The organism is Haloarcula sp. MBLA0163 (assembly GCF_055632435.1).
On sequence record NZ_CM145745.1, the window covers coordinates 1,587,097 to 1,643,104 of the forward strand.

At 68.7% G+C, this 56,008-nt stretch carries 53 protein-coding genes (1 of these 53 cut by a window edge); 17 read left to right on the forward strand and 36 right to left on the reverse strand.

From position 1 onward, the window contains the following. Together ACV7GQ_RS08395 and ACV7GQ_RS08400 are read left to right on the forward strand one after the other, a co-directional pair. Nucleotides 1–721: the 3' portion of an FAD-binding oxidoreductase gene (locus ACV7GQ_RS08395; protein WP_470313061.1), read on the forward strand. Its footprint begins 695 nt before the window's first position; only the last 721 of its 1,416 coding nucleotides appear in the window; its start codon lies beyond the left edge, outside the window; it ends in the stop codon at nt 719–721. A gap of 35 nt (nt 722–756) precedes the next feature. After that, nucleotides 757–2,091: a glycerate kinase type-2 family protein gene (locus ACV7GQ_RS08400; RefSeq protein WP_470313062.1), complete on the forward strand. Its 1,335-nt coding sequence runs from the start codon at nt 757–759 to the stop codon at nt 2,089–2,091. A 458-nt stretch (nt 2,092–2,549) separates the two neighbouring features. Here ACV7GQ_RS08400 and ACV7GQ_RS08405 read toward each other — a convergent pair whose 3' ends face one another. The 4 genes from ACV7GQ_RS08405 to ACV7GQ_RS08420 form a co-directional block, all read right to left on the reverse strand. Next, nucleotides 2,550–3,170: a DUF7344 domain-containing protein gene (locus ACV7GQ_RS08405; protein ID WP_470313063.1), complete on the reverse strand. Its 621-nt coding sequence runs from the start codon at nt 3,168–3,170 to the stop codon at nt 2,550–2,552. Between the two features lie 254 nt (nt 3,171–3,424). After that, nucleotides 3,425–4,795, reverse strand: a complete 1,371-nt coding sequence (locus ACV7GQ_RS08410; protein ID WP_470313064.1) for a nucleotide sugar dehydrogenase — start codon at nt 4,793–4,795, stop codon at nt 3,425–3,427. Next, nucleotides 4,776–5,777, reverse strand: coding sequence for a Gfo/Idh/MocA family oxidoreductase (locus ACV7GQ_RS08415; RefSeq protein ID WP_470313065.1), 1,002 nt, complete (start codon nt 5,775–5,777; stop codon nt 4,776–4,778). The genes ACV7GQ_RS08410 and ACV7GQ_RS08415 overlap by 20 nt, the downstream gene beginning before the upstream one ends. A gap of 25 nt (nt 5,778–5,802) precedes the next feature. Beyond that, a complete protein-coding gene (locus ACV7GQ_RS08420) occupies nt 5,803–6,876 on the reverse strand; it encodes a DegT/DnrJ/EryC1/StrS family aminotransferase (protein WP_470313146.1) in 1,074 nt (357 codons plus the stop codon). 363 nt (nt 6,877–7,239) lie between these two features. Between ACV7GQ_RS08420 and ACV7GQ_RS08425 the strand changes: the two genes are divergently transcribed. Further along, entirely contained in the window at nt 7,240–7,782 is a 543-nt protein-coding gene (locus ACV7GQ_RS08425) for a DUF7344 domain-containing protein (protein WP_470313066.1), read from the forward strand. A gap of 165 nt (nt 7,783–7,947) precedes the next feature. Continuing rightward, nucleotides 7,948–8,229, forward strand: coding sequence for a winged helix-turn-helix domain-containing protein (locus ACV7GQ_RS08430; RefSeq protein ID WP_220618152.1), 282 nt, complete (start codon nt 7,948–7,950; stop codon nt 8,227–8,229). A gap of 5 nt (nt 8,230–8,234) precedes the next feature. On the opposite strand, the gene ACV7GQ_RS08435 is transcribed toward ACV7GQ_RS08430, so the two are convergent. The 4 genes from ACV7GQ_RS08435 to ACV7GQ_RS08450 form a co-directional block, all read right to left on the reverse strand. Beyond that, nucleotides 8,235–8,378 carry a hypothetical protein gene (locus ACV7GQ_RS08435; RefSeq protein WP_470313067.1) on the reverse strand — a complete coding sequence of 48 codons (144 nt, stop codon included), beginning with the start codon at nt 8,376–8,378 and terminating at the stop codon, nt 8,235–8,237. Nucleotides 8,379–8,462: 84 nt separating this feature from the next. Then, a complete protein-coding gene (locus tag ACV7GQ_RS08440) occupies nt 8,463–8,723 on the reverse strand; it encodes a HalOD1 output domain-containing protein (protein WP_470313068.1) in 261 nt (86 codons plus the stop codon). A 62-nt stretch (nt 8,724–8,785) separates the two neighbouring features. Then, nucleotides 8,786–9,997: a carboxylate--amine ligase gene (locus ACV7GQ_RS08445; RefSeq protein ID WP_470313069.1), complete on the reverse strand. Its 1,212-nt coding sequence runs from the start codon at nt 9,995–9,997 to the stop codon at nt 8,786–8,788. A gap of 75 nt (nt 9,998–10,072) precedes the next feature. Beyond that, a complete protein-coding gene (locus ACV7GQ_RS08450; protein WP_470313070.1) occupies nt 10,073–10,999 on the reverse strand; it encodes an NAD-dependent epimerase/dehydratase family protein in 927 nt (308 codons plus the stop codon). A 171-nt stretch (nt 11,000–11,170) separates the two neighbouring features. On the opposite strand from ACV7GQ_RS08450, the gene ACV7GQ_RS08455 reads away from it, so the two are divergent. The 3 genes from ACV7GQ_RS08455 (at nt 11,171) to ACV7GQ_RS08465 (ending at nt 13,579) form a co-directional block, all read left to right on the forward strand. Then, on the forward strand, nt 11,171–12,271 hold the full coding sequence (locus ACV7GQ_RS08455; protein ID WP_470313071.1) for a DegT/DnrJ/EryC1/StrS family aminotransferase: 1,101 nt from the start codon (nt 11,171–11,173) through the stop codon (nt 12,269–12,271). Further along, the gene (locus tag ACV7GQ_RS08460; protein ID WP_470313072.1) at nt 12,268–13,272 is read left to right on the forward strand and encodes a Gfo/Idh/MocA family protein; all 1,005 of its coding nucleotides are present in this window, start codon (nt 12,268–12,270) and stop codon (nt 13,270–13,272) included. The genes ACV7GQ_RS08455 and ACV7GQ_RS08460 overlap by 4 nt, the downstream gene beginning before the upstream one ends. A gap of 109 nt (nt 13,273–13,381) precedes the next feature. Then, a complete protein-coding gene (locus ACV7GQ_RS08465) occupies nt 13,382–13,579 on the forward strand; it encodes a hypothetical protein (protein ID WP_470313073.1) in 198 nt (65 codons plus the stop codon). A 73-nt stretch (nt 13,580–13,652) separates the two neighbouring features. On the opposite strand, the gene ACV7GQ_RS08470 is transcribed toward ACV7GQ_RS08465, so the two are convergent. The 9 genes from ACV7GQ_RS08470 to ACV7GQ_RS08510 all read right to left on the reverse strand — a co-directional run bounded on the left by ACV7GQ_RS08470 (nt 13,653) and on the right by ACV7GQ_RS08510 (nt 23,192). After that, nucleotides 13,653–14,510: a methionyl-tRNA formyltransferase gene (locus ACV7GQ_RS08470; RefSeq protein ID WP_470313074.1), complete on the reverse strand. Its 858-nt coding sequence runs from the start codon at nt 14,508–14,510 to the stop codon at nt 13,653–13,655. Between the two features lie 43 nt (nt 14,511–14,553). Beyond that, a complete protein-coding gene (locus ACV7GQ_RS08475; RefSeq protein ID WP_470313075.1) occupies nt 14,554–16,023 on the reverse strand; it encodes a flippase in 1,470 nt (489 codons plus the stop codon). Beyond that, a complete protein-coding gene (locus ACV7GQ_RS08480) occupies nt 16,020–17,849 on the reverse strand; it encodes a hypothetical protein (RefSeq protein ID WP_470313076.1) in 1,830 nt (609 codons plus the stop codon). Before ACV7GQ_RS08480 ends, ACV7GQ_RS08475 begins: the two co-directional genes overlap by 4 nt. Nucleotides 17,850–17,927: 78 nt before the next feature. After that, nucleotides 17,928–18,872: a glycosyltransferase gene (locus ACV7GQ_RS08485; RefSeq protein WP_470313147.1), complete on the reverse strand. Its 945-nt coding sequence runs from the start codon at nt 18,870–18,872 to the stop codon at nt 17,928–17,930. A gap of 5 nt (nt 18,873–18,877) precedes the next feature. Then, a complete protein-coding gene (locus tag ACV7GQ_RS08490) occupies nt 18,878–19,882 on the reverse strand; it encodes a lipid II:glycine glycyltransferase FemX (protein WP_470313077.1) in 1,005 nt (334 codons plus the stop codon). A 34-nt stretch (nt 19,883–19,916) separates the two neighbouring features. After that, nucleotides 19,917–20,810, reverse strand: coding sequence for a polysaccharide deacetylase family protein (locus ACV7GQ_RS08495; RefSeq protein ID WP_470313078.1), 894 nt, complete (start codon nt 20,808–20,810; stop codon nt 19,917–19,919). Then, on the reverse strand, nt 20,807–21,844 hold the full coding sequence (locus ACV7GQ_RS08500; RefSeq protein ID WP_470313079.1) for a DUF354 domain-containing protein: 1,038 nt from the start codon (nt 21,842–21,844) through the stop codon (nt 20,807–20,809). Before ACV7GQ_RS08500 ends, ACV7GQ_RS08495 begins: the two co-directional genes overlap by 4 nt. Then, nucleotides 21,841–22,614 carry a hypothetical protein gene (locus ACV7GQ_RS08505; protein ID WP_470313080.1) on the reverse strand — a complete coding sequence of 258 codons (774 nt, stop codon included), beginning with the start codon at nt 22,612–22,614 and terminating at the stop codon, nt 21,841–21,843. The genes ACV7GQ_RS08500 and ACV7GQ_RS08505 overlap by 4 nt, the downstream gene beginning before the upstream one ends. Next, nucleotides 22,611–23,192 (reverse strand): acyltransferase, encoded by a 582-nt coding sequence (locus tag ACV7GQ_RS08510; protein WP_470313081.1) that lies wholly within the window; start codon nt 23,190–23,192, stop codon nt 22,611–22,613. Before ACV7GQ_RS08510 ends, ACV7GQ_RS08505 begins: the two co-directional genes overlap by 4 nt. A gap of 233 nt (nt 23,193–23,425) precedes the next feature. On the opposite strand from ACV7GQ_RS08510, the gene ACV7GQ_RS08515 reads away from it, so the two are divergent. Next, entirely contained in the window at nt 23,426–24,385 is a 960-nt protein-coding gene (locus tag ACV7GQ_RS08515; protein ID WP_470313082.1) for a polysaccharide deacetylase family protein, read from the forward strand. 33 nt (nt 24,386–24,418) lie between these two features. On the opposite strand, the gene aglF is transcribed toward ACV7GQ_RS08515, so the two are convergent. From aglF to ACV7GQ_RS08535, 4 genes are all read right to left on the reverse strand, one after another. Next, nucleotides 24,419–25,195, reverse strand: a complete 777-nt coding sequence (gene aglF, locus ACV7GQ_RS08520) for a UTP--glucose-1-phosphate uridylyltransferase AglF (RefSeq protein WP_470313083.1) — start codon at nt 25,193–25,195, stop codon at nt 24,419–24,421. 64 nt (nt 25,196–25,259) lie between these two features. Next, the gene (locus tag ACV7GQ_RS08525) at nt 25,260–26,132 is read right to left on the reverse strand and encodes a beta-keto acid cleavage family enzyme (protein WP_470313084.1); all 873 of its coding nucleotides are present in this window, start codon (nt 26,130–26,132) and stop codon (nt 25,260–25,262) included. A gap of 78 nt (nt 26,133–26,210) precedes the next feature. Further along, nucleotides 26,211–26,411, reverse strand: coding sequence for a hypothetical protein (locus ACV7GQ_RS08530; protein ID WP_470313085.1), 201 nt, complete (start codon nt 26,409–26,411; stop codon nt 26,211–26,213). Nucleotides 26,412–26,413: 2 nt separating this feature from the next. Beyond that, entirely contained in the window at nt 26,414–28,258 is a 1,845-nt protein-coding gene (locus tag ACV7GQ_RS08535) for a right-handed parallel beta-helix repeat-containing protein (protein WP_470313086.1), read from the reverse strand. Nucleotides 28,259–28,540: 282 nt separating this feature from the next. On the opposite strand from ACV7GQ_RS08535, the gene ACV7GQ_RS08540 reads away from it, so the two are divergent. Further along, on the forward strand, nt 28,541–30,151 hold the full coding sequence (locus tag ACV7GQ_RS08540; RefSeq protein ID WP_470313087.1) for an alkaline phosphatase family protein: 1,611 nt from the start codon (nt 28,541–28,543) through the stop codon (nt 30,149–30,151). A gap of 12 nt (nt 30,152–30,163) precedes the next feature. Here the strand turns inward: ACV7GQ_RS08540 and ACV7GQ_RS08545 are convergent, their stop codons facing one another. Next, nucleotides 30,164–31,591 carry a hypothetical protein gene (locus ACV7GQ_RS08545; protein ID WP_470313088.1) on the reverse strand — a complete coding sequence of 476 codons (1,428 nt, stop codon included), beginning with the start codon at nt 31,589–31,591 and terminating at the stop codon, nt 30,164–30,166. A gap of 65 nt (nt 31,592–31,656) precedes the next feature. After that, a complete protein-coding gene (locus ACV7GQ_RS08550; protein ID WP_470313089.1) occupies nt 31,657–32,700 on the reverse strand; it encodes a glycosyltransferase family 2 protein in 1,044 nt (347 codons plus the stop codon). 233 nt (nt 32,701–32,933) lie between these two features. On the opposite strand from ACV7GQ_RS08550, the gene ACV7GQ_RS08555 reads away from it, so the two are divergent. Both ACV7GQ_RS08555 and ACV7GQ_RS08560 read left to right on the forward strand, forming a co-directional pair. Continuing rightward, entirely contained in the window at nt 32,934–34,043 is a 1,110-nt protein-coding gene (locus ACV7GQ_RS08555) for a Gfo/Idh/MocA family protein (protein ID WP_470313090.1), read from the forward strand. Between the two features lie 92 nt (nt 34,044–34,135). Then, nucleotides 34,136–37,438 (forward strand): PKD domain-containing protein, encoded by a 3,303-nt coding sequence (locus ACV7GQ_RS08560; RefSeq protein WP_470313091.1) that lies wholly within the window; start codon nt 34,136–34,138, stop codon nt 37,436–37,438. Nucleotides 37,439–37,745: 307 nt separating this feature from the next. Here the strand turns inward: ACV7GQ_RS08560 and ACV7GQ_RS08565 are convergent, their stop codons facing one another. Beyond that, entirely contained in the window at nt 37,746–38,750 is a 1,005-nt protein-coding gene (locus tag ACV7GQ_RS08565; protein ID WP_470313092.1) for a DUF1616 domain-containing protein, read from the reverse strand. A 264-nt stretch (nt 38,751–39,014) separates the two neighbouring features. Between ACV7GQ_RS08565 and ACV7GQ_RS08570 the strand changes: the two genes are divergently transcribed. Further along, nucleotides 39,015–40,016 carry a GNAT family N-acetyltransferase gene (locus ACV7GQ_RS08570; protein WP_470313093.1) on the forward strand — a complete coding sequence of 334 codons (1,002 nt, stop codon included), beginning with the start codon at nt 39,015–39,017 and terminating at the stop codon, nt 40,014–40,016. An 8-nt stretch (nt 40,017–40,024) separates the two neighbouring features. Here ACV7GQ_RS08570 and ACV7GQ_RS08575 read toward each other — a convergent pair whose 3' ends face one another. Then, entirely contained in the window at nt 40,025–40,387 is a 363-nt protein-coding gene (locus ACV7GQ_RS08575) for a DUF7344 domain-containing protein (protein ID WP_470313094.1), read from the reverse strand. 556 nt (nt 40,388–40,943) lie between these two features. Between ACV7GQ_RS08575 and ACV7GQ_RS08580 the strand changes: the two genes are divergently transcribed. Further along, nucleotides 40,944–41,468: an HTH domain-containing protein gene (locus tag ACV7GQ_RS08580; protein ID WP_470313095.1), complete on the forward strand. Its 525-nt coding sequence runs from the start codon at nt 40,944–40,946 to the stop codon at nt 41,466–41,468. Between the two features lie 7 nt (nt 41,469–41,475). Here the strand turns inward: ACV7GQ_RS08580 and ACV7GQ_RS08585 are convergent, their stop codons facing one another. Beyond that, on the reverse strand, nt 41,476–41,841 hold the full coding sequence (locus ACV7GQ_RS08585) for a DUF5658 family protein (protein ID WP_470313096.1): 366 nt from the start codon (nt 41,839–41,841) through the stop codon (nt 41,476–41,478). A 188-nt stretch (nt 41,842–42,029) separates the two neighbouring features. Here ACV7GQ_RS08585 and ACV7GQ_RS08590 point away from each other — a divergent pair, with 188 nt between their 5' ends. Continuing rightward, entirely contained in the window at nt 42,030–44,171 is a 2,142-nt protein-coding gene (locus ACV7GQ_RS08590; RefSeq protein WP_470313097.1) for a PGF-pre-PGF domain-containing protein, read from the forward strand. A gap of 51 nt (nt 44,172–44,222) precedes the next feature. Here ACV7GQ_RS08590 and ACV7GQ_RS08595 read toward each other — a convergent pair whose 3' ends face one another. From ACV7GQ_RS08595 to ACV7GQ_RS08605, 3 genes are all read right to left on the reverse strand, one after another. Then, nucleotides 44,223–44,573 (reverse strand): HalOD1 output domain-containing protein, encoded by a 351-nt coding sequence (locus tag ACV7GQ_RS08595; RefSeq protein ID WP_470313098.1) that lies wholly within the window; start codon nt 44,571–44,573, stop codon nt 44,223–44,225. 68 nt (nt 44,574–44,641) lie between these two features. Then, the gene (locus ACV7GQ_RS08600; protein WP_470313099.1) at nt 44,642–45,211 is read right to left on the reverse strand and encodes a metal-dependent hydrolase; all 570 of its coding nucleotides are present in this window, start codon (nt 45,209–45,211) and stop codon (nt 44,642–44,644) included. A gap of 351 nt (nt 45,212–45,562) precedes the next feature. Next, nucleotides 45,563–46,087 (reverse strand): DUF7344 domain-containing protein, encoded by a 525-nt coding sequence (locus tag ACV7GQ_RS08605; RefSeq protein WP_470313100.1) that lies wholly within the window; start codon nt 46,085–46,087, stop codon nt 45,563–45,565. 306 nt (nt 46,088–46,393) lie between these two features. On the opposite strand from ACV7GQ_RS08605, the gene ACV7GQ_RS08610 reads away from it, so the two are divergent. Then, nucleotides 46,394–46,981, forward strand: a complete 588-nt coding sequence (locus tag ACV7GQ_RS08610; RefSeq protein ID WP_470313101.1) for a DUF7344 domain-containing protein — start codon at nt 46,394–46,396, stop codon at nt 46,979–46,981. Nucleotides 46,982–46,993: 12 nt separating this feature from the next. On the opposite strand, the gene ACV7GQ_RS08615 is transcribed toward ACV7GQ_RS08610, so the two are convergent. From ACV7GQ_RS08615 to ACV7GQ_RS08635, 5 genes are all read right to left on the reverse strand, one after another. Continuing rightward, nucleotides 46,994–47,890 carry a phosphoribosyltransferase HisG-related protein gene (locus ACV7GQ_RS08615; protein WP_470313102.1) on the reverse strand — a complete coding sequence of 299 codons (897 nt, stop codon included), beginning with the start codon at nt 47,888–47,890 and terminating at the stop codon, nt 46,994–46,996. A 39-nt stretch (nt 47,891–47,929) separates the two neighbouring features. Next, on the reverse strand, nt 47,930–49,063 hold the full coding sequence (locus ACV7GQ_RS08620) for a zinc ribbon domain-containing protein (RefSeq protein ID WP_470313103.1): 1,134 nt from the start codon (nt 49,061–49,063) through the stop codon (nt 47,930–47,932). 82 nt (nt 49,064–49,145) lie between these two features. Further along, on the reverse strand, nt 49,146–49,976 hold the full coding sequence (locus tag ACV7GQ_RS08625; RefSeq protein WP_470313104.1) for an MBL fold metallo-hydrolase: 831 nt from the start codon (nt 49,974–49,976) through the stop codon (nt 49,146–49,148). Nucleotides 49,977–50,008: 32 nt separating this feature from the next. After that, on the reverse strand, nt 50,009–51,325 hold the full coding sequence (locus ACV7GQ_RS08630) for an MFS transporter (protein WP_470313105.1): 1,317 nt from the start codon (nt 51,323–51,325) through the stop codon (nt 50,009–50,011). Nucleotides 51,326–51,488: 163 nt separating this feature from the next. Then, nucleotides 51,489–51,887 carry a YlbF/YmcA family competence regulator gene (locus ACV7GQ_RS08635; protein WP_470313106.1) on the reverse strand — a complete coding sequence of 133 codons (399 nt, stop codon included), beginning with the start codon at nt 51,885–51,887 and terminating at the stop codon, nt 51,489–51,491. A gap of 92 nt (nt 51,888–51,979) precedes the next feature. Here ACV7GQ_RS08635 and dph2 point away from each other — a divergent pair, with 92 nt between their 5' ends. Next, complete coding sequence (gene dph2, locus ACV7GQ_RS08640) at nt 51,980–53,026, forward strand: diphthamide biosynthesis enzyme Dph2 (protein WP_470313107.1); 1,047 nt, start codon at nt 51,980–51,982, stop codon at nt 53,024–53,026. A gap of 86 nt (nt 53,027–53,112) precedes the next feature. Further along, a complete protein-coding gene (locus tag ACV7GQ_RS08645) occupies nt 53,113–53,736 on the forward strand; it encodes an METTL5 family protein (protein WP_470313108.1) in 624 nt (207 codons plus the stop codon). Between the two features lie 10 nt (nt 53,737–53,746). Here the strand turns inward: ACV7GQ_RS08645 and ACV7GQ_RS08650 are convergent, their stop codons facing one another. Together ACV7GQ_RS08650 and ACV7GQ_RS08655 are read right to left on the reverse strand one after the other, a co-directional pair. After that, nucleotides 53,747–55,399, reverse strand: a complete 1,653-nt coding sequence (locus ACV7GQ_RS08650) for a rhomboid family intramembrane serine protease (protein WP_470313109.1) — start codon at nt 55,397–55,399, stop codon at nt 53,747–53,749. Between the two features lie 146 nt (nt 55,400–55,545). Next, nucleotides 55,546–55,965 carry a DoxX family protein gene (locus ACV7GQ_RS08655; protein ID WP_470313110.1) on the reverse strand — a complete coding sequence of 140 codons (420 nt, stop codon included), beginning with the start codon at nt 55,963–55,965 and terminating at the stop codon, nt 55,546–55,548. Nucleotides 55,966–56,008: the final 43 nt, after the last annotated feature.

A 56,008-nucleotide genomic window follows, 5' to 3' on the forward strand; every position in this document is an offset into this window, starting at 1 on the left:
CGACGGGCGGGCCGCGCTGGCGGCGTTCGAGGCCTGGACGGAGTCCGCGCCCCGGCAGGCCGCCGCCCTCGCGTTCGCCGGCCACGTCCCGGAACTGTCGGCGTTCCCGTCGGCCGCGTGGGGCGAACCCGCCGTCGCCTTCCTCGGGTGCGCGCGCGGTGAGTTCGCCCACGACCCCTCGACGTTCGCCCCGCTCCGCGCGGCCGCGACGCCGCTGGCCGACCTCGGCGGCCGGATGGCCTTCGAGGACCTCCAGTCGCTGCTGGACGAGGACTACCCCGACGGCCTGCGCTACTACTGGAAGTCCGTCTTCCTCGAGGACCTGACCGACGAAGTGGTGGACATCGTCCTCCGCTACAACGAGTCGGCGCCCTCGGCGCTGTCGACCGTCGACGTCTGGCACCTCGGCGGGGCCGTCGCCGACGTGCCGCGGGACGAGACGGCGTTCTGGCACCGCGAGAAGCCCTACATGCTCAACTTCGAGGCCAACTGGGAGACGCCGAGCGAGGACGACGCGAACGTCTCGTGGGCGCGGGAGGGGCTGGCCGAAGCGGCCGACCTGGACGTCGCGTCGGGCGGCTACGGGAACTTCCCCGGACTCGGCGAGGACCCGGCCACGGCGCTGTACGGCGAGAACCACGACCGACTCGTCGACGTGAAGACGACGTACGACCCGGCGAACCTGTTCCACCTGAACCAGAACATCGAGCCTCGAACCTGACACAGGTTTTTCCCGGTGGCGGTCGACGTCGGGGTATGTTCGACGACCGGGCGTCGCTGGCACGGACTCCCGACCACGCTGCCGCGCTGGACTGTCTCGAGGCGGCCATCGACGCGGCCGCACCGGACAGGGCGGTTCGGACGGCGATCACGCGAGACGGCGACACGCTCCGGGTCGGTGGGGCCGAGTACGACCTCGCCGAGTACCGCGAGGTGGTCGTCGTCGGCGGCGGGAAGGCGAGCGTCGGCGTCGCGCGGGCGCTCGAGGACGTCCTCCGCGACAGGCTCACGGACGGCGTCGTCGTGGCCGAACACGCCGAGGCGCTGGACACCGTCTCGGTGCGCGTCGGCGACCACCCCGTCCCGTCAGAGCGCACCGTCGATGCGACAGAGACGGTGGTGGAGACGACGCGGGCCGCCGACGAGTCGACGCTCGTCCTGTTCGTCGTGACCGGCGGGGCGAGCGCCCTGTTGACGGCGCCGGCGGGCGACCTCTCGCTCGCGGCCCTCCGCGAGACGACGTCGGCACTGCTCGAGAGCGGTGCGCCGATAGCGGACGTGAACGCCGTCCGCAAGCACCTATCGGCCACCAAGGGCGGCCAACTCGCTCGCCTCGCCGCGCCCGCTACCCTCGCGACGCTGGCGCTCAGCGACGTGGTCGGCGACGACCTCTCGGTCGTCGGGAGCGGCCCGACCGTCCCCGACGAGACGACCTACGCGGACGCGCTGGACGTCCTCGACCGCTACGACGTGTCCGTGCCAGACGCCATCGAGAGACACCTGAAGGCCGGCGCCGCGGGCGAGGTCCGGGAGACGCCTGGCACCGAGGATTCCGCGTTCGCGCGGGCGACGACCCACCTCGTCGGGACGAACGCCGTGGCGTTGGACGCGGCCGAGCAGGCGGCCGCGGACGCCGGCTACACCCCGGTCCGACTGAGCTCGCGCCTCCGCGGGCCGGCGAGACACGTCGGGCCCGTCGTCCTCTCGGTCGCCGAGGAGATAGCGGCGACGGGACAGCCGGTCGCGCCGCCGGCCGTCGTCGTCGCCGGCGGTGAGACGACGGTCACGGTCGACGGTGCGGGCGGTCGCGGCGGTCCGAACCAGGAGCTCGCGCTGGCGGCCGCGCTGGAACTCACCGGGCCGTCGGTGCTCGCGGCCGTCGACACGGACGGCGAGGACGGCAGTTCCGACGCCGCGGGCGCCATCGTCGACCGCGAGACGGTGCCCGAGACGGAGCACCGGCGCGCGACCGACGCGCTGGACGGGCACGACGCCGGCGGCTATCTCGACGCCGTCGGTGCGACGCTCCGGACCGGGCCGACTGGAACGAACGTCAACGACGTTGTGGTTGTTGTCGTCCCCGACACCTGACCGGTCGAGAGCGACGTAAGATGTCCCTACTGCGGGACAGCGTCGGGGTCCCGTCGGACGCTCGACGGTTCCGGCTCCGGTCACCGGTGGCATCGCGGCGCTCGGCGAGGGCTCCGTAAGCAGTTTCTTACAATGCCGATAGCTCGCATCGCCTGTGATGCCGGCACGGTTCCGCACCGGTCCACGGTGCGCTATCGGTCGGCCAACCTGAGAACACCACCCGAACGGTACACCATCCACTTGTGTCCGACGCAGACCACTGAGGGGGCGGCCAGCAGGCCCGTGTACCCCATCCGACTCGTACCGACGGGCTGGCCACCCCCGTTTTCACCGCTCGTCTGTCCACGCCCGGACGAGGCCGTCGACTCCCGCGAGACGCCGCTATGGCAGCGACTCGTTCGTGCGGAGAGAGCCGGGCGAACCGGTCGGACGCCGGTCCGGTGCCGAACACGGTCGGCTCAGGCTTCGGCCCGGGCGTCGACCAGCCAGTGCACGCCAGAACAGAACGCGAACGTCGCGACCACCAGCCCCAGCAGCGTCAGCAACACGCCGCCGCTGAACCCCATGACGGCCGACAGCCCGAGGATAGCGACGCCGATGCCAGACACGACGGCGTAGTAGTGGTGCCAGTCGACGACGGCCTCGTCGCTCGGCCGGTCCAGATACTCCATCAGGTGCTCCGCGGCCGGTGCCAGCCGGACGTGTCCGCGGTCCTGGTTGAACTCCACGACGCCCATGTCGTCCATCTTCGGGAGGTGACACTGGTAGAGGCCGACGTAGACGCGCTTGCGCTGACTCGACGTCAGGGCGTCCGTCGACGTGTCGTTCTCTATCGCGGCGACGTGCTCGGCCAGTTCCCCGAGCGAGACTCGCTCGTCGCTCTCGAGATCGCGGAGATAGTGGAGTACCTCCCGCCGTCGACTGTTCTTCAGTATCTCGAAAATCAGGTCTAACGACAAGTCCTCCGGTTCACTCTGTTCGGTCTCGGCGTCGCTCGCCGTTGTCTCCACCGACTCCGAGTCGGCGGGAGTCGGGTCGTCTATTCCAGCGCCGGTGGTGGGTTGGTCCTGCGTGCTCATGGTCAAGCCCTCCTCGGCCCGGCAGTCGGGCGGCGTTGTCGACTGCGTCGACCGCTGCGCGCTGGCCGCACCCCCAGATGCAGCCGCGACAGGTGCGCCCGTCCGAACCCAAGAGCGTGTCAAATGAGACACGCTTTTGGCACTTAATACTTTGTTACTTATCCAAACTGACACTTATTAGGGAGCCGTACAGGTCCGAGATACACCGCTTATATCCCGGTAGTGAACGATTGCTAATTTATCTCCGGCTCACGCTACGAACGCCCACTTCCGACGGTGTAGGTGGGGAGTGACTGGTCGTCGACGACGTCACGCGTGTCGACGAGCACGCCGTCTTCGAACGCGTCGAACGCCAGCGACTCGTACGCCTCGTGGGCCGTGACGAGGACCACCGCGTCGAACCGCGACGCGGCCGCTTCGATGGCGTCGTGGTCGAGCGCCGTCGCTTCGAGGTCGGGGACCTCGTCGACGTCGACCACCGGGTCTGTCGCGTAGACGTCGGCTCCCTGCTTCGAGAGCGTGCGCGCGATGGGCCGGGCCGGTGCCTTGCGCGTCTCGTCGACGCCCGCGCGGTACGCGACGCCGAGCAGCAACACGTCGGCGTCCGCCACGTCGACGCCTCGGTCGCCGAGCAACTGGACGACCGAACTCGTGACGAAGGCCGGCATCGCGTCGTTGACCGACCGACCGGTCTCTATCAGCGGCAGCTCCGTCTCGACCTGCGAGGTGAGGAAGTGCGGATACAGCGGGATGCAGTGGCCGCCGACGCCGGGCCCGGGGTCGTGGATGTGACAGAACGGCTGGGTGTTGGCCACCTCGATGGCCCGGCGGACGTCGACGTCGAGGGGGTCGACGACGCGGGCGAGTTCGTTCGCCAGCGCGACGTTGACGTCGCGGTAGATGCCCTCGAACACCTTCACGCACTCGGCGGTCGTCGCGTCGCCGGCCCGGACCACCTCGTTGCTCGTCACCTCGTCGTAGAGCAGACTCGCGACGCGTTCGCTCTCGGCGTCCACGCCGCCGACGACCTTCGGGTACGCACCGCGGATGTCCCGCAGCGCCCGGCCGCTGGCCGTCCGTTCCGGGCAGAAGGCGACGCCGAACTCGCCGGGGTCCAGTCCGCTGCGCTCGGCGAGTCGCGGGGCGACCACGTCGCGGGTCGTCCCGGGCGGGACCGTCGACTCGACTATCACGACGTCCCCGGGCGCGAGGCCCTCGGCGATGGCGTCGACGGCAGCGAGCAACGCGGCGAGGTCCGGCTCGTTCCGCTCGTCCAGCAGCGTGGGCACGATGACGACGTGGACCCGGCCCTCGGCGGCCGCGTCCGCCGGGTCGTCCGTCGCCCGGAGCGACCCGTCTGCGGTCGTCTCGGCGACCAGCTCTGCGAGCCCCGGTTCGCCCTCGACGGGGGACTCGCCCCGCTCGACGGCGGCGACCACCTCGGGGTCGATGTCCGCGCCGACGACGTTCCCCGTGACGTCGGCGAAGACGGCCGCCAGCGGCAGTCCCATCTTCCCCAGACCGTAGACGGCGACCGGGACCTCGCCGGTGACGAACGCCTCGCGGAGCGCCGGGCCACCGCTGTCGGCGGCGTAGACCCCGCTATCAGGTCGTACTGCCGTCACTGACGCTCACCTCCTCTAGGCCGAGGTCCCGGGAGGTCGCGAGTTCGCTGATGTCGCGGGCTATCGACAGCGCCCGGAGGCCGTCCTCGCCGGTGATGCGTGGCGTCGACCCGTCGCGGACGCAGTCGACGAACGACCGGAGCTCGCGTTTGAGCGGTTCGTCGCTCTCGACGGCCGGCCGCTCGATGATGCTCTCCTGCGTGTACCGGACGTCGCCGTCTTCGGTGTGGTAGGACGGGTCCGAGTGGCGGTAGATACGCATCGACTGGTCCATGAAGTCGACGGCGACGTGACACTCCCGCGTGGTCACCGAGAGGTCGCGGATGCGTTCCTGCGTGATTCTGCTGGCGGTCAGCGAGCAGACGGTGCCGCCGGCGAACTTCATCTGGGCGTCCGCGTAGTCCCCGTCGCAGGCACCCACGGCGGTGACGCCCGTCACCTCGTCGTCGAACAGCGAACAGACCACGTCGATGTCGTGGATCATCAGGTCCATCACCACGTCGTCGTTGACGTCCCGCGAGACGGGCGGCCCGAGTCGACGCGCCGAGGCGGCTATCGGTTCGAGGTCAGCCAGTACGTCCTGCAACACGTCGACGACGGGGTTGAACCGCTCGATGTGGCCGACCTGTAGCTGGACGCCCTTCTCCGCGGCGCGGTCGACGAGTGCCCGCCCGTCGGCCGGGTCGCTGACGAACGGCTTCTCGATGAGGACCGAGACGCCCGCCTCGATGGCCTCCATCGCGACGTCGTAGTGGAACCGGGTCGGGACGGCGACGGAGACGAGGTCGACGACCTCGAGCAGGTCCGACGGGTCGGCGACGGAGGTGCCGTACTCCGCGGCCGTCTCGGCGGCGGAGACGGGGTCGGCGTCCGCGACGCCGACGAGGTCGACGCCGGGTATCTCGTTGTACACGCGGGCGTGGTGCGTGCCCATGCTCCCGACGCCGACGACGCCGGCGGCGAGTGGTTCTGTGCTGTTCATCGTGGGACCTCTCTGAGGGCGATAGTCATTGTGTGAAGTCGGTGAGAGCGAGGCTGATAGCGCGAACGTCCCGAGCGGACAGGCCCGGATGGACCGGCAGCGACAGGACCTCCTCGGCGGCCCGTTCCGCCTCGGGGAGCGACGCGTCGACGTCGTCGTAGGCCGGTTCCTCGTGGATCGGCGTCGGGTAGTACACGGCCGAGGGCACGCCGTAGTCGTCGAGGTGTGCCCGAAGGGCGTCGCGGTCGGGACAGCGGACCGTGTACTGGTGGTAGGAGTGCCGACAGCCGTCCGGTTCGACCGGCGCGACGAGGTCGGTGTCGGCGACCGCGTCGGTGAGGGCCGCGGCGTTGTCGCGTCGCGCCGCGACGTACTCGTCGAGTTTCTCCAGTTGGGCGCGACCGATGGCCGCACAGACGTCGGTCATCCGGAAGTTGTGGCCGACGGTGGCGTGGTTCCCGTCCCCGTCGCGGCCGTGGTCGATGAACTGCCGGAGGCGGTCGGCGACGGCGTCGTCGTCGGTGACGACGATGCCGCCCTCCCCGGTCGTCATGTTCTTCGTCGGGTAGAAGCTGAAGCAGGCGGCGTCGCCGAGGCTGCCGACGGGGTCGCCGTGGTAGGTCGCCCCGTGTGCCTGTGCCGCGTCCTCGATAAGTGCGGCGTCGTGCCGGTCGGCGATGGCCCGCAGCTCCTCCATCGGGGCGGGACAGCCGTAGAGGTGGACGGCGAGGATGGCGTCGACACCGCCGACCGCGTCGGCCGTCGCCGCCACGCTCGCGGGGTCGAGGTTGTACGTCTCCGGGTCGACGTCGGCGAACACCGGCGTCGCGCCGGCGTGCCTGACGGCGTTGGCCGTCGCCACGAACGAGAACGGGGTGGTGAGGACGGTGTCGCCCTCGCCGACCTGCAACGCCTCGAGGGCGGCGTGCAGCGCCGTCGTGCCGTTGCTCGTCGGCACGCCGTGGGCGACTGTGCAGTAGGTCGCGAACTCCTCGCCGAAGGCGTCGACCTCGTCGCCGCCGCTCAGCTGGCCCGACTCGAGGACGGCCCGGATGCGGCGCAACTCGGCCTCGCCGACGTCCGGTGCGGCTATCGACATCGAGACGTCGACAGGGTGGGCGTCGGTCACCGCCGCTCACCACCGCCGGGCGACCGGTGCCGACGCCGCTGGGTCGGCTTCGGATGTACAGCTATCACGCTTTGCGGCAGGCAAAGTGAAGCCATTGTTATGCGCGCCCTGTGTCACGAAGGCGCAGGCTTCATACACACCCGGGTGCAGCCGTCTCCGGCGATTCTACGGCGTGGATACTACGTGGGTACTCAGTCGTTTCGCCCGGGATACCGACCGACCTCCGTATGATATGTGATACGTAACAAAGGTCGGTGCCTGTGATGGTCACCCAACAGTGGCCCCACGACCCAGACGCTCGCGCCCTCGACGTAGTCACACCCGGAGGGAGTGATGACGGGACAGCACCAGCGGCTCTCTCGCGATACCGTGTTCGAGGTGCTGAGCAACAGCCGTCGGCGGTTCATCCTCGCGACGCTCAGACGGCGCGAGTCGCCGGTCGCGGTGAGCCGTCTGGCCCGCCTCGTCGGGGCGCACGAGGCCGACGTCTCGCCGTCGGAGATAAGCGCGAGCGAGGAGAAGCGCGTCTACGTCTCCCTGTACCAGTCACACATCCCGAAGCTGGAGGCCGCCGGGTTCGTCGAGTACGACGAGGAGGCGCGCTCGGTGACGGAGACGCCCGCGACGGCCGAGATAGACCGCTATCTCGGGCCCGTCCCGCCGGCCGTACACTGGCCGCGGCTCAACGGCCTCGTCTCGCTCGTCGCCGGGACGACGTTCCTCGCCTCGGCGGTCGACGTCGGCCTGCTGACGGCGCTGTCGCCCTACACGGTCGGCGGCGCCGTGGTCCTCGTCCTGCTCTCGGTCACAGTCGCACAGTACGCCGACCACAGACGGCGCAGTAGCGCCCGTCCCCCAGAACTCAGAGAACACTAATGTCACGACACAGCACGCACCGGACCGGACCGCAGACGGTCGCCGACGCGGAGGAACGACCGTCCGCGCCCGGGCGAGACAGGCGAACAGCACCACGAGCCGACCGACGACACACCGAGAGGCGTCCGACCGGCGAGGCCCTCCGGCCGCGCGAGGTGCCGACCGATGGCTGACTCGGACCCCTGGGACGAGGTCAGCTACGTCATCAGTTCCCGGTATCGCGTGGAGACGCTCCGCCGGTTGGCGGAGGGGCCGGCGACCCCGTCGCTCATCGCCGACGAGACGGACCTCAGCATCGCCCACGTCTCGCGGGCGCTCCAGGAGCTCCGGGACGCCGACCTCGTGACGCTACTCGTCTCCGAGGACCGCCGGAAGGGGCGGGTCTACGGTATCACGGACCCGGGGCTCGACGTCTGGAACACCATCGAGACCGAGAACATGCTGTGAGCGGCTCAGTCGGGCGTCGAATCGGCGTCTCCGTCGGGGTCCGCTATCGCTTCGTCCGGGAGTAACTGCTCCGGGCGCCGCCGATGCTTGGGCGTCCGGGCGAACTCCGTGATGCGTTGCCACTCGTCCGACGTCAGGTGACCACTCATGCAGTGTGATACTGCCCATCACGGCAACTTCGTAATTCGTCGATTAGGGACGAGAAACGAGAGCTTTCCGACGGTGGTGGCCCGTCAGTTCTGCTGGACCGTGATACCCGCCTCGGAGACGCGAACGGTCGCCCCCTCGTGTTCGAATCGGAACTCGACGTCAGTGTCACCGTTCTGGAACAACTTGTCGAGTGCGTCCGGGTCGATAGATTCAGCCAGTGGTGTCATCTCCACTGGACTTTTCCCGATAGTCGACGCGAGCCGTCGCGCGACCGTGGTGCTGACGGCCTCTCGTGGCTGAAACTCGGACGTGTTGCCGACCCCCTCAGTGTCACACATTTCCATACGAAACGGCACACAGTATTGCTATATATGTTTTTTGCTGTATTTGTCGATGTCCGAACTGTTCACCGACCCTCGAGGGTCGGGAAAGCCGAGCGTACCGTGTTCCACAGGTCCCGCGCGAACGGGCCCGGGTCGTCGCTGCTGAGGACGTCGAACCGGGGCTGGGTGACCAGCGACGAGAGGATGTCGGTCGCCGTCTGCGACAGCGACGGTTTGGGGACGAACGGGTACGACTCGGTGGCGACGCTGAGGAGGTGGACCAGCTCGCCACGCAGGAGGTGCGACGCCGTCCCGGGCGTGTACTGGGGGTGGAACGGACCGGTCACGCCGTTGGCGAGGTGCCAGTAGTACAGCGGGTAGTCGACGCCGGCGTGGTGGTCACACGGCATCGAGGACCAGAACCGGGGATTGATCTCGAGCATCTTGAACGCGCCCGTCTCCTCGTCGCGGATGAACCCGACCGAGGCCGGGCCGTGCCACTCCAGTTCGTCGAGCAGGGCCAGCGCGGCATCCCGGAGCTCCGGGACGTCGACGGCCTCGTGGTAGATGCTCGGGCCGCGCGGGTACTTGTAGCCCCGCCGGAGCGCCTTCTGGGTCGTCAGGACCGGCTCCCCCTCGTCGTAGAGCGCGCGGACGGTGTACTCCGTCCCCGGCACGTACGCCTGGACGATGGGGACGTGCCCCATGCGTTCGACCAGGTCATCGACGTCCGGCCTGTCGCCGGGTTCGATGTACTGGGTGTTCGGCGTCGGGTGGACCGCACCCGCGGCGATTCCGTCGACGTAGTGGTCGGTAACGAGCCCGTACCGCGACTTCGAGATGAGCGGGCGGTCCCAGTCCGTAACGTCATCGAGGAGCCACGTCTCCGGGACGTCGACGCCGGCCCGCTCGGCGGCGGCCACGAGTTCGACTCTGTCGTGCGCGGCCGCCAGCGTCTCCATGTCCGGCCAGACCGGGCGGAGGTACTCGGCGAACGCGTCCCGGAACTTCGAGAGCACGAAGACGTCCTCCTCGCGCACGGGTGCGATGGTCGCGACGGACGGCCGGGCCGCCAGGTCGAGCAACGCATCGCGGTAGGCGTACAGGTCCGTCTGCGGGTCGGGCAACGAGGCGCGCTCGTCGACGTACTTCGACGCGAACACCGGCGGATGCGACCGCTCCGAGGCGGCGATTGTCCGGATACCGCGACGGCCGAGGGCTCGGACGATACTCAGCGGTGCGGCCGACGTGTTCGAGACCACGACGGCACTGCTGGGCGTCCCTACGTCCTCCATACCCGCGGCATCGAGGGGTGTCTCGATAGTAATCGGTACCGTATCGCCCGTAAGCGCCACGTTCCGCCCGTCCGTTCACTCCTCGGCCGCGAGGGTGAGTGCGAGGCCGTCGCGGAGCGTCACCGACGCCTCGAAGTCGAGGTGGTCGCGGGCGGCACCCACGTCGGCCTCGCTCCTGTCGATGTCTCCCTCCCGCGGCGGGACGTGTTCGATGGGCACGTCGGCGCCGACAACCTCCCGGACCGTCTCGGCGAGGCGGTTGATGGTGACACTCTCGCCGGTGCCCACGTTGAACGGGCGGCCGACGGTGTCTGTCGTCGCCGCCCGCAGGTTCGCCCTGACGACGTCGCCGACGTAGACGAAGTCCCGGGTCTGGTCGCCGTCGCCCTCGACGGTCAGCGGGTCGCCGGCCTGGGCCTGCCTGACGAACGTGCCGATGACGCCCGCGTACTCCCCGTCGAGCCCGCGGGGTCCGTAGACGTTGAAGTACCGGAGCGGGACCGTCGGCACGCCGTACGTCTCCGTGTAGAACGCGGCGTACTGCTCGTTGAGGCGCTTCTCGAAGCCGTAGGGCGACTGCGGGTCGAGGGGGTCACCCTCGGAGACGGGGACGGCGGCCGGGTCCCCGTAGACGGCGGCACTCGAGGCCAGGACGACGCGGGCGTCGTGGCGGCGCGCGCAGTCGAGGACGCCGACGGTCGCCGACCCGTTCAGGTCGTGGCAGGCGACCGGTCGCTCGACGGACTCGGGGACGCTGACCATCGCCGCTTCGTGGAACACCACGTCGGCCCCGGCCATCGCCTCGTCGACAGTCGATTCGTCCCGGACGTCGCCCTCGACGACAGTCACGCCGTCGGGCAGGTGGTCCCGCGACCCCGTCGAGAAGTCGTCGAGGACGGTCACGTCGTTCGTCGGCGCGAGCGCGGCGACGAGGTGGCTCCCGACGAACCCCGCACCGCCCGTGACCAGTACCTCACGTTCGCTGAGCGCGTCCACTGCCATCTCGACCGGTGGGTGCGTGGACGCGGCGTAAGTTATGCGGTGACGAACCGTGCGTTGGGTGTGCCTACGGGTCGCTCCCGGGCGTGTTCGGCACCGACGACAGACCGTCGGCGGGCGCGCTCGCGCGAACGGGGAGTATAACAATGACGGTCACTCTGAAAGTCGTCTCCGATGACGGAACAGGTCCCGTTCACGGACGTCTACGTCGACGACGACATCGTCGACAGCGTCGTCGAGACGCTCGAATCGCGGCGCTACGTCAAGGGCCCGCGGGTCGAGGAACTCGAAGCACAGTTCGCCGAGACGTGCGGCGTCGACCACGCCGTCGGCGTCAGCAGCGGGACGGCCGCGCTGTACCTGGCGATGAAGAGCGCCGGTATCGGCGAGGGCGACCAGGTACTGGTCCCCGGCCACACCTTCTTCGCGACGGTCAGCCCCGTCCTCGAACTCGGTGCCGACCCGGTGTTCGTCGACATCGACCCGCAGACCTCCACGATGAGCGGGACGGACCTCGCGCGCAAGGCGTCCGACGCCGACGACGCGTCGGCCGTGGTCCCGGTCCACCTCTACGGCCACCCCGTCGAGATGGAGGCGGTCAGGAGCGTCGCCGACGCCCACGACCTGACGGTCGTCGAGGACGCCTGCCAGGCCCACGGGGCGACCTACCGCGGCGACCCCGTCGGCAGCCTCGGCGACGTCGCCGGCTTCAGCTTCTACCCGTCAAAGAACATGACCGTCGCGGGCGACGGCGGCATCCTCGTGACGGACGACGCGGAGCTGGCACGGACGGCCCGCGAGCTGCGCAACCACGGCCGGGACGCCGACGGGAACCACGTCCGCCTCGGTCTGAACCACCGGCTGGACGAGGTCAGCGCGGCCGCCGGGCTCGAGCAGCTCTCCCACCTGGCCGACTGGAACGCCGACCGGGCGGCCGCCGCGGACCGCTACCGCGAGCGACTGGCTGGCGTGGAGGCCGTCGACCTCCCGGTCGAACGCGAGGACGTCACGCACGTCTACCACCTGTTCGTCGTGCAGGTGCCAGACCGGGACGGCCTCCGGGCCTATCTGGACGACGAGGGCATCCAGACCGGCATCCACTACGACCCGCCGGTCCACCTGACGCCGGCGATGCGGGACCACCTCGCCGAGGTGCCCGCCCTCCCCGAGACGGAACGGGCCTGTGAGCGCATCGTCTCGCTCCCGATGCACCCCCGCATCACGGAAGCCGAGATAGACCGCGTCTGCGAGGCGATCCGGAGGTACTACCGATGAGGTACGGCGTCGTCGGCACGGGCTACTGGGGGAAGAACCACGTCCGGGTCGCCCGGGAGTTGCTGGACGAGGGCCGGCTCGACGAGGTGGTCATCTGCGACGCCGACGAGCGCCGCGTCGAGTCGCTGGCCGACTCCTACGACCTCCCCTACGTCACCGACGTCGCGGAGATGGACGTCGACGCCGCGACGGTGGCGACCCCCTCGACGACCCACCGCGCCATCGGGACCGACATGCTGGAGCGCGGAATCGACCTCCTCATAGAGAAACCGCTCGCGCTGAACGCCGCGGACGCGTGGGACCTCGTCGAGACGGCCGAGGACAACGACTGTTCGCTGGGCGTCGGGCACATCTTCCGGTACCACCCGGCGCTCCGGGCGCTGAAACGCCGCGTCGACCGCGGTGAACTCGGCCGCATCAAGTACCTCCAGACGCGGCGGTTCTCCTTCCGCGTGCCCCGCCGGACGACCGGCGTGCTGTACTCGCTGGCGGTCCACGACGTCGACGTCTACGACTACCTGCTGGACGCACGCCCGGACACGGTGCACGGCCGCTTCGACTCGTTCGTCCGCGAGGGCATCGTCGAGACGTCGACGCTGACGCTGGGCTACGACGACGTCACGGGCGTCATCAACTCCTCGTGGCAGATTCCCGTCTTCGACAAGACGCGGGACCTCGTCGTCGTCGGGTCGAACCGCTCGGCGTACATCGACTACCTGGAGAACACGAAACTGGAACTGTTCGACGCCGAGGTGTTCTCCGACCCCGACGACGGGCTGAAGTCACGCAACGACGGCGCCATCGTCCACACGACGGACGACGAGGAGCCGCTGAAGACAGAGGTCGAGGCGTTCGTCGAGGCCAGCGAGAACGGCGACCACCCGCCGGCCAGCGGCGCGGTCGGGGCACGTGCTGTCGAGACGCTGGAACACGCCGAGCGCTCCGCGGCGAAGAACGAGGTCGTCACCCTCGACCGGCCCGAACTCGCGACGCAGTTCTGAGTGGACCCTGGGCCCCCGCCGGAGGCGACGCGTTCGACGTCAGCCGGTTCGGCGGTTCGAACGTGGCTGGAGGGGAAGGGTTTGAGTAGGTCTACCCGTAGAGGGACGTATGGATACGGACCGACTGAAGGAACTCGCGCCCCACTACGTCGCGATGTTCGTGCTGGTGTTCCTGGTACTCGCAGCCGTTCGCTCGCTCGTGGGCGAAATCGGGTTCTGGACCGAGCTGGCGGTCATCGTCGTCGTGGTGTTCGCCTACCGGCCCGTCGTCGTACGCCTCGGCATCGGTCCCAGCAGCTGGGAGTAGCCATTCTGCGCCGTTCCCAGTCCCCGAGGTCCACTGCAGAACGCTCCCCTGAGCCGTCCGAGGGTGGCCGCCCTCAGTCCTGTGCGAGCGCCGTCGACGTCGCATCGCGTTCGACGTCGAATTCGGGCACCGGTGCGTCGTCGAAGATGTCGGCGTACGACGCGGCCGTCAACTGCACCCGATGGCCACCCAGGACCGTGTAGGCCGGCTGGAACGGCGGGAAGTCGAGGGCGCGAATCTTGTCGTACACCGCCAGCTGGGTCGCCTCGTCGTCGGCCGCCAGTCGCTCCGGCGGAATCAGCTTCGCGCCGTCGAGGCTCTCCTTGGTGTAGAAGTAGCGCTCGCCATCGTAGGCCGCCTGCGGCGTCGTGACCCGATGGATGTCGCCGTCTTTCAGCGTCGGGAGGTGTTCCCGGAACATGGCGACCGAGGCCTCGGTGACGCGGTCGTACAGCGTGCGCGCGGTGTCGGTCTCGCGGATGGGGACGAAGTCGCGGGCGAGCACGTCCCCGGCGTCCACCTCCGGCGCCATCACGTGGAACGTGGTGCCGTACTTCCAGTGGTCGTCCTCGCGGGCGTTCATGATGGCGTGGCTGAAGACGTTGCTCCCGCGATAGCGGGGCAGTTCGGCCTGGTGGAGGTTCAGCGGCGCGACGTTCGGGTGGTCCAGCAGCTCCTCGCCGAGGATGCTCGGGTAGTAGACGCTCACGAGGTAGTCGACGTCGTAGTCGAGGACGTCGCGCTCGTCCGCGCGCGTGAAGACCTCGTGACCGAGGCGCTCGGCCCGGTCGTACAGGCACCCGTCCCACCACGTGTCCTCGTCGGGACCGTAGGTGACGACCAGTTTCACGCGGAAGTCGTCGTCGCTGGTGAGTAGTTCGAGGCATCGCTCGCCGAGGGGGTGGCTCCCCATGAACGCGACCGAGGGCATGGGCCGTCCTAGCCCAACCGGAGCCGTAGTTATGGAGTGCCTGTCAGGTGATGAAAGACAGGACGGCGCGCGGTTCGAGGAGACCGCTGGCGACCGAGAGCGCCGCCCAGATGGCCCCGCCGAGGAGGATGGCGCCCGCGAGTGTGAGCAGGCCCGTGACGTACGGCATCACCGTGTAGACGACGCCCCCCATCACGACGGCGATGGCGGTGACGCGGGCGAGGTGGTTGCCGACGGCCGCCGCGTCGAACGGGAGTTCCTGGTGGAGGTAGTACATGTTGACCAGTCCGTACCCGGAGTAGGTCAGGACCGTCGCGATGCCGGCGCCGAGCGCCCCCAACGGCGGAATGAGGACGAGGTTCAGCCCGACGTTCCCGACGGCGCTGGTCCCGCGGGCGACGGCCCGCACGCGGGCGAGGCCGAGGTAGTCGAGCGTGTTGGCCGTTATCTTCTCTATGGCGCGCATGATAACGAAGACGCCGTACAGTTGAATCAGCGGGACCGCGCCGAGGTAGTCCGTGCCGACGACGTACCGCACCAGCGGGTCGGCGACCACGAAGAGGCCGGCGGCGGCGGGCACGTACAGCAGGATGATGTTCCTGAGCGACTGCTCGTAGATGTTCGCGGCCCGGTCGCGGTTCTCGGCGGCCGACTGCTCGCCGAGCGTCGGCACGACGGCGTACCCGAGCGACTGTGCGGGGACGATACAGAGGTCCGCGACCTGTCTGGCGAGCGTGTAGAACGCCACGGCCACCGGCGTCGACAGCATCCCGACGAGGACGGTGTCTATCTTGCTGTCGAGGACGACGCTCGCCCGCGTGGCCGCCGTCGGGACGCTGTACCGGAGCAGCCGGCGGCGGAGACCGGTCTCGGCGTCCTCGGTCTTCGGGAGCCCCCGGTAGAACCGCGTGTACAGGAGCGCGAACCCCAGCATCGCGGTCACGCCGAACCCGATGACGTAGCCCGCCATCGCGCCGACGACGCCGTAGCCGAGGACGACCAGCGCCACGGCCGCGCACAGTCTGACGACGCTGTTGGTCGCGGTGAGGACGGCGCTGTACGTGACGGCGTTGAACGCCTGGAACACGGACCGCTCGTAGCTGATGAACGAGCGGCCGGCGACGTAGAGGCCGCCGACGGTCAGGACGGGCGCCACCTCCGGTCGGTTGAGCAGGGCCGCGAGCGGCGCGCTGGCGAGGGAGATGGCCGCCGAGACGCCGACGGCCATCGCGACGACGCCGTAGAACGACCACCGCATGATGTGGCGGACCTGCGTCTCGTCCTGTTCGAGGTACTCGTTGACGTACCGGGCCGTCGCCTTCGTCAGTCCGAGCGTGCCGAACAGTTCGGCCACGCCGACCACCGAGACGGCGAAGTAGAGCAGTCCGTACTGCTCCGGGTCGAGCAGGTACCGGGTCAGGACGAGGAGGAGCGCCCCGTTGGCGATGGCGTGGACGACCCGGGAGAACAGCGTCGCTTTGAACCCCTTGGCGATGCGCTCCCGGAGCGTCATCGGAGGCAGTCCTCACCCCTGACGAAGTAGAGCCGGTAGTCGCCGTTCGACTGGACTCGGTAGACGTCGGGGTTCTGCCGGAAGGAACGGAACGCCTCCGCCGAGTAGCGGAAGCCCTCGTACAGGCCGATCTCCTTCTGGTAGTCCTTGGTGGTCAGCGGGACGTACCGACAGTGGGAGTAGTGGGTCGACTCGTTGTTGCCGAACACCGCGAACGGTATCTTCTCCTCCTTCCCGGGGAAGTGCTCGCCGGTCGGCGTGTAGTCGGAGTAGGTCGTCCCGTAGTAGGCGTCGACGAAGCGGCGCGGGCCTCCACGCGGCCCGGCGAACCACACCGACGGGTCGCGGTTCTCGAAGGTGGTGACGTGTCCCTCGTAGTACGTCTCCGGGACGTGGTCGGAGTCCTTATAGATGTGCGGGGACTGGTGGAGTATCATGGCCTGTGGCACCACGAGGAGGACGAGGACGACCGCGACGGCGGCCCGCCAGTTCTCCGTCGAGAAGTCCAGTCCGAACGGGATGCCGTCGGCGACGGCCACCGCGGCGAGGATGGTGACGAACACCATCATGAAGCCGAGGTAGCGGAACGGCTGGCGGGTAACGCTCGTGATGAAAAAGATACCGAACAGCATGAACACCGGCACGAACCCGAACGTGAGGTAGCGCAGCATCGCGTTCCGGTCGGGGTACTGGTCGTCGAGCCGGTCGGATAGCACCGCGAGCATCACGAGGCCGGCGACTATCGAGAGGACGGTGCTGACGAGGAACACCTTCGCGAACAGGATGCCGATGCCGCTCCCGATGGCCGACAGCGAACTGCTGGACTGGGATATCTCGTCGGCCGGGTTCGCACCGTACAACAGGCCGCTGACGACGGTCCCCATCGTCCCCGTCGCACGCTCGAACCGGGGCGTCCACAGCGCGAAGAACAGGCCGACGACGACGGCCTGGGGCGCCAGCGACCGATGGCCGCTGATGCGCTCCTCGAACCGGACGTGGCCGTACAGCTGTGCGAGCACCTGCAGGCCCAACCCGGCGACGATGGCGAACAGGACGTTCGACCCGGCCTGTGGGTGGATAAGGATGGCCGAGATGCCGACCAGCGTCAGCACGACACCCATCGGCGTGACGATGCGAACGCCCCGAGCGGTCAGCAGCGACTCCCTGTCGCCGAGGTACCTGAGCAGGACGTACAGGGCGAACGGCGTGAAGAAGATGGCCTCGCTCGTCGGGTACGGGAAGATGTAGGTGTGGATGTTGTTGATGGGCAGGAAGAGCAGGGCGAAGAACGTCCCGACGGCGACGGCGTTCGAGCGGGCGGCGATGCGGGCGACACAGAGGGCGGTGAAGAGGACGTACAGGCCGACGAAGAAGAGCACGACCAGCTGGAGCGAGCGGCGCGGCGGCAGCCCGGAGACGCTCGTCATGGTGACGGCGGTGCTGTGGATGCCCGGATAGAGGAAGTTCACCGGGTTGAGCGCCCCCTCGGCTATCATCCGGGTCCAGCCGAGGTAGCTGAGCGCGTCCCCGACGCCGTAGTAGTAGTAGTCCCGGACCATCGGCAGGAGCGCCACGGAGAGGCCGACGAGCGTCCCGAGCAGCAGTGCGAGCCGGTTGCGCGCCGTCGCGACCGGTGCGTTCAGGCCGACGAGGACGGCGGTGACGAAGGCGAGGGCTACCCCTACCCAGAACGGGGCCGGCGTCGCGCTGTAGATGGATATCTCGTACCCGGTCGGGACGTGGCTCGCGGCCACGGTGACCCCGACGGTGTAGGCGATGTAGCCGACGAGGAGGGCGGCGACGTGACGGCGACGTTTCGAGGACATGACGGCTATCTGGAACCTGCTGGGGGGTGTTCAGCCATTGTTATGGTCTGTCTGTGAACGGTATGTCCGGGTTTCTGTTCAGTCGTCTATCACGTCTTCGTAGACGCCGACGATGCGTTCGCCCATCCGCTCCAGCGCGATGGCGTCGGCGTACTCGCGACCGTTCGAGCGGTCGTGGCTGGCCAGAATCTCGGCCAGCGCGTCGGCCAACGCGGCGTCGTCGTCGCTGACGGCGCTCGGTTCGACCGGCGCCAGACGGGTGCGGACGTCGCCGACGTCCGTCGAGACGACGGGCAGGTTACAGGCCATCGCCTCCTTCACCGTGTTCGGCGACCCTTCGCGGCGCGAGGTCATCAGCATCGCGTCCGCGGCGTTGAGGTAGTACGGCATCCGGTGGTGGGGGACGCCGGTCGCCGTCCGCAGCGACACGTCGGCGTCGACGCGGTCCCGAGCGCCGTCGACGACGCGTTCGGCGCGCGGGTAGTTCTTCACGTCCCGTTTCGGCGGGTACGGGAAGAGGACGATGCGTTCGTCGGCCGGCCAGCCCAGCTCCTCGCGGGCCGTCGCCTGGTCCATGGGCCGGAAGACAGAGAGGTCGACGCCGTGTGGGATGACGAGGCACTCGCCCTCGTATATCTCCGCCATCCCCTCCGACATGACGATGACCTCGTCACAGAACCGGGCGAACCGCTGTGTGACCGGCCCGTACCTGCCCATGAGGTCCGACCCCCACAGCGAGAGGACGACGGGGAGGGTCGGTTGCGCGACGGCCATCGGCGCGGTGAGGCCGTAGTTCGCGTGGATGAGGTCGTAGTCGTCGAGCGAGTTCGCCAGCACCGACGGGTAGAACTTCGCGTAGTCGAGGATGGAGCGCTTCCCGTCCTCGTCGGCGTCGATGGACTCGGAGCGGTTCCGACCGGGGACCGACAGCGTCGTCAGCTCGACGCCACGGCGTTCCAGCTCCTGTACCTGTGCCCGGAAGAACTGGGCGTCCTTGTTCGTGACGAGGTTGAGGACCCGAATCGTGGTCACCGTGTCACCGCCGTGAAGGCCGATTTCGCGATGTTCATCGCCGCACTGTCCGTCTCGATGGCGTAGTAGGGGACCAGTTCGCCGGCGAACTTCCCCTTGTAGTCACAGAGGCGTCGCGTGTTCGCACCCATCAGGTCGTACTCCGTGATGGCCTCGAAGGCGGGGTCCGTGAGCACGTCCTCGATGACCCGCCAGTGGACCAGACTGTTGACGCTGACGCCGTCGTGTTCGGTGCGCGCACCGCCCTGCCAGAAGTACGCCGTGTCGGGACCGTACAGCACCGTCACCCCGGAGACGAACTCGCCGTCGCCGTCCCGTGCGACGTACGCTCTGGCCCGGTCGCCGAGGCCCGTGGCGAGGTCCCTGACGTAGGCCCACGTGAGCGGGAAGCCGCGGTCCTGGTCGACGTACCGCTCGCGGGTCGTCTCGAACACCTCCCTGATGGCGTCGAGGCCCTCGACCGAGACGGTCACGTCGCTCTCCTGGCCCCGGCGGATGTCCCGGCGGAGGCTCTTGCTGAACGAGCCGAGGACGGTGTCCGGGTCCGTGTCGGCGAGGTCGACGACGTAGGTGAACTGTGTCGAGAGGTCGAAGTCGGCCCACTGGAAGGGGCGCGGGTCGCCGTAGTGGCGCGGGGTCAGGAGGCGGACGAGTGAGAGCGCCCTCGTCGCTCCGAGGTCGTCGAGGACGGCCTCGACGAACTGCTTGTTCACGCGCTCGCGCTTGCGCTGTTTCGGGCTCGTCGGCATCACGATCGGACCGAGTCGGGGGATGTTCATACCGGGCGGCGGGGACATGAGCGTCCGCCCGACGGTCCGACGCGTCTCGACGATGGGAAGCAGGCCGACGGGTTCCTGTCCCTTGAACCCGCCGAAGAGGACGAGGTCGCCGTCGACGTGCGTCTCGACGGCCGACAGCGCCGCAGGGAGATGGAAGACCTCGTACCCGCTGGACGGCAGTGCGTCCCCCCACTCTGGGAGTGTCAGTCGTTCGACTCGCATCTTGCGGTCCCGAGTCACCTGTCGACGGTATTGGTTATCTGGTTCCTACGCGCTCGGTGTAGAGGTCGCCCGGTGGGCCGACCCACGCGCCCCGGTCGAGTGCGGCCCGCACGAGCCGACGGTAGAGGCGGTCGTACCCCGGGTGGTCGCGGCTGAAGTAGCGCGGGTGCCACAGCACCGTCATCACCGCGTCGTTGGCGTCGGCCTCGTCGAGGAGCGCCTCGCAGGCGGCCCACGCCCGGTCGAACGAGTCCGCGGGGTCGGGCAGCGCCGCCTCCATCGCCGTCAGCGGGAAGACGACGAACGCGTCGTCGAACGGTCGGAACGGGTGGTAGCCGTCGGTGAACCCGTACTCGGTCGGGCTCCCGAGCGTCGTGTCGTACCGCAGGCCGATGGCGCGGTAGTGCTCCCACGTCTCCGGGCGCTCGAGCCGCAGGTAGTGCTGGCGGCCGCCGAGGACCGGTTCGCCCAGCACCGACTCGAGGTGGGCCTTCTCCGAGCGGAGGCGCTCCCGGTCGTCGACGGACTCGTAGGACCCGTGGAGACCCACCTCCCACCCGCCGGACCGCAGCGTCTGGAGGAGGTCCCGTATCCGCTCGTCCTCGATGTCGTACCGGCCGGCGTACAGTTGCCAGCCCTCCATGGTCAGCCACTCGCTCGGCGACCGGTCGGTGAACAGCGACTGCTCGTCGAGGACGTAGAACGCCGACCGGACTCCCTCTCCCCGCTCGAAGTCCAGCAGGTCGTCGAACGTCCAGTACGGCGTCCGGCTGGGCGCGAGGTCCAGCAAGTGACTCGGGTCCCGGCGGGTGAGCGCGTAGAACAGGGACTGGTAGGTCTTGTACGGCCGGTCGATGTCGTGGGTGAGACAGAGGGCGAACTCGTGTCCGTCCGGCACCCACGCCGACCCGGTGACGCGGTCGCTCATCGGCCCGCGTCCAGCGTCTCCGCGACGACGACGTCGGTGACGTCGACGCGTTCGGCGAGCAGTCGCTCCCGGCGGTGGTCCCACTGGGCGGCCGACTCGGGGCTCTCGACGATGTCCCGCACGCGGGCTATGGCCTCGTCCTCGTCGGCCACGTTGACGATGAGACCGCGGTCGTCCAGTTCGCGGAACATCGAGATGTCGTCGTCGCCGACGAAGGAGTTCGACCGGACCGACGGCGTCCCGAGGAGCGCGGCCTCCAGCGCCATCGTCTGTGAGTCGCCGACGTAGCCGTCGGCGTAGTACAGCAGGTCGTGGATGGCCTCCGGCGGGATAGGGAGGCGGTGGGGCTCGAACTCGGGCGGGAGTTCGGACTCGCTGGTGATGTACACCGTGCCGCGCTCCGAGAGGTAGTCGACGAGGCGGCGTTTGGCGTCGCGGCTGAACCCGGAGCGGCCGACGTCGTGGTGTGCCGCCCACGAGACGAACCGCAGGACGTAGTACGGTTCGTCGACGGCGATGCCGTGGTCGCGCAGGGTCGTCGGGTCCGGGTCGAAGCGGTCCGGGTGGAGGTAGGCGAGCTCGTGGTAGCCGTCGTAGCGACGGTGCTTCTCGCCGAGGTCCAGCTCGAACCCCGCCGGCGTGCAGATGCGGGAGGTGAACGGGACGGTGAACCGCCGGAGAGAGCGCGTCTCCACCTCGTCGTCGGTGAACGTGACGCTGGGCGTCCCGGTCAGGCGGGCCGCCTGCGCGGCGACGGGACTGAGGTGGCTCACGACGACGTCGGAACCGAACGCGCGGATGGCCCGGATGAGTTTCAGTTCGCGTAGCGCCCACTCCAGCAGCAGGCGCGGCGTCGAGTCGGCCTGCGTCGACAGCACCTCGTAGTCGATGTCGTAGGCGTCGAGCAGGTCCGTCGTGACCTCCTTCTCACGGGCGGTGACGAGCGTCTCGTGACCGCGGTCCTGCAGCTCCCAGACGGCGTGTTTGAACAGGTGGACGTGGGCCGGGTGTCCCACCTCGAAGTGGACGTTCATCGCAGCAGCGTCAGCCCCCGTTTGCCGACGTTGGTGATGGCGTCTTTGGCCGCCTCGGCGACCAGCTCCGGCGCCGAGTCCGCCCACCGGTTGGGGTGTGTCAGCAGGCAGGCCCGGTCGACCCGGTGGGTGCGCAGGAGCGCCCGGAGGTCGGCCGTCGAGTCAGCTCCGAAGCGCTTCTCGCCCTCGCCCATCGTGTGGTCCTTTATCTTGAGTGCCCCGTCGCGCCACGTCCGTCCGGTGTCCGAGAAGTAGGTCACGTCCGTGAAGTCCATCGAGAGGTACGCCTCCCCGAGGATACCGTACGGTTCGAGGTCCGAGGGGTCGTCCCACATGTCGCGGTTGTCGTGGGGCGTCAACGGGTTGCCGTGCATGCAGACGGTGTCGACGGTGGCGTGCTCGCGCAGGCGGCCGAGGTGGTCGGCGAACGACTCCCTGGCGGCCTCGACGTCGCCGTCGGCGCGATCCAGGTCCTCGTAGTGGTAGCCGACCTCGTGACCGAGCGCCTCGAGGCGCTCGACCTTCTCGGGGTGGAACACCTTCTCGATGGTGCGGACGTAGTACGTGCTGGCGACGTCGCGCTCGGCTTCGAGCCGCGCGAACCGGACCGAGTTCTCGGGCTTGCGGTCCACGTCGTGGCGGAGAATCAGGAACCGGTCGGGAAGCGACTCGCGCCGGACGTACTCGCGGACCGTCAGGAAGTCGTAGCCCGCGTCGAGCGCGGTGTCCAGCAGCGCTGCGTAGGCGTCGTCGGTGAAGTCGCGCGTCATCGGTAGGCGTTGGCGGCGTCGAGATGCTCCGGCAGCGGGCGGTGTTTCGCGGGCGTCCCGACCGCCAGCGTCCGGGGCGGCACGTCGTCGGTGACGACGGCCCCGGCCGCGACGAACGAGCGCTCGCCCACGGTGACGCCCGGCAGGAGCGTCGCGTTCGCGCCGATAGAGACGTCGTCTTCCAGCGTCGGGCCGACGAGGTCGACGTCCATGCGGAGGGGGTACGGGTCGTTCGTCAGCGTCGCCCGCGGGCCGAGGAACACCCGGTCGCCGATTACCGTCTTCGGCGGGACGTACACCCCGGTCTGCATGCTCACGCCGTCGCCGACGTCGGTCTGGCCGTCGATGACCGTCTGCGTGCCGACGACGACGTCGTGTCCGACCGTCGACTGCTCGCGGATGACCGCGTCGTGCCCCGTCTGTAACCCGTCGCCGACGACGACGTCGGGATAAATCACCGTCCCGGAGCGGACGACGCCGTCGTCGCCGATGCTCGCGGGGGTCTGGTCTCCCTCGGGCGGGAGTATCTGTGCCGACTCGGCGATGCGGCACCTACTCCCGAGTTGACACTTACTCATGCGCGCGGCCTCCGCGGAGGGAGACGGTACGTCTCGAACCGGTCGACACAGCGGGTCCCGTTCATCTGTGCTCTGTCGGAGATTTCAGCAAGTTCCGGGCTTTGTTATGGACGCCCTGTGAAATCGGCGGTCGCGACCGGTCGCCGTCGGTGGGTCGTAACCTGATGCTACAGTCGGCTTACCGGTCCGTCACCGTCGCATAACCAATACGAGCGACCCCGACTCGGGTACAAATGGGAACTGTCGTCGTCTCCGTCGACGCGGAACTCGGCTGGGGCTTCCACGACTATCCGCCAGAGGACCGCCCGACAGAGCGCATCGAGCGGGCACGCTGGGGGTGGGAGCGCCTCGTCGACCTGTTCGAGGAGTTCGCCGTCCCGGCGACGTGGGCCGTCGTCGGCCACCTGTTCGAGGAGTCGTGCAACGGGGCACACGTCGGCCACCCGTCGCCGCCGGGGTGGTTCGCCCACGAGCGGGAGCCGGACCCGATGCCCGAGCGGTTCCGCTTCGCGCCGGACCTGATTCGCTCGCTTATCGACGCACCCGTACCACACGACGTCGGCTGTCACACCTACTCGCACGTGCTGTTCGGGGCCGACTACGCGACGCCCCAGCTCGCCGACGCGGAGTGCCGCCGGGCGGTCGAAGCGGCCGAGGCCGCCGGCGTCTCGCTACGTTCATTCGTCTTCCCGCGCAACCGCGTCGGCCACCGGGAGGCCCTCGCGAACGCCGGGTTCACCGTCTATCGGGGCACCGCACCGTCGCCCGGCGTCGACGGGCCAGTCCTCGGCCCGGCCCGGAAGGTCGCACGGGCGACGGTGGTCGAACGGCCGCCGCCGCTCGTGACGCCCACCGTCGACGAGTACGGCCTCGTGAACGTCCCCGCGTCGATGTACCTCTTCGAGTTCGAGGGGGTCGCCCGGCAGGTGTTCTCCGCGACCGTCGGCGACCCGGTGGTGAGACAGGCCCGACTCGGCGTCGACGCCGCGGCCGGCGAGGACGGCATCTGTCACCTCTGGTTACACCCGAACAACGTCACCGAGCAGCGCGACGTGGACCGCCTCCGCGCGATTCTGGAACACATCGATAGCCGACGCGAGGACAGCGACCTGACGGTCGAGACGATGTACGACGTCGCGCGGCAGACGCTCCGGGCGGAGTCGACGGCGGTCGCCGACGGTAATACGTCGTAACACAGAGAATACGCCGCCGGGTGCGGTGCCCTGTCACTCGCTGCCGGACTGGGCGGCCGACGTGGCGTCCTCGTCCGCCCCGTCCGCGACGGTGACGGCGTCGTCCTGGAGTCGTTGCTCGGCCGCGTCGCGGTCCTCGGGATAGCCCACGTCCACTCGCCACCCGTCCATGCGGATGGCGTCGATGGTTCGGCCCGAGTGGATGAGGAGGTCCACGGCGTCGCTCAGTTCGTACTCGCCCCGGTCGGAGGGCTGGACGAGGTGACAGGCGTGGAAGATGGCCGGCGTGAACGTGTAGAAGCCGGTCATCACCAGGTTCGACGGCGGGTCGTCGGGTTTCTCGACGACGTCGGTTATCTCCCCGTACTTGTTGGTGTCGCAGACACCGTACCTGCCGGCCTCCTCCCACGGCACCTCCTCGACGAGGAAGGCGGCGTCGGCCCGTTCCTCGCGCTGGCGCGTTATCACGTCACAGAGGTTGGCGTCGAAGACGTTGTCGCCGAGCAGCAGCATGAACTCGTCGTCGACGTGGTCCTCGACGGTGAGGAGGGCCGACGCAAGGCCGTTCTGCTCGCGCTGGTGGGTGTAGGTGATGGGGACACCCTCGAACTCGTCCTCGTAGTAGTCGATGATGACCTGCTTCTTGTAGCCGACGACGACGTACAGTTCCTCGGCTCCGAGCTCCAGGACCTGTTCGAAGCAGTGCGTGAGGAGGGGCTTGCCGGCGACCTCGACCATCCCTTTCGGTTTGTCGTCCGTGAGCGGGCGGAGGCGGGTTCCCTGACCGGCCGCCAGTATCACAGCGTCCATCGTACCGACGAGGCGGCGTCCCGAGAGAAAGGTATGGTCCGCCTTCGGTCGGTAGGCGCCCGTTTCAGACCTCGATGTCGTTGTCCTCGGCCTCGACGCTCGGCAGGCCCAGCAGTCGCCGCGTGGTCTCCGGCGAGGCGACCTCCCGGAGCGAGTAGCGCGTCCGCTCTGCGGCCTGTCGGACGAGCTGGGCGTTGCGCTCGACGGGCGTCTCGGGGCCGACGAAGAGGTTGTCCTCCATCCCGACGACGGGGTGGGCCCCGAGGAAGAAGGCCACGGCGGTCAGCGGGTACTGGTTCGGGCCGGTCGCACGCACGAAGCAGGCCGCCTCGTCGGGGACGGCGTCCAGTAGCGAGAGGACGTTCGTCGGCGTCGCGACGGTCCCGTCGGCGGCCCCGAACAGGAGGGTCACCACCGGCGGGTCCTCCAGCACCGACTGCTCGCGCAGTCGGTAGACCTCCTGCAGGTCGCGACCGCTGGTGACCAACAGGTTGGGCTTTATCCCCCGCGCCGCCAGTTCCTCGACGAACCGGTCGACGTCCCGGCGGCTCGTGTCGGACGCCTCGCGGTAGCCGTACTGGGCGGGACCCACGCGGACGGACGCCAGATCCGGCGCCGGGCTCTCGTCGAGGATGGCGAGGAAGTCGCCGGGCGAACACCGGGGTTCGACGGCGTACTCGACGAGCACGTCGTCCTGACAGAGGTCTCTGACCGCCGACCCGAACGCCGACAGCCGTGACGGGGCCGGCTCGCCGTCGGCGTCCCTGCCGTGGAGGTGGGCCAGCGTCGCGCCGAACGACGCCGATTCGTACACCTGCTCTGCGACCTCGTCGGGGGCCACAGGCAGCGACTCGTTCACGTCCGTCGAATAGCGGTAGCCCGTCGGTGCGACGCCGAGTATCGCCTCGTCGCCGCGAATGTAGTCGTCGTAAGTCATCGTCACCCACACCGATGTAGTGGTGTGTGCGACCACACCACGTATCGCCGGATAGTTATAGAGGCCCTTAAGCCGGCCTCACTCGCGCAGTTCCACGAGCGCGTCGGCGCCGGCGACGATGAAGGCGTCCTCTAGCAGGTGGTCCTCCTCCGCCGGGAGGAAGACGTACTTGTCGTCGGTCTCGGACTGGATGACGGTGAGCTCCGCCATCTCGTAGTCGAGGTTCTCGTGTGGGTCGGGGTCGTCGGGGACGTCGTCCCACTCGTTGTTCGAGAACATGCTTACCCGTGGTAGATGTAGAGTTCACCGTCGCCCTGCACGTCCACGTCGCGGAGACGGCCGCTGTAGTAGTAGGCGTCGACGCCGTTCCCCACGTGGCCGCTGACGACCTTACAGCCGATGTGGTCGCGCTTCTCGTCGGCCGCCGTCCCGCTGTTGACGACCTTCGTCCGCTCCTCGTCGACGACGACGTCGCCTGTGACCGAGAACGTGTAGGTGGCGTCCTCCTCGGCGTCGCCGGTCCCGTCTATCTCGATGCGGTTGGGGTACCCCTTCGGCGCCGACGACTTCTCTGCACCGGTCTCGCTGCGGGCGTCGCCCGCGCTGGACGAGCCACCGTTCTGTCCCTTCTCGGCGGGCGTCTCCGAGTCGTCCGAGGGCGCCGTTTCGGTGGGTTCGGGCGTCGCCGTCTCGGTCGGTTCAGGCGTCGCCGTCTCGGTCTCCGTAGGCTCTGGTGTCGCGGTTTGGGTCGGTTCGGGGGTCGCCGTCGCGGTGGGCTCCGGCGTGGCCGTCTCGGTCGGTTCTGGCGTCGCTGTCGGTTCGGGGGTCGCGGTCTCGGTCGGCTCCGGTGTGGCCGTCTCGGTCTCCGTGGCGGTCGCCGTCTCGGTCGGTTCAGGCGTCGCCGTCTCCGTAGATTCCGGGGTCGCGGTCTCTGTCGTGGTGTTCTCGGTACTGGTCTCGGTCTCCGTGGCGGTCGCGGTCTCCGTCTCGGTCTCGGTTGTCGACTCGGTCGAACTCGTGGCTTCGCCACCGACGGGCGTCCAGATGGCGTAGTCCGTGTTCGCGGGTTCCGCCTCGCTCCCGGTGACGGCTTCGAACCCGTCGGGCACGTCCGTCGGACCGCTGCCGGTGAGTTGGATGTTCTCGCCGGTCCAGTTGCCCGCGACGTCCCACTCCGTGTCGAACGGTTCGCTGTCGCCGTCGTTCGTGATGCGGCAGTTCCGGACGACGCCGGAGCCGCCCTCACCGCGTTCGTGGAAGTCGATGCAGGGGCCGCCGACGTCGGTCCAGTTGAAGTCACAGTCCTCGATGACGACCTCCTGGCCCGCGTCGTCGATCTTGATGCCGCGCTGGGCGCGGCCGCCGCCGGTCTCGGTGGGCGACTCCTCGGTGGCCTCGAAGTAGCAGCCGCGGACGACGCTGTCGCCCGGCGCGAAGCGGACGCCGGCCGAGTTCGTGTTCCGGAAGACGCAGTCTTCGACGATAACCTGTCCGTTCGCACCCGTGTAGGGGTCCGAGACGTAGCAGGCGACGTTGCCGAGCTGGGCGAAGTAACACGCCTTGACGAGGAGGGTCCCGGCGTGGTCCGAGCCGGCGTAGACCCCCGTCGAGTCCGAGTTCTCGACGGTGCCGTCGGGGACGTTCACGTTGACGACCTCCATCGTCGCACCCTCGTCGGCGCCGACGCGCCAGCGGGACTGCTCCTCGCCACGCTTGCCGCGGACGGTGATGTTCTCGACGCGGACGGTCCCGCTCGTCGCCCGTATGGTCGGCCTAACCGTCGTCTCGGGGTCGTCCGGGCGGTTGAACGTGACGCCGTCGGCGGACCCGACGAGCGCTGCGTTGGCGATGTCGCCACCGAGGCCGTCACCAGTGTACTCGTACTCGCCGGCCGGTATCAGGACCTCGTTGCCGTCGACGAAGAACTCCTCCAGATAGGGGTCGATAAGCTCACCATTCTCGAGGCCCTCGTCGGCGAGGTCGACGGTCGTATCGGCCGCGAACGCCCCGGTGACGGCCGTACTCCCGACGGCGGCCGTCGCGGCGACGCCGACGGTCTTCATGAACGTCCGGCGGTTGGTACGATGTCCTTTCTCGGCGGAGTCGTCGTCGTGGCTTCCTGCCATATCCGGGCAGGGTCGACCTACCTGAAAAGGTGTTCTGACCACCTGCTGCGTAGGGTTACCCTACTTACACCGGAATGGTCACCGACTACGTACGGCCTGCTTACCACCCGGAGTTCGTTGCCGGTAGCACGAACTTAATTCAGTTCTTCAGACGATACGCGAAGAAATAGTTCTCTAAGCTGAATCTACCACTGAGTAACGTGTGTCTAAGCATCGCATACCACACCGTCCTCGCCGGTAGGGCTCAGATAACAAAGCCGACAGCCACGGGAGTCCGCGACGATGCGGACACTGCTGTTGGGGTTGGACGGGACCTGTCGCTCGGTCCTCGAACCGCTGTTCGACGCCGGGGTGACGCCGACGCTGTCGGCATTCTTCGAGGAGAGCGTCAGCGGTCCACTGACCTCCCAGCTCCCGCCGTGGACGCCGAGCGCGTGGCCGTCGCTGTACACCGGCGTCAACCCCGGGAAACACGGGGTCTACGGCTTCCTTCGGTTCGACGGCTACGACCACGACGTCGTGGACGCGACGGACGTGCGCGCCCACGCGCTCTGGGAGCTGCTGGACCACCACGGTCACAGCAGCGTCGTGGTGAACGTCCCGGTGACCGCCCCCGCGAGCGCCGTCGAGGGCGCGGTAATCCCCGGTTACGTCTCGCCGGAGGACCCACCGGGCCACCCCGGGGGCGTCCTCGAGGACGTGCGGGAGGCCGTCGGGTCCTACTCGGTCTACGGGCCGATGGACACGCCGGGCGAGGCGGCGCTCGACGACGTGGCGGCCCACGCGAAGACCAGAGGCGACGCGTTCGCCTACCTCGTCGACCGGTTCGACCCCGACTTCGGCTTTCTGGAGTTCCAGCAGACCGACACGGTGTTCCACCGGCGACCGGAGGACACCGAGGCCGTCGAGTGCGTGTTCGGGGCCGTCGACGACGCCGTGGCGACGGCCCTCGACGCCGCGGACCCCGACAACGTCATCGTGGTCAGCGACCACGGCATCGGCCCTTACGAGGGGCGCGAAATCCGCGTTAACGAGTGCTTACGGGACTGGGACCTGCTGGAGACGACGACCGGCGGGGAGGGGATGCCGTCCTGGGACGCCATCGCTCGCCGCCGCCTCCAGCAGGGCGAGAGCGGGGGGACGCCGGACCCGGGCCCGCTGGAGCGGGCCGTCGGCCTCCTCGCTCGCGCCGGCGTGACGAGCCAGCGCGTCGAAGCGGTCCTCGAACCCCTCGGGCTGGCCGACACCGTCGCCCGAATCGTCCCGACAGACGCCGTCCGGGCGGGCACCGAACAGGTCGACTTCCGCGCCTCGCAGGCGTACATGCGCGACCGCATCGAACTGGGGGTCCGCCTCAACCTCGCCGGCCGCGAGCCCGACGGCGTCGTCGCCCCGGGCGCCTACGAGTCGACGCGTCGGGAGGTCATCGACCGACTCGCGGCCGTCGAAGACCCGGACGGGGCGCCGGTCTTCGAGGAGGTCGTCCCACGGGAGGCCGTCTTCGACGGGCCCTACGTGGAGGACGCGCCGGACGTGGTCGTCGTCCCCCGGGCGTTCGACAACTTCCTCAACGGCTCATTGCTCGGCGAGTGGTTCGGGACGCCGCGGGAGCCGTGGAACCACAAGCGCGACGGCATCGTCGCGGCGACCGGGCCGGCTATCGACGGGTCGGCGTCGCTCGCGGACGCGCACCTGTTCGACGTGGCACCGACGGTCCTGAGTACACTCGGCGTCCCGCGTGCCGAACGGATGGACGGGAGTCCGCTCCCGATAGTCGACCCGTCGCCGGTCGCGTCGTACCCCGACTACGAGCAGACGGAGGGACGGGTCCGGGACGACCACGACGTGGCCGACCGACTCGCCAACCTCGGCTATCTCTCGGACGGGGAGTGACCGCCGGCGGGGTCACGAGCAGTCACAGACGTCGGTGCTCACGCGGCCTGGGCTTCCGAGCGACTGGAGCCGCAGGTCACGCCGGTCGAGCGCAGCGCGCTCGGTCACCAGCGGCGTCCCGGTGACGGTGATGGACGATCGGCGGAGGGTCGAGTCGGCCGACTCGACGACGGTGACGCCGTCCCGCCCCCGTCCGGTCTGGCAGACACAGAGGTCCTCGAGGAGCGTCCCGTTGCGCCGGCTTATCATTATCGCCGTGTTTCCGGCGGCGGACCCGTCCACGGTGAGGTCCTGAATCTGCAGCGGGTAGCGGCGCGCCGCGCTGGAACCGTTCTTCGGGTCCTTGGCCCAGAGCGCCCGGACCCCGTCGGCCCGGACGGTGACGTGCGTGTTCCGGATCGTGGCCGACTCGAGCCAGTTGGCGCAGGTGATGCCACCGTCGCTCTCGGTCACGCGGTCCATCACGACGCGACAGCCGTCGACGAGGACGTCCCCGCCCTCGCGGAGGCGGATACCGCGCATGTTCGGGACGCCGGGCCGCGCCGTGTCACAGCGGACCGTCACGCCTTCGACTGTCGCGGGCCCGCTCACCCGCACGTTCGAGACGCCGTTGTTCCGGTAGAGGCCGCCCACGACGTCGACGCGCCCCGGCGCGGGGGAGGCGTAGAGGCCGTTGTCGGGGAAGCCACCCACGAGACAGTCCTCGAACCGGAGATGGCCGCGGTGGTCCTCGCCGAGGTAACAGCCGGTGTTCGTGAACTGGGGTGCACCGCCGTCGGGCATGCGGAGCCGTCGGACGACCCCCGTGCCCTCCGGGTCGGTGACGCCGAACCGCATCGCGTCCTGGTCCACGTCGAACTCGCCGCGCACGGTGACGTCGGCGACGTACAGGTCGTCGGCGACGGTCAGGTGGAGCGGTCGCGGGCCGGTGTTCCCCCGTCGGAAGTCGAACGTCAGCCCCTCGACGGCGAGGTCGATGGCGTCCTCGCTGCGGCCCAGCCCGAACAGCGGCCCGCCGAAGTTCGGGACGGTTGTGATGGTCGCCTCCGGGCCCACGATGCCCAGCTGGGTGAACTCGTCGACGTACCAGTGCTCGTCGAGCAGGTACTCGCCGGGCGGGAACCGGACCAGCGTGTGGTCGGTGTCGAGCGACTGGAGCGTCGCGTGGATGGAGACGGAGCCGGTCGGGTCCGCGCCCGCCTCGACGACGTCGACGACCCGGTCGTAGTCCTCGGGGTCGGGCGTGGCGGTCGGTGACGTTGTGGGCGTCGGAGTCTCTCGAGCGACGGCGGTGTCCGCGGTTGTCGACCGTGTCGTCCACGACGTGGGAGTCGTGGTCCTGGGGGCACCGTCCTCGCGCGGACACCCAGCGAGCGAGCCGAGCAGCCCGGCAGCACCCAGTCTGGCGAGGAATCGACGGCGCGTCCGTTCCCGTGACATACCGTCCCTGACCACGAGTGGCGAATTGTTATGGTGGCTTTATGTCGAGTAATACCCCGCTGGCGTCAGTCGTCCCCGACGGCGGGCGAGACGGAGGCCGAGGACGCCTGGCCACCCTCGGGCTGGCCGTCGCCCACCGGCAGGTCGATGCGGTCGTCGAGATGCTGTTCGTAGTTCCGGTCGACCAGCAGCGCCCCCACGAGGAAGGCGGTACCGAGGAGGAACGACCCGAGCAGGCGGGGGAGCGCCTCGAGCAGGGGCCCGTCGCTCCGCACCGCGTCGACGACACCGGCGACGACGGCCATCGCGGCGCCGAGGAACAGCGCGAGCATCGAGTACGGCCCCTCCTCGACGTGTTTGGTCCGGAGGCGCCAGAGGAAGTCCCGGAGGAGCATCCCGGACACCTTCGGGATGTACGAACGGTACGTGATGTGGCTCTCCTCGTCGCCGTAGTTCGCCGGCCGCGGCACGTCGACGACCCGGAGCCCCGCGACGTTCAGCCTGACGAGGAGGTCGTTGCAGTAGCCGTAGTACTCGTACATGTCCTCGATGCCCGCCGTCTCCAGCGCGTGCAGCGAGATGGCGGTGTACCCGTTCTGCGGGTCGCCGATGGTCCAGTAGCCGCTCGCGATGCGGGTCAGCCACGTCAGGATGCGGTTGCCGACGTAGCGGAAGCGGGGCATCCCGCTCCGGTGGGCCTCGTTCATCAGGCGGTTCCCCTTGACGTAGTCGGCTTCACCCTCGACGATCGGGCGGACCACGCCCTCGAGGAGTTCCGGCTGCATCTGGGCGTCCCCGCCCATGACCGCGGTCACGTCGATGCCGTCCTCGCGGGCGGCGAGGTAGCCGGTCTTTATCGCGCCGCCGACGCCGCGGTTCGCGTCGTGCTTGATGGGAACCACACGGCGCGAGAAGCCGTTTCTGGAGGTCGACGCGGCGTTGACACGCTCGGCGGTCCGGCGTATCTCCGCCCACGTCCCGTCGGTCGAGCCGTCCTCGACCGCGTATATCCGGTCGACGTAGTCGGGAATCGTCTCGATGGTCTCGCCGACCAGTCCCTCCTCGTTGTAGGCCGGCACGACGACGGCGACTGTTGCCTCACGGTACATCGTCACCACGCTCCGACGCGCGGGGGAGTTTCAGGACCCATTCTCGCCGGGAACTGGTGCCGTCTCTGGCATTGTTATGGTCGGCTTGTGCCGCGCGTCGGAGCGGTTCGGCGCTGTTGAACGGCAGCGTCGCGTCGCCCCCCGGTAACGGCGGCATGTCGACGCCAGTAGCGAGCTCTTACCGCCGCACACAGCGCCTATAACAATACCGACAGCCCCGAGGTGATGTGACGATGACGCTGAACAGCGCAGTCGTCGGCGGCGGCACGGTGTCCGACGTCCACCTCTCCGGTCTCCAGAAGTGTCCGCTGACGAACCTCGTCGCCATCTGCGACCTCGACGAGTCCCGAGCGAGAGCGAAGGCGACGGAGTACGACATCGGGGCCTTCGCCGACTTCGAGGGGATGCTCGCCCGCGAGGACCTCGACTGGCTCCACCTCTGTACGCCCGTCCAGACACACCTCGACCTGGCGCGGATGGCCATCGAGGACGGTATCGCCGTCCAGATAGAGAAGCCCGTGACGACGTCGGCCGTCGAAGCGGAGGAGCTGGAGTCGCTCGCCGCCGACCACGACGTACCAGTGTCGGTCGTCCACAACCACAACTTCGACCCGGCCGTCCGCAAGGCGGCCCGGCTCGTCGACCGCGGCGCCATCGGCGACGTCCGCTCCGTGAACATCCTCTACACCGGCGAGACGTACCCCGACGACGTGCGCCGGGGCGCGTGGGCGTTCGACCTCCCCGGCGGCGAGTTCGAGGAGGGGCTCCCACACCCCATCTACATCGTGCTGAAACTCGGCGGCTACCCGGTCGACGAAGACGCGATTCAGGCCCAGACGGGGCTCACCAGGGAGTACGAACAGGGGTTCGACTACGACAGCGTCCAGTTCCAGTACACCAGCGAGACCGGCGTCCTCTGTAACGCCACGATACTGGCCAGCGACGTCCCGCACAAGTCCGTCCGTATCCACGGCGAGCGCGGCAGTCTCCTCGTCGACGTCGTCTCCCAGACGGTGACGGTCCTCGACCGGGACTACGAGACCTCCGCGAAGGCCCGCGCGCTCACGAACGTCGACCACGTCCTCGGCCGCATCGAGGGGACCCTGGAGAACCTCGTCGCCGTCGCCCGGCGGAGCCTCACCGACGACTGGGCGGCCGAACGCGACCTCGACTCCCACTACTACCAGTTCGACGCCGAGGCCAGAGCGATCCTCAACGGCGACCCGATGCCGGTCCCAGTCGCCGAGGGGACGTGGACGCTCCGTATCATGGAGGCGGTCCGACAGGCCGCGGCGCGACCGGCCGCCGGCGAGCAGATTCAACTGAACACAGACTCGGTGTAAGCGTCCGTTACCCAGAGACGGCGCTCTATAACAAAGCCGTACTCTTCTGAAACCCGGCCATACCGAGGCGGGCACCAGCCCGTCGGACCATCATGGAACGGGAGACACTCGCAATCAGGAGCATCGCGTTGGTACTGCTCGTCGTCGGCGCAAGTATCGGCCCCTTAGGACCGGTCGGCACGGCCGCGGGGAACGTCGAGAACGTCGAGAACAGACCGGACGCCTACAGCGTGGTGCAGGGCGAGCGGTGTGTTCCGCTTACCATCGTCGGCGACGGATCACAGGACGTCGTCACGTACTACGACTACCAGAACGACACGGACTTCAGCTCGCACGGGACCGAAGAGCGTCAGGTGTCGCAGGTAAGCCAGTTCTACGTCTACCGCGGGTCAGAGGGCGACAGTCTCGTCTTCCTCCACGACAAGCGCAACGACGGGGGCGACACCGCCGGCGCCGTCTCGATGGACATCACGAACATCCCGACCGAGGCGGCGTGGGCCGTCGAGGACGACAACTACCCGAACCGGGACGACCGGTTCATCCACAACGCCACGTCCAGCCAGATGGACTGGATGTGGGAGCCCGACCGGAACGACGGGGGCGCGCTGCGCGGGCTGGCGCACGCCAACGACTCCGCCATCGTCATCGACGCCGAGTGGGGCAACGACACCTACGCGGCCGAGACTGAGGACTGGGAATACGCCGACGATCCCCTGAGCTGGCGGGCCAGAGGGCCGGAGGAGCGCCTCGCCCCGCTCTCGAAGAACGCCTCGGTCTCGGTCCAGCAGGGGGCCTGTGCGGCCGGGAGCGCACCGAACGCGTCGCTGACGGCGTCGCCGTCGAACGCCACCGTCGGCCAGACGGTCACCTACGACGCCAGCAACTCGACGGACGACGGGGAGATCTACGGCTACTTCTGGGACACGGACGGCGACGGCAGCGTCGAGGTCGAGACGGACGGGCCGACGCTGAACCGGACCTACGAGACGACCGGCGAGAAGACGGTCACCGTGTTCGTCGACGACACGGAGCGTCGGCGCGGCGAGGCCACCGCGTCGGTGACAGTCTCGTCGAACCAGTCCGTCGAGGCGGTCATCGAGGGGCCGGCGAGCGCCCGCGTGGGCGAGACGGTCACCTTCGACGGGCGCAACTCGACCGTGGGCGACGGCGGCACGTACGCGTGGACGCTCGGTGACGGCACCAGTGCGACCGGGTCCACCGTGCAGCACGCCTACACGCAGACTGGCTCGTACAACGTCTCCCTGACCGTCAGCGACGGCCAGGGCGACACCGACACGGCCAACACCAGCATCGAGGTCGTGGTGGACCAGCCGCCCGAAGCGGCTCTGTCGGCGCCGGAGACGGCACGCCGGAACGAGAGCGTCGTGCTGGACGCCAGCAACTCGACGGACGACGTCGGTATCAGCGAGTACCGCTGGGACGTCGACGGCGACGGGACGGTCGACCGACGCACCAACGCCTCGCAGATACAGACGTCGTTTGACAACACGGGGAACCGGACGGTGACCGTCACCGTCGCCGACGCCAGCGGCCAGACCGACAGCGCGAACGCGACAATCGCGGTCCAGCGCAACGCGAGCGAGGACCCGGTCGCCAGACTCGACGCGCCCGCGACCGCCCGCCCGGCGACGAACGTCACGCTGGACGCCAGCAACTCGACGGTCCCCCGCGGCGGCGCAACGTACGCGTGGGACACCGACGGCGACGGCACCGCCGAGAACGTGACGACGACCGCCTCGCTGACCACGTCGTTCGACACCGTCGGCAATCGGAGCGTGAGCGTGAGCGTCACGGACGCCGCGAACGTCTCCTCGACGGCGACGGCGACGGTCAGCGTCGCGGCCGAGAGGGACCTGTCGGCCACGCTGTCGGCTGACCGCCGGGAGCTCCGGCCGGGCGAGGCCGTCGTCTTCACCGCCGAGGCCACGCCGCCGGACCGGGTCACCGGGGAGCGCCTCGACTTCGGCGACGGGGAGACGACCACGACCGTCGAGACCGAGAACAGGCACGTCTTCGAGACGGCCGGGGAGTACACGGTGACCTACGAGGTGACCGGCCGCTACGGCCAGACGGCGAACGCCGCCGTCGCGGTGACCGTCGAACCGGCGTCCGGCGGTGGCGACGGGAGCGACAGCGGCGGCGGTGACGACGGTGGCGGCGGTGGTGGCGGAGGCGGCGGTGGCGGTGGAGCAGCCCCCGCTCCGGCGCCGGAGCCCGACGACGACGAACCGGCCGCGACGGCGACCCGCGACGGGAGCGGCGTCACCGTCCAGAGCAACGTGGACGCCGACGTCGTCGGCGTCGGCCTCGACGACGGGGCGCTCGGGAGCGGCCCGGTGACGGTCGAGCGCGTCGCGATGAGCGACGTCTCGTCCGGGAGCGCGGTGACGGTGTCAGACGCGTGGAACGGGAGCGACGGGCCGCCGACCGGGACCGACGAGACGCTGCTGGCGCTCGGCCCGACCGTCTCGTCCAGTCCCGCGCCCGCCTCGGTCACGTACCGGCTCGCCGTCGACCGTGCGGCTGTCCGCGAGCGCGGCGGCTCTGTCGACGCCCTCGTCGTCGCGACGTGGAACGGGTCCGGGTGGGAGCCGGTCGAGACGACGCTGGTCCGGAACGAGTCGACGGTCGTCCTCAACGCGACGGCCGGCCCGGAGGACCCGCTCGCCGTCGGGCTTCCGACGGCACGGGTCCAGGGAACCGACATCGCCGTCGCGGGCTCACCGGTGGCGAACCAGTCGGTCGACGTCACGGTGACGCTCGCCAACACGGGACATCGAGACGGGTCCGAGACGGTCACGACGGTCCTCGGCGGTCGGGTCGTCGCCTCCGAGCGCGTGACGATTCGGGCGGGCGAGACCGAGCGGCTCCGGTTCAGCGTCGTCCCGACGGCGGCCGGGCAGCAGCGTCTGACCGTCGCCGGCCTCGAGACGACGATCGACGTCGCACCGGCGAGAGCCGACATCGGCTCCCCGTCGGTCGACGTCGAACGGGAGACGGTCGACGCCGGGGAGTCCGTGCAGGTGCGCGCGACGTTCCGCAACGACGGGACCGTCACCGGCACCGAGAACGCCTCCTTCGTCGTCTTCGGCGAGGTGGTCGAACGCCAGTCCGTGACCGTCGCACCCGGCGAGACGGAGACGGTCACCTTCGAGCAGCGCATCGAACACCCCGGCCGCTACACCGTGGGCGTCAACGGGCAGAACGCGTCGGTGACCGTCGGCGGCGAGGCGAGGACCGCCCGGACGGAGTCGTGGGCCGGGTCCGAGGGCGGCGACGGTGGGTCGATGTCGCCGCTCCTGCTCGGTGTCCTCGCGCTGGGCGGTATCGGACTCGTCGGGGGCAGCATCGCCGTCCTCAGCCGGCAGCTCTGAGGCGGCCGGCGTTCGGTATCTGGTCTTTCTCAGGGTTTTGCGGTAGCTCTCGAGGCGAGAAGCTACCGATAGCCACCGATATGTAGGACAGTAGGTTCGAACCTACACTGTACCCAACCGGGAGACCCCAACGGCCGCATCCCGCAGCGTCGGCCCCACCGGTCGCCAGTCAAGAAGACTCGTGCTCAGGGCTCCCGAGGGTGAGAGTCGCCGTGGCGGTCGCGAGCGTCGACCGAGTAAGCAGGTCGCCAGTAAGCAAAGCGGGATGGCGACGGCGGTTGCCCGAGCCGACCGACGACCGGTCCGGTCACCGCGGCGCGACGTCGATTCGGAGGTACAGCACCTTGTCTGCAGTCCCGTCGTCGAGGGTGTCCGGCATCGGGCCGCGGACGACGTAGTACGCCAGCCGGAGGTCCTGGCCGGCCATCGTCGGCGTGACCCTGTGGTCGTACGTCCACGTCTCGTTCACGCCGACCCGCTGTGACTGCCGTCTGAGCGTCTCGCTCGCGAGGACCGTCCCGCCGTCGACCCGCTGGAGCCTCGTGACCACGGTGTAGTTCGCGGCGGCGTCGTGGTGGTTCGTCACCTCGAGAACGAGCGGGGTCGACTCGCCGACGGTGCCGTTCGTCGGGTAGCCACCGGCCATGTACTCGCCGGAGGCCGACTCGGTCAACAGCGACGCGCTGGTGTAGGACATCGACTGGGTGGGGCCCGCCAGCGCGACGGTGAGCGAGCCGAGTGCGGCCACGACGGCGATACAGAGGCAGACGGTCAGCGCGCGGGTCACCGCGTCGCCGCCGAAGAAGCGCTCCGTCCCGGTCTGGCGGGCGACCGCCAGCGGGTCGAACCGTTCGTGGGCCGGGACGGCGAGGCGCCGAGCAGTGCCGACGACGACGCCGAGGACGACGACGAGCCACACCGTCGCGAGCACGGACTCCGTGGTCAGTCGGACGCCCAGGGCCCCGAGCGTGACCGCGGCGAGCGGAATCAGCGTCACGCTGAGCCCGAACGACAGCGCCAGGCGTTCGCGTGCGAGGACGCCGTCGTGGGCGGCCGTCAGCGAGAGCCCGATAGCCCCCTCGCCGGCGTCCCTGTTCTGTGGGCGACGGGGGAAGAGCGCGGCGATGACCGCGTACCCCGGGACGAAGAACACCAGGACCGAGCCGACCACAAAGCCGACCACTGTCCCGCCGACGCCGACAGTCACCGCCGCGGTGGCGAAGACGGTGTAGACGAGCAGCGCAACGAGGTCTATCGGTACGACCTCGAGCGTCGACGCCGCCAGGCGGCGCGCGGTCTCGGTGACGCTCACGCCACGGACCCCCACCGGTCGGTCGTCGACGCACGGGTCGCCAGAACGCTAACCCCAGACATTGTTCGGTACGGGCTTTCCGGGTACGTCGCTTTGTTATGGCGTCCGTACCCCCGGAACGGCCGCCTCGACGGCCCGCAGGGACGCTGATTGCGTCCGGAGGTAGGCTGGCTATAACTTACCCCCCGTGGTCGCCACTACGAAGCGAGCGATGTTGGCGCCTACCGGTCTCCGGAACTGGGGGATACGAAGAGGGATGGACCCATGAGCCTGGAAATAACCGCACTCGACGAGAGCGACAGCGACGTCTGGAACGACACGTTGGAGCGCACCGACGAGCGGACGCCGTTCCATCGCTTCGAGGCGCTCTCGGTGTTCGCCGACCACGCCGACGCGGCGTTCCACCCGCTGATAGGGTACAAAGGCCAGGAGCCCGTCGGGCTGTTCCCGCTGTTCACCATCGAGAAGGGACCGATAACGACGGCTTTCTCGCCACCACCGGACCTGAAGGTGAGCTACCTCGGGCCCGTCATCCTGACCAGCCCCGGGATGAAGTCCAACTCTATCGAGCGCCGTCGCCGGCGGTTCGTCGAGCGCTGTCTGGACTGGCTCGACCGGACCCACGCCCCCCGGTACGTCCACGTCCGAACGTCCATCACGACGCCCGACACGCGCCCGTTCGACTGGGAGATGTTCGAGGAGACGCCGCGGTTCACCTACGTCGTCGACCTCGACGCCGGCCCGGACGCGCTGTTCGACCGGTTCAGTCGCGACGCCCGGTCGAACGTCAGGGAGGCAGAGGACGCCTGTACGGTGACCGAGTCGGGACACGCGGCCGCGCGGAGCATCATCACGCAGGTCCGCAACCGGCACGCGGAACAGGACCTCGAGTTCCCCGTGACCATCGAGCTGGTCGAGGACCTCTACGAGGCGCTGCCGGAGGGCTACCTCCGCCCCTACGTCTGTACCATCGACGGCGTGTTCGCTGGCGGGAGCCTCGTGCTCGACGACGGCCGCCGGGCGTACGGCTGGCAGGGGACGGTCAAGACCGACCTCGAATACGACATCAACGACCTGCTGCACTGGTACGTCATCCGCGACGCGTCCGCACGCGGGGTCGGAGCGTACGACCTCGTCGGGGCGAACAACCCGCGGCTGTCACGCTACAAGTCGAAGTTCGCCCCGACGCTGACCCGCTACCACTCGCTCGAGCGGAGTGCGCCCGGGTTCGGCGCGATGGCTCGGCTCTACCGACGGCTCAAGTGAGCTACCACTCAGTCGTCCCGCATCGTCTCTAACCACGTCTCGATGCGCTCGTTGCCGAAGAACCGGACGGTGTTGGCCTCCCTGTCGTAGTCGAGGACGCCCGCGTCGTCCAGCTTCGGGAGGTGGACGTGGTGGAGCGAGACGCCGACGCGGTGTGTCGAGACGTCGGCGAGGTCCGTCCCCTGTTCGGTCTGTGCGACCGTCGCGGCCAGCGACTCCAGCGAGTGCTCGCGCTCGTCGGCGTCGACGAGCGCTCGCAGCAGGATGCGCCGCCGGTTCGACGAGAGGAGCTCGATACACTCCGCATCGGGTAGCAGGCCGGTGTCGCTGTCCGCGTCGGCCATCGGCGACGAGTCGTCCTCACCCGTCATGGCTGCGTGCGGAGGGCGTGGTCTGGCGAGGCGGTACGCCGTCGCTCATTGCCCGCCGCGCACCGACCGTATCGTCCGGTAAGCAAGTCCGACCGTGAGGAGACCGATGCCGATCAGGAGGAACCGTTTCAGTGCGAACATCACACCAGTCAACTCGCTGTCGCTCAGGTAGTTATGCACTTCCTTCTGGCCGACACACGGGTGCTGGGCGCGGATACGACGGCGGGCGTTCGCGGCCGACGACCGCCAGTCACGCGCCCTACCGCCGCTAACCACGGAATAACAATACCGGGCCACGCCGTCGGCTTCGACGCGGGGAGAGCGAACACCTGCGCGTACTGGCCCACACCGGTCCATCCCTTGCCAACTCACCCACCCCACCCCCACTCAGGCCACACGAGGCGGCGGCCGCCGTCGTCCCGGCTGCGCTGTCCGCTCTCCCCCAACGCAGCCTTATTCCGGGTTATCACGTCATGTAGCCGCCGTAACGCGGTCTTATGCCTCAAAGCGTCCTGTGTATTTAATACATCACTCCGGGCATCGCTACGTGTGAGACATGAGTCAAGGTGAGTCAGCGACCCCCCTCGAAGAACTGTTGCCCTCGACGGAGACGCCGCTCACCGCCGAGGTGTTCGTCCACTCGTTGGCGCCCGTGGGGAGCAAGCGACAGCAGGACGCCCTCGTCGAGCGACTGTCGGGACTCGCCGAGGACGGGACGCTGGCCGACGTCGATTTGCTGGTCTGGGGCGATAGCATCTGTACTGGGAGCGTGCTCGCGGACGTCGGTAGCGGCCAGCGCATCGTCTCGACCATCGGCGAGTTCTACGCACTCGCTGCCAAACGCGGCATCTCTATCTCGCCGTTCTTCCGGATCACGAAGGTCACCTCCAGTTTCGCCGACGAGTCGTTCCGACGTATCGTCCCGCCGTGTCGGTGTCTGGCGCTCTACGCGGAGCAGGAGCTCGTCGCCGTGTTCCCCTGTCTCGTCGACGGCGTAGCGTACACGCCGGAAGACGCCATCTCGGTGCTCGAACGAACCCGCAGCGCGTCGGTGTCCTCGCGCGCGCTGGCGGACGAGTGATCGCGACTCAGAGACAGGCCGGCCCGTACTGCACGAGCAACAGGCTGTTGTGACCGACGGCGAACAGCTGCGGCAGCGAGAACGCCGTCAGCGCCGCTCGTCGGTAGGAGGGTCTGACCCGCCGGTAGACGGCGAACAGGGCCCCCAGTGCGGCTAGCTTCAGCCCAAGGAGCCCGGCGCCCCCGGCGGTGTCAAGCGCCGCGCGCGCGACGGGGTTGGCCTCGCTGAAACACATCGAGACACCGATCAGCGTCAGGACGACGTCGGCCGCGGAGGCGACGACGACCACGCCCCAGAGCAGGTGGTCGAGGTCCGTGCCACACTCCTCGACGAACGCCACCTCTGTCGTGAAGTCGGACGCCACTCGTGACACCAGCGCTGCACGCCGTATGGTAACGAACCGAGTAACCGACGGCCGCCCGGCTAGAAGGACGCGATTACCGCCAGAAACGGCCGCCTATGGGACGAATCGGTGCAAAATTCGGGATAGACTGGGGCTCGGGTCGCAGCCCTCTCGTACGGAGTGGGTAACTATACTGCAGTCTACTCACTCTCGCAGTGATGTCCGAACAGACACAGCAGAACGCGGTCCGTCGACGGCGGGTCGTCCGTCTGGTCGCAGTAGTGGCGGTCGCCCTCGTCGCCGTCGTCGGTCCGATCGCAGGGGTGGGTGTCGTCGCCTCCGCACCAGCGACGGACGACACCCGCGAGATTGCGTACGGCGAGACGGTGTCCGGTGCGGTCGACCCCGTCGACCCGATACGGTCGAACCCCACGGAGAACAGCCACAGCGGGGACTGGTACTACGAACCGGTCTCGTTCGAAGGTGAAGCCGGTGACCTCGTCGACATCGAGGTGTACGCGCCGACTGACACCTCGCTCGTCCTCGTGGGCCCGGACGGAGAGCGAGTCGCCAAGAACGAGGACGGCGGCGAGGGGAACAACTCGGAGATTACACAGCGACTCCCATCCGACGGCACCTACACGATACAGGTGACGAGTCACTTCCCGGAAGACACCTTCGAGTATCTGCTCTCCCTGGAACGACTCGAAGAGGACGAGGACCTGGAGATGAGCGTCGGCGACACCGTCGTCGGCACCGTCGACGAGACGAACGACGAGCGAGCCGAGTACAACGGTCGGTACGAGGAGGTCCAGCTCAGCGGGAACGTCGGTCAGACAGTCGAGCTGACGCTGTCATCGTCCGAAGATTCGGCGCTGTACCTCGTCGCACCGAACAACCGAATCGTCGCCCAGGAGGTCGCCCCGTACGCCGGCCGCGACGCGACCGTCGAGTACACGCTGGGCAACGACCTGCCCCACACGGTCGTCGTCGCGAGCGGTGACTTCAGCGGCCAGTTCTCCTACGAACTGACCGCCACCGACGTCACGAACGCCACCGAGAACGAGACTGCCACGGACGTCGACGAGGCGGAGACCGAGGGGACCAACTCGACGGATTCCAGCTCCGGGGACGACGGCGACCACCACAGCGACAGCGGCCACGGGTCGGCCGGCCCCGCGGAGTCCGACCTCCGTATCCTCGATGCCGGGCTCAACCGAACGTCTGCGACCCTGGGGTCACCAGTCGAGTACACTGTCACCCTCGCGAACTACGGCGACCAGACGGGGACCTTCGAGCGGCCAGTCCTCGTCGACGGAGAGGCCTTGGCGCGGCTCAACGTGACCGTCGAACCGTATCGCAAGCGCACCGTGACGACCACGGTAGTCCCCGACCGGACCGGACAGCACCAGTTGTCGCTCGGCAACGGGTCCACCACGGCGCTGACGGTCGTCCCACCGACGGCCCCCGAGGGCAACACGGTCGCCATCGACGACGACACGCAGATGGGCTTCGAGCCGAACGCGACGGCCGGTGAGCCAGTGCAGTTCACCTTCGAGATGGGGACTGCGGACGTGACGCTCCGCGAGGTGTCCATCGATTCGACCGGCGACGGGACGCTGTGGCTCGAAGCCACCCGCACGCGGAACCTGACCGCGGGTGGGCCGCCGGCAGATGGCGTGTCGGTCGCCGAGGGCTACGTCCTCCGCCCGTCGCTCCAGTCCGGCGGGAACGCCAGCGCGTCACCGGTCCAGAACGGGACCGTGACGATGGCCGTCGACCGGGCCGCACTCGGTGACACGGCAGAGGCGAACGTCGTCCTCTACCGGTACGACGACGCCACGGGCGACTGGGAACCGCTGCGGACGACGCGCGTGGGGTCGAACGCCGACACGGTCACCTACCGCGCCCAGACGACGCAGTTCTCGACGCTGGCCGTGGGGACGGTCGACCCTGTCAGCACGACCGGGTCGCTCTCCAAGTCGAGTATCGGTGCCGACGAGACGGTCACCGTGCGTGCGACCGTCCGGAACGACGGCTCTGCCGAGATCGAGCGGACGGTCCCGATAACCGTCGACGGCGAGACCGTGACCGAACGGTCGGTGGCGGTCCCGGCGGGCGGCGAGCGAACCGTCAGTGCGTCCATCTCACCGGCGGCGGGGACCCACGACGTCGGGGTCGGTGACGCGTCGGTCGGAACGCTCACTGTCGAGGCCGTCTCGACGGACGGGGAACAGACTCAAGGCGAGACGGCTACGGAGACGACGACCACGGGCGGGAGTGGCGCCGGGTTCGGCGTCCTCCTCGCGTTGGTGGCGATAGCGCTCGCGCTCCTGACGGCACGCAGCCGACGAGACTGACGGTACGTGTCCGGGCGTACCCGTCTCGTCCGAACCTTCTGACGGCCCGACTCACTCCGGGGGCGTCACTTCGAGACGCCCGCCACCGGTGACGAGGACGTCGAACCCGTCTACCGAGAAACGCACCTCTATCGACGGCCCCGAAGCGGCGACGAGGGCGTCGAGCGCGTCGGTATCGACCGCGTCGTAGAGAGGTTCGAGGTCGGCCGTCGAACAGTGGCGGATGTCGGTCAGCGCCGCCACGACGGCGATGCTCGCCGCGGTGTCGGTCGGCGAGAACGTCGTCAGGTACGCGTCGGTTGTCGGGTCGTACGTGGGACGTTCCTCCACGCCCCCCGAGTCCCCGGCTCGCTGTTCCCCGGTCGGCCCCACGCTCGAAGAGTCCCCACACTCTTGTGACATCTATTACCACTGTCGACGGAACGACACATATTAAAACCTCCGTCAGACGGTCGACGGCGCCGCACGCGTCACCGGTCGGTGGGTCTCGGTCTGAACAGGTCCAGTCCCGGCAGGCCGTCGGCGTGCCAGACGAGCAGCGTCGCACCGAGCAGGAACGCCTCCAGGAGGAGGAACCTGAGCGCAGCGCCGGTCGAAACAGCACCGACGAAGTCGGTGAACAGGTGACCGACGCGGGCGAAGACGTCCGTCGGCGGCATCGGCTCGGCCGAAACCAGCGGCCAGAGCAGGAACCCCAGTCGGAGCTCCTCGCCCAGCACGAGCGGGTACACCACGTCGCTGGGCATGTGTGCGAGGTACGCGACCGCGAAGGCGAGCCCTACCGACGACCGGCCGTACCGTACGGCGACGAGGACGACGACCGTCGCGATCGGAACCGCGAACAGCAGCGAGTGGGCGAGCGACGTCCCGGAGGGCAACAGCGTCGTCCCCCACCCGAGCGGCTTGTCGACGAGGTCGGGGAACTGCGAGCCCAGACCGACGGCGAGGACGTCGAGCCCCCGCGGCCTGGACCGACCGGTCGCCCGCACCAGCAGCGAGTAGAGGAGGTAGCCGACGGCGAGATGTTCCCACGGCCACATCGAGCTATGCACCCCACCCGAACGCACCACTGGTCTGTCTCACGGCCTGGGCTCGGGCCGTTCCCCCTATTGTTATACTGGTCGTATAGCGGACAGAACGGCCACGGTCGGGCGGTTCGCCCTCGCCGCTCGTGCCGCCGACCCGCGGGCTGTCGCCGCGAGTATAGAGTTCATTCTCGAAGCTATAGACACAATTACTAACCCCGAACAGGGGGTGGTCGGGTGTGTGATGCCCCGACATATCACGGACCAGGAGTTGGAACGGATGGTGGAGTTCGCGAACACGCCGACGTACCTGCGGACACCCGAGCAACTACTCCCCGAAGACGAGGAGTAGTCACCGAGTGTGGCTCACTCGCTGAACTCCGACGGTGGGGGTCGCTGACGCCACCGGTACACCGCGTGGACCGCGGTCAACGCGACGAAGGCGCCGACGACGACCACCGCGACTACTCCTTGGCCGATTCCCAGCCCGAGCGCAGAGGCGACGATGAGCAGCGTGCTCACGACGGCGAGGCCGAGGTAGTACAGGTACCACGTCGGCTCCTCCTGCTGGTCGCCGAGGTACGGGTCGATCTCGGACGCCTTTCGGGCGATGGACACTTCGCCCGACTCGTCGTCGTAGTTGACGAGTCCCGCGTCGGCGAGCTTGGGGAGATGCGTCTGGTAGAGAGACACGTACACGCGCTTGCGCTGTTGTGTCGAGAGGTCCTCGACCGTCGTATCGTTCTCCCAGGCAGCGACGTGTTCGGCGAGGTCGGTCAACTGTATCGGGTTCGGTTCGGTCCTGAGAAAGTAGAGCACGTATCTACGGCGAGGGCTACTGAGGATGTCGAAGACACGGTCGCGTGAGAGTTCTGTATTGTTTTGTTCCATCGCATCCGTCGCCGCGGTTGGTGAGTAGACGGTTCATCTGGCTGTCGTCAGAGACGACACGGCCGTACCGAGCGTCGGATACACATTTGTTACAGCGTCGTTACCCCCGAGACATGGGAGATTACTCGCCTCGGCGGGAGGTTAAACGGTCCCCCTCGGGACCGGGACTGGCCGGCCCGAACCGGCGAGTCAGCGCCTCGGAAACAGTAAGCATACGAGAAAGAACTATATATGTCGACTGTCAGGTAATGGATACGACAGCATCGTCGTCGACCGCTACCCGAGGAACTGCGGCCCTCCGAACCCGTGACAGACCAGCAAGACGGCCACCACGACGTGGACTCGAAGGACGCGCGGACAGGCGACACCAGCGTCGTTCGGACGCTCTGTGACGACCGGGCCGGTTCGAGCGGTTCTGGGTCACTGGACGACGGAGCGATATTCGACGTCCTCCGGAACGACCGACGCCGCGCGACCCTCGGCGTCCTCCCGCCCGAGGAGTCGGTTCCGGTCAGTTCACTCGCCGAACAGGTCGCTGCTATCGAGAACGATACGACGCCGGAATCGCTGACCGAGCGACAGCGAAAGCGGGTGTACGTCTCGCTGCACCAGAGCCACCTCCCGAAGATGGACGACCTCGATATCGTGTCGTTCGACCGCGAGGCTGCGACCGTCTCGCTCGGTCCGGCCGGCGACGAGGTCACCAGCTACGTCGACGGTGCGGGCGCGTCGAGGGCGTGGTATCGGTACTACGTCGCCGTCGTGCTCGCGGGAGCGGGGGCCCTCATCGCACAGAGGGTGCTGTTGCCGGCCGCATCGACCACGTACGTCGCCGTCGCCGTCCTGCTGGCCGTCGGCGCCTGCTCGGTCCTCCACTGGGCCTGCGAGCGATAGCGGGCGCGTCGCTCAGACCGACTGGAGCGCCGTCTCCTCGGGTTCGGCGAACAGTTCGCCGACGTCCTCGGTGGTCGCGTCGCGCTCGCGCGCGTTCTCCAACAGTACAGTCTCGCTGGGGAACAGCCGCTCGCCAAGTTCGAGGTCGTGGTCCCGCGCGGTCGACCCCGTCACCGTCAGGTAGACGCCGATGCCGGTGGCCGCGATGTCGGCCTCCTCCTCGTTGCCGTTCTCGGGATACGTGAACGTGATGCCGTCGAGCGCGGCCGTCCCGAGGACGGCCTCGACGAGCCGCTCGTACCGCGGCGAGATGCAGAACTCGCCCTCGTAGTCCCGGACGAACTGCCGGTCGAGCGTGCGGTCCTGCGAGTCGACGACCTCCGGCGTCGCCAGCAGGGTGTGGTACACCGTATCGCCGAGGCCCGTGACGACCCGAACGTCCGTGTCCAGCGGGTCGATGCGGTCGTTTATCTCCGCGATGCTCGTCAGCGCGTCGTCACGGAGTTGCACGACCTCCTCCAGGACGAGGTCGGCGCTGTCGAACCCGAGCGCGAACTCGTGGGTGCGGAGCGCGCGGAACGGCTCCTCGCGTCCGATCAGCTGGACGTCCCCGTGGTCGGTCGGGACGGTGACGCTGTCGAAGACGACGCGACGGGGCATCCCGTCCCTGTCGTCGCGGAGGAGGGTGTACTCCGGCCGGTGCGGGTCGTCGAGGCTGGAGTAGTCGGCGAGACGATGGTAGACGTCGGCCTCGGCGGTCTGGTTGCCTTTGGTGATCGCTTTCTCGTAGCGCAGGGTCGAGATGATGTCGTCCGCCAGTTCGGTCGTCCCGGTTCGGGCGGCGAGCCGTTCCAGCACCGCCTCGAGGGGCCGCCCCTTCCGGGGAACGGCCACTCTGGTCGTCGTCATTAGCGGTGTCCACTGGCGGGACGAATAAAACCAGTTCGATTAGTCGCCGCCGCCACCGATGACCGACGAGAGCTGCTCGCGCCACTGCTTCAGGTCGTCGATCTCCGCCTCCAGGTCCGTCAGCCGCTCGTCGATCTCGCCGTCGCCGATCTCCTCGCGGACCTCCTCTATCTGGGCCTCGAGGTCGCCGAGGTGGGACTCCATCTCGTCCAGCTCGTCGTCCATCGAGTCGACGGTCGACTCGACGGCTTCGACGTCCTCCGTCGCCGTCTCGGCCGCCGACTTGGCGCTCTGGATGTCGTCCTCGAAGGTCGCCAGCTCGCTCTCGAAGGCGTCGAGGCGGTCGGAGAACTCCGCTATCATCTCGTCGCCCGTCCCGTTCTCGTCGAGGAACTCCTCCAGCGCGTCGGTGTAGGCGCGCAGGTCGGCGACGTCCGACTGGATGCGCTTGATGCGGGCCTCGTTGACGCCGCCCGCGGACTCGTCCTCGTCGTCCTCGGAGACGGCGTCGAGCGCGCGCTTGAGCAGCTTCACGTCGTCGGCCGAGACGTTGTTCTGTCGGATCTCCTCTGCCATCGCCGCGACGACGTTGCCCGTCTCGACGTCGACGTCGCTCCCCTCGCTGTCGTCCGCGTCCGCCGCGCCCTCGCTACCGCCGGCAGTGCCCTTCCCGTTGGGGTCCTTGAGGTCGAGCGTCTCGATGTCCTCGTCGGCCTCGTCCTCCAGTCCCGGCACGCTGTCGCTCTCGCCCGCGATGACGTCCTTGACGGCGTCGTCGCCGCTGCCGACGATGTCGGCGTCGTCGTCCAGCGGCGGGTCGACGTTCTCCACCGACGGTTCCGTGAGGAACTTCTCGACGTCCTCGGTCCCGGTGGCACGGATACCGTACACAGTCGTGTAGTCCGCGTCGGGTTCTATCTCCTTCTCGAAGGCGATGCGGTCGTCGTTGATGTCCCAGTACTCCGACCCGTACTCGGGGTGGAACCCGAGGTCCTCGACGGCGACGTCCTCCGGCACGGTGTCGACCAGTCTGAGGGTGACCGGCTCCGAGCGCTGGGACCGGACGTTGAACGCGATGGCGGGCACCGGGAACTCGTCGGCCTCGAACCGCTTGGTGACGGTGACCCCATCCGAGGCGACAGTAACCTCCTCGTACGCTTGCGAATCACTCATGTATGTCACTGCGTACCCCGCCACTAATAAAGGTACTTCGTCTGTCTCACCTGACGATAAACCAACAACTTGCGGACAGTGTTCAGAGGTCGACGCGGTCCCCGATTTCGGCTATCTCCAGCGACGCCGGATAGGCGAAACTGTTGGCGTGGTTGTGGAGGACGGTCGGTTCGGTAGTCATCCCCTTCCACATGTCCCAGTGGCTCGGTAGCAGGGTGTCCAGCTGGAGCTCGTTGGCGGCCTCGATAATCATGTTCTCGTCGTTGTACCACTTGGTCCGCTGGGGTTCGCCGGTGTCGCTGTCGGGAATCATCCCGACGGTACCGAACGCGAGGACGCCGAGGTCGATGTCGTAGGCCTCGCCGACCGCCTCGAAGTCGCCGGGACGGGCGTCGCCGCCGTGGAAGAAGGTCCCGGACTCGTGTTCGAAGACGTAGGAGACGGGGTGTTCGGCGTCGGGGTCGTTGGCGGGTTCGACGTGGACGGTCAGGTCGCCGATGTCGAGGGTGTCGCCCTCGGTGACCTCGTGAAGTTGGTCGTCGGTGACCGACCACTCGTCCACCCAGTCCTCCGCGTTGACGACCTCGTGACCGCTGTCCGTGGTGTAGTAGTCCGCGCCGGTGCCCGCGAGGATGGGGGCCTGCGACGGACCGTGGACGTGGTCTGTGTGCTCGTGGGTCCCAAGGACGGCGTCGGCCTCGGTGACCTCCGACGGGTCGAACGGTACCGGAATCATCCGCACGGTCCGCGGCGGGTCGCCGATGCCGAGATACGGGTCGACGAACACCGTCGTGTCGCCGCTGGTCTTGAGCACGAAGCCGTTGCAGCCCAGATACCAGATGGCCAGTCCGTCCGGGTCGGCGTCTTCGACAGCACGCAGGAGCCAATCGTCCCAGTCTGAATCGACCGTCATACTGCCGACTGCGAGGGGGCGTGGCTAAGTCGTTACGGACCGTCGCGGAACTGCTCGATGCGCCGGTCGCCGTACTCGACGTCGGCGACGGCGGGCAGCGAGCGAAGCGACGGTGAGAGCGCGACGTAGGCCGTGGCGAGGACGTTCGCGGCGCCGACGGCGAGGACGAGCGGCACCGGTCCGACGACGGCGGCGACGGCCCCGCCGACGAGCGACCCGAACGGCGTGGCCGCCCCCTCGAGCGTCGACGTCGAGCTCGTCACCCGGCCCACCTTGTCCTCCGGGACGACGGTCTGGACGAGCGTGTCGAACAGGACGCTGTTGCCCCCGGAGTAGACGATGGCCAGCGCGAAGCACGCGACGATGGCCGGCGTCCACGTCGCGAGTCCCGCGCCGACCCACGCCGCACCCGTCACCGCCGTCCCGGCGAGCATGAGGTAGCCGTACGGGACCCCGTCGAGACGGGCCGAGAGGAGGGACCCGACGAGCGCGCCCGCCGCCAGCGCCGACAGCAGGACCCCGTACAGCCCCGACCCGCCTCGCAACGCCGCGAAGGCCGGGAGGACGGCCAGTAGCATCCCGGTCGCGAAGCTGACGAGCACTCGGGGGAGCAGGACCGGGACGAACGCCGTGCCACGCAGGTACGTGAGTCCCTCGCGGAAGTCCTCGACGTACCGAGCGGTCCGTTCCCGGAGCGTCTCCGCGTCGTCGACCTCGTCGGTCGCGCCGCCGTCGGTCGCCGGCGCCGCGTCGGCCTCGCTCGATGCGTCCCGCTCCGGCAGCGTCAGCCCGACGAACAGGAGGACCGCGACGCCGAAGGTCGCCGCGTCGACGAGGAAGGCGCCGACGGCCCCGACGGCAGCCATCCCGACCAGGACCCCGCCGACGGCGTTGAACGTCATGTTCACGCCCTCGTGGGCGGTGTTGAACACCGCGTTGGCCGCCGAGAGGTCGTCCCGGTCGACCGCCCGCGGGAGCGCCGAGGACTGGGCCGGGTAGGTCACGAGGTTGACGAGCGACGCCAGCGGAACGACGACGAGGACCAGTTCGACCGAGAGCGCGTCGAGCCACGCCGCGAGCGGGACCGTGAGGACGAGCAGCCCCTGTATCGCCTGCGAGACCACGAGCGCCCAGCGAACCTCGACGTCGTCGACGAGCGGTCCCACGAGGAACTGGAGCAGACCGGGAAGCATCAGCAGGAAGGAGGCCACTCCGGTGTAGAACGTCGACCCGCCGAGGTCGTGGACCAGCCACAGCGCGGCGACGTAGTAGATGCTGTCGCCGGCGTTCGTGACCAGACGCCCGACGAGCAGCCGGAGGAAGGTCCCGTTGGAGAGCAGTTCGCGCACAGACCGACTCTCTCCCGGCCGGTTTAATATGGGTTGTGTTGTCTCGTCAAACGTTCAGACAGCGTAGCCGGATGGTCGACAGCTATCGCTACGGGAGATACTTGTCGGGAGAGACAGTCCGGTCGCGAAAAGTGGTTTCGAGTGCCGAATCAGCGGTGTCGAGTCAGTCCTCGCAGCAGCCGCCGGCCTTCTGCCCGAAGTCGACGGCGAGTTCTTCCGAGACAATCTCGTTGAGCTCCTGCAGACGCAGCTCGAGTTCGTTCTGGACCTCGAGGTAGTCGCTCATGACGGGGATGTCGTGGAGCTCCTCCTGTGCGTTCTGGAGTTCGCGCAGGTCCTCCTGGCTCGCGCGGCCGGTCTGGCGGGCGAGTTGGAACTCCTCGCGAATCTGTTCGAACTCCTGGATGGCCGCCTGGGCCTCCTCGTCGTTCTCGACGGCCTCTTTCGCCTCGACGAACCGCTGGTAGACGGGCAGCTCGGCGATTGCCTCGCCGAACTCCGTCGCGAGTTCGTCGACTCGGTCGCCGGTCGGGTCGGCGGCGGTGTCGCTGTCGATGCTCATCGCCGTCTGGTTAGGACTCGCGCGGTATAGGCTTGCCGAAACCTCGGGTCGAAGCGCGGAGGTTTTACCCCGCGAGGAAGTAAGCGGTCCCAATGAGCCAAGAGCGTACCGAGGGCGACCTCCGAAACACAGGCCTCTCGCTCAAGCACGACCGCGAGTGGGACTACGAACTCGACCGCATCGTCGAGGCCGTCGACGAGCGCGACGCCGACACGGTCGGACTGCAGTTCCCCGAGGGGCTGAAGCGACGCGGCCCCGCCGTCGCCGACGACCTGCGCGCGGAACTCCCCGACGACGTCTCCGTGATGATTTCCGGCCAGCCCTGCTACGGCGCCTGCGACCTCGACACCTACCTGATGCGCCGGACCGACGTGTTCGTCCACTTCGGTCACTCCCCGATGAAGGAGTCGGACAAGATAATCTACGTCCCGCTCTTCTCTAACGTCGACGTCTTCCCGATGATGGAGCAGGCCGAGGCCGAGGAACTCCCCGACCCGGACGAGGACCCCGACGTCGGCCTCGTGACGACGGCCCAGCACATGAACAAGTTCGACGAGATGCGGTCGTGGCTCGAGGCGCGCGGCTACGAGGTCCACGTCCGCAAGGGCGACGAGCGCCTGACCAACGAAGGGCAGGTGCTGGGCTGTAACTACGCCTCGGCCGACGTCGACGCCGACACGATTCTCTACGTCGGCGGCGGCAAGTTCCACCCGCTCGGACTGGCGATGGAGCATCCGGACAAGAAGGTCGTCATCGCGGACCCGGTGAACAACGCGCTGACCGTCGCCGACACGGAGAAGTTCATGAAACAGCGCTACGCCTCGGTCCACAAGGCGATGGACGCCGAGACGTGGGGCGTCATCTTCTGCACGAAAATCGGACAGGGACGCTGGGAGAAGGCCCAGGAGATCGTCGAGAACAACGACGACGCCTACCTCATCACCATGGACGAGGTGACGCCGGACCGCCTGACCAACTTCGGGATGGACGCCTACGTCAACACCGGGTGTCCGCGCATCACCACCGACGACGGCCCGCAGTTCAAGAAACCGATGCTCACGCCCGGCGAGTACGAGATAGCGATCGGCGAGCGCGACCTCGAGGACCTGGAGTTCGACACCTTCCACGGCACGTGGTGACCGACCCGGTCGGTCGGTGACGCGGGCGTCGAATTACCATCAGACATTTGCAAACATTTTTGCATGATTCTGGCGTATTGCCGCTGATGCCGACAAAGAGCGCGCTCGCCCAGCAACTCGGTGTCGTCGCGGGGTTCGACGATCCACAGGCCAGTCTCGAACAGTACCGCACGCCGCCGGACCTGGCGGCCCACCTCGTCCACACGGCCGACCTCCACGGCGACATCCAGGACCGGACGGTCGTCGACCTCGGGTGCGGGACGGGGATGCTCGCGCTGGGGGCGGCGCTCCGGGGCCCCGACACCGTCGTCGGCCTCGACATCGACCCCGCACCGCTCTCGACGGCCCGGAAGAACGAGCAGAAGGTCGGGTCGACGACGTCCGTCTCGTGGGTGCGCGCGGACGCGACCCAGGCCCCGCTCTGTCCGCCCGAGGACACCACCGTCGTCATGAACCCCCCGTTCGGGGCGCAGTCCGGCAACGAACACGCCGACCGGGAGTTCCTCGCGACGGCCGCCGAGGTGGCCGCCGTCTCCTACTCCGTCCACAACGAGGGGAGCCGGGCGTTCGTCGAGTCGTTCGCCGCCGACAACGGCGGGGAGGTGACCCACGCCTTCGAGACGGAGTTCGCGCTCCCGAAGCAGTTCGACTTCCACGACGAGGCCACCCGGACCATCACCGCGGAGGTATTCCGCATCCGCTGGGACTGAGCGGCGGCGCTCAGTTCGGCGGCCGACGCCGCTCGGCGATTTTCACGCGCGTGTCGTTGGCGCCGGCGTAGAGCCGGGTCCGGTTCCGCTCGAACGTCAAGCCGCCGATGGTGCGCGTAGTCGCGTTGGGCGGCAGTCGGTCGACGTCTATCGTCGCGTTCCCGCGGCGCACGGCGACCAGGAAGCCGTCGTCGGCGGGCCTGAACGTGACGTTGCGCCCCGCGACGGTCGCGTCGGCCGTCGACGGCGGCGACGTGAAGACCGTGCGACGGTCACCGCCTCCGCGCCGGAGCTGGACCCGATAGACGGAGTCGTTGCCCAGCACGTTCCACCCAGTCCGGTTGGCGTACACCGTCTCGCGCCACCCCGGTCCGCCGACGACGACGGCCGCACGCTGGTTCAGCGCGAGTCGCCCCTTCTCGACCTGCGCGATCCATATCTCCCGGCGGTCGCTGGCGACGATGACGCCGCTCTCCGTGACGTTCGTCTGGTCGGCCCCCAGGCCGAACGGCAGGGAGATGCTCGCGATGTACTCGTTGCGGACGTTCTCGTCGTAGGTGACGACGTAGTCGCGGACCTCGACGCCGTCGGCCGGCACGTCGTCCGGGCCGATGGTCGCCGTGTTGGCTGGCACCGAGGCCAGACAGAGCGCCGCGAGAGCGACGATGAGGGCCAGGCGGGCGACGGAGTGCCAGTCGCGCTCGAACCGGGGGACGAGCCGCCGGTCCAGCCGCGCGGTGGCAGCGGCCACGAGGAGCGCGAGCACGAACACCAGCGCCGTCCCGAGCCACCGGAACAGCGTGAACCGACCGCCACCGACGGGGACGTAGACGGCCCAGAGGCCGTTCGAGACGGCGTACACCAGCGTGGCGAAGAACACGCGCGTCGTCGCCGGGCGCTCGCTCCGCGCCCAGAGGAAGGCGGCGCCGAGGACGACGCCGGCGAGGAGGCCGATTGCGTGGCCCTGAATCGCGATGTTCGCCCACCACGGGGTGACGAAGCGCGTGCTCCCGCCGACGGTCGGTTCCGGGAACAGCAGCGCCGTGTACACCTGGTCGACGACGCGACTGCCGAGCAACGCGCCGAGGAAGAGGAACGGGCGGGTCACCAGCGCGAACCCGGCCAGCGCGAACACGACGCCGGAGAACCCGACGACGGGGCCGACCGCGAACACCCCGCTGAAGACGCCGACGCCGGCCATCGCGACCGGGACGGCGAGGATGCGGGCGAAGGGGTTCGTCGACAGAGAGGAGAACGTCTGTGTGCCGCGCCGCTGGGGGTAGTGGCCCCACGCGTACTCGACGACGGCCCCGTAGGCGAACGTCCCGACGAGGTTGCCGGTGACGTGTGCGTCGCCGCCGTGGGTGAACGGCCCGGTCAGCATCCCGAGCGGGTAGAAGTACGACCACGTCCGGAACGGCGTGACGAGGGGGCGCGAGTGCCACAACCTCCCCTGCACGAACAGGTAGATGGCGAGGACGCCGGCCATCGTCAGCAGGGTCCCCCAGGGCACCCCGAGGAGGAGGCGACGGCGGAGTGCAGTGCTGAGTCGCGTACCTGCGAGGCGGCGCAGGCCGGCGAGGACGAGCGCGACGGTGACGACCACGGCGAGCGAGCGGACCGGCACCGCGTCCACCACGCCCGGCAGCGACGACTGCATCATCACCCCTACGTCTGGACGGTGACGGCTTATGGCTGGCGCCGCGAGGCGTGGTCGGTCCGCAGCCGGGGCTCGAAACCCGTGGCTCCGCCGGCGAGAGAGGTCGAAAAGCGGTTCCTGGACGGTCGCGTACGACGCCGCGGCCGGCCTCAGACGAGGCCGACGCCGACGCTGTACGGCCAGGCAGTGCCGGCGGCGGCCAGCAGGACGAGGGCGCCGCCCGCCATCACGACGTTCTTCAGGAAGCCGGTCATCTCCTGCTGCTGCTGGTCCTCGGGGACGGCCCAGAAGTCGTGCATCATGACGGCCGAGACGAGCAGGAACGTCGCCAGCGCGCCGGCGGCGAGCACCGGGAAGGCGCCGAGGATGATTCCCAGGCCGCTGAAGACGAGCAGCCCGCCGCTCGCGTAGACGGCCAGGCCCGGCGCGGGCAGCCCCTTCGCCTCTGCGTAGGGCGTCATCTGCTCGGGGTTGAGGAAGTGGTTGACGCCCATGAACGCCAGGACGCCGCCGAACAGGACGCGCGCGAGCAGGAAGACGGCTGCGCCGCCGGCCGTGTCGAACACCATCAGGCGGACACCTCCGTCACGGCGGTCGTTATCGAGCGATCAG

Coding starts and splice junctions, on each gene's coding strand:
- ACV7GQ_RS08400 (WP_470313062.1), top strand. CDS start 757: ATGTTCGACGACCGGGCGTCGCTGGCACGGACTCCCGACCACGCTGCC.
- ACV7GQ_RS08405 (WP_470313063.1), bottom strand. CDS start 3,170: ATGAGCACGCAGGACCAACCCACCACCGGCGCTGGAATAGACGACCCG.
- ACV7GQ_RS08415 (WP_470313065.1), bottom strand. CDS start 5,777: ATGAACAGCACAGAACCACTCGCCGCCGGCGTCGTCGGCGTCGGGAGC.
- ACV7GQ_RS08420 (WP_470313146.1), bottom strand. CDS start 6,876: ATGTCGATAGCCGCACCGGACGTCGGCGAGGCCGAGTTGCGCCGCATC.
- ACV7GQ_RS08425 (WP_470313066.1), top strand. CDS start 7,240: ATGACGGGACAGCACCAGCGGCTCTCTCGCGATACCGTGTTCGAGGTG.
- ACV7GQ_RS08430 (WP_220618152.1), top strand. CDS start 7,948: ATGGCTGACTCGGACCCCTGGGACGAGGTCAGCTACGTCATCAGTTCC.
- ACV7GQ_RS08435 (WP_470313067.1), bottom strand. CDS start 8,378: ATGAGTGGTCACCTGACGTCGGACGAGTGGCAACGCATCACGGAGTTC.
- ACV7GQ_RS08440 (WP_470313068.1), bottom strand. CDS start 8,723: ATGGAAATGTGTGACACTGAGGGGGTCGGCAACACGTCCGAGTTTCAG.
- ACV7GQ_RS08445 (WP_470313069.1), bottom strand. CDS start 9,997: ATGGAGGACGTAGGGACGCCCAGCAGTGCCGTCGTGGTCTCGAACACG.
- ACV7GQ_RS08450 (WP_470313070.1), bottom strand. CDS start 10,999: ATGGCAGTGGACGCGCTCAGCGAACGTGAGGTACTGGTCACGGGCGGT.
- ACV7GQ_RS08455 (WP_470313071.1), top strand. CDS start 11,171: ATGACGGAACAGGTCCCGTTCACGGACGTCTACGTCGACGACGACATC.
- ACV7GQ_RS08460 (WP_470313072.1), top strand. CDS start 12,268: ATGAGGTACGGCGTCGTCGGCACGGGCTACTGGGGGAAGAACCACGTC.
- ACV7GQ_RS08465 (WP_470313073.1), top strand. CDS start 13,382: ATGGATACGGACCGACTGAAGGAACTCGCGCCCCACTACGTCGCGATG.
- ACV7GQ_RS08470 (WP_470313074.1), bottom strand. CDS start 14,510: ATGCCCTCGGTCGCGTTCATGGGGAGCCACCCCCTCGGCGAGCGATGC.
- ACV7GQ_RS08475 (WP_470313075.1), bottom strand. CDS start 16,023: ATGACGCTCCGGGAGCGCATCGCCAAGGGGTTCAAAGCGACGCTGTTC.
- ACV7GQ_RS08480 (WP_470313076.1), bottom strand. CDS start 17,849: ATGTCCTCGAAACGTCGCCGTCACGTCGCCGCCCTCCTCGTCGGCTAC.
- ACV7GQ_RS08490 (WP_470313077.1), bottom strand. CDS start 19,882: ATGCGAGTCGAACGACTGACACTCCCAGAGTGGGGGGACGCACTGCCG.
- ACV7GQ_RS08495 (WP_470313078.1), bottom strand. CDS start 20,810: ATGAGCGACCGCGTCACCGGGTCGGCGTGGGTGCCGGACGGACACGAG.
- ACV7GQ_RS08500 (WP_470313079.1), bottom strand. CDS start 21,844: ATGAACGTCCACTTCGAGGTGGGACACCCGGCCCACGTCCACCTGTTC.
- ACV7GQ_RS08505 (WP_470313080.1), bottom strand. CDS start 22,614: ATGACGCGCGACTTCACCGACGACGCCTACGCAGCGCTGCTGGACACC.
- ACV7GQ_RS08510 (WP_470313081.1), bottom strand. CDS start 23,192: ATGAGTAAGTGTCAACTCGGGAGTAGGTGCCGCATCGCCGAGTCGGCA.
- ACV7GQ_RS08515 (WP_470313082.1), top strand. CDS start 23,426: ATGGGAACTGTCGTCGTCTCCGTCGACGCGGAACTCGGCTGGGGCTTC.
- aglF (WP_470313083.1), bottom strand. CDS start 25,195: ATGGACGCTGTGATACTGGCGGCCGGTCAGGGAACCCGCCTCCGCCCG.
- ACV7GQ_RS08525 (WP_470313084.1), bottom strand. CDS start 26,132: ATGACTTACGACGACTACATTCGCGGCGACGAGGCGATACTCGGCGTC.
- ACV7GQ_RS08530 (WP_470313085.1), bottom strand. CDS start 26,411: ATGTTCTCGAACAACGAGTGGGACGACGTCCCCGACGACCCCGACCCA.
- ACV7GQ_RS08535 (WP_470313086.1), bottom strand. CDS start 28,258: ATGGCAGGAAGCCACGACGACGACTCCGCCGAGAAAGGACATCGTACC.
- ACV7GQ_RS08540 (WP_470313087.1), top strand. CDS start 28,541: ATGCGGACACTGCTGTTGGGGTTGGACGGGACCTGTCGCTCGGTCCTC.
- ACV7GQ_RS08545 (WP_470313088.1), bottom strand. CDS start 31,591: ATGTCACGGGAACGGACGCGCCGTCGATTCCTCGCCAGACTGGGTGCT.
- ACV7GQ_RS08550 (WP_470313089.1), bottom strand. CDS start 32,700: ATGTACCGTGAGGCAACAGTCGCCGTCGTCGTGCCGGCCTACAACGAG.
- ACV7GQ_RS08555 (WP_470313090.1), top strand. CDS start 32,934: ATGACGCTGAACAGCGCAGTCGTCGGCGGCGGCACGGTGTCCGACGTC.
- ACV7GQ_RS08560 (WP_470313091.1), top strand. CDS start 34,136: ATGGAACGGGAGACACTCGCAATCAGGAGCATCGCGTTGGTACTGCTC.
- ACV7GQ_RS08570 (WP_470313093.1), top strand. CDS start 39,015: ATGAGCCTGGAAATAACCGCACTCGACGAGAGCGACAGCGACGTCTGG.
- ACV7GQ_RS08575 (WP_470313094.1), bottom strand. CDS start 40,387: ATGACGGGTGAGGACGACTCGTCGCCGATGGCCGACGCGGACAGCGAC.
- ACV7GQ_RS08580 (WP_470313095.1), top strand. CDS start 40,944: ATGAGTCAAGGTGAGTCAGCGACCCCCCTCGAAGAACTGTTGCCCTCG.
- ACV7GQ_RS08590 (WP_470313097.1), top strand. CDS start 42,030: ATGTCCGAACAGACACAGCAGAACGCGGTCCGTCGACGGCGGGTCGTC.
- ACV7GQ_RS08595 (WP_470313098.1), bottom strand. CDS start 44,573: ATGTCACAAGAGTGTGGGGACTCTTCGAGCGTGGGGCCGACCGGGGAA.
- ACV7GQ_RS08600 (WP_470313099.1), bottom strand. CDS start 45,211: ATGTGGCCGTGGGAACATCTCGCCGTCGGCTACCTCCTCTACTCGCTG.
- ACV7GQ_RS08605 (WP_470313100.1), bottom strand. CDS start 46,087: ATGGAACAAAACAATACAGAACTCTCACGCGACCGTGTCTTCGACATC.
- ACV7GQ_RS08615 (WP_470313102.1), bottom strand. CDS start 47,890: ATGACGACGACCAGAGTGGCCGTTCCCCGGAAGGGGCGGCCCCTCGAG.
- ACV7GQ_RS08620 (WP_470313103.1), bottom strand. CDS start 49,063: ATGAGTGATTCGCAAGCGTACGAGGAGGTTACTGTCGCCTCGGATGGG.
- ACV7GQ_RS08625 (WP_470313104.1), bottom strand. CDS start 49,976: ATGACGGTCGATTCAGACTGGGACGATTGGCTCCTGCGTGCTGTCGAA.
- ACV7GQ_RS08635 (WP_470313106.1), bottom strand. CDS start 51,887: ATGAGCATCGACAGCGACACCGCCGCCGACCCGACCGGCGACCGAGTC.
- dph2 (WP_470313107.1), top strand. CDS start 51,980: ATGAGCCAAGAGCGTACCGAGGGCGACCTCCGAAACACAGGCCTCTCG.
- ACV7GQ_RS08645 (WP_470313108.1), top strand. CDS start 53,113: ATGCCGACAAAGAGCGCGCTCGCCCAGCAACTCGGTGTCGTCGCGGGG.
- ACV7GQ_RS08650 (WP_470313109.1), bottom strand. CDS start 55,399: ATGATGCAGTCGTCGCTGCCGGGCGTGGTGGACGCGGTGCCGGTCCGC.
- ACV7GQ_RS08655 (WP_470313110.1), bottom strand. CDS start 55,965: ATGGTGTTCGACACGGCCGGCGGCGCAGCCGTCTTCCTGCTCGCGCGC.